Origin of the sequence: Bradyrhizobium sp., assembly GCF_035309285.1 — a bacterium.
GTDB lineage: Bacteria > Pseudomonadota > Alphaproteobacteria > Rhizobiales > Xanthobacteraceae > Bradyrhizobium.
In genome coordinates, this window is record NZ_DATGFH010000179.1 from 1 (window position 1) to 54,618 (window position 54,618).

59 protein-coding genes and 1 pseudogene (1 of these 60 only partly in view) are annotated in these 54,618 nt (G+C 63.6%); 28 read left to right on the forward strand and 32 right to left on the reverse strand.

Annotated elements, in window-relative coordinates; translation table 11 throughout:
- A partial coding sequence (locus tag VKR55_RS32635) for an amidohydrolase family protein (RefSeq protein WP_324409524.1) occupies positions 1-797 on the reverse strand: 797 nt, incomplete at its 3' end.
- A 193-nt stretch (positions 798-990) separates the two neighbouring features.
- Here VKR55_RS32635 and VKR55_RS32640 point away from each other — a divergent pair.
- Positions 991-1,764 (forward strand): ferredoxin--NADP reductase, encoded by a 774-nt coding sequence (locus VKR55_RS32640; protein ID WP_324409525.1) that lies wholly within the window; start codon positions 991-993, stop codon positions 1,762-1,764.
- A 204-nt stretch (positions 1,765-1,968) separates the two neighbouring features.
- Positions 1,969-2,628 (forward strand): 5,6-dimethylbenzimidazole synthase, encoded by a 660-nt coding sequence (gene bluB / locus VKR55_RS32645; RefSeq protein WP_324409526.1) that lies wholly within the window; start codon positions 1,969-1,971, stop codon positions 2,626-2,628.
- A gap of 6 nt (positions 2,629-2,634) precedes the next feature.
- Here bluB and VKR55_RS32650 read toward each other — a convergent pair whose 3' ends face one another.
- Complete coding sequence (locus VKR55_RS32650) at positions 2,635-3,486, reverse strand: VOC family protein (protein WP_324409527.1); 852 nt, start codon at positions 3,484-3,486, stop codon at positions 2,635-2,637.
- A gap of 181 nt (positions 3,487-3,667) precedes the next feature.
- Here VKR55_RS32650 and VKR55_RS32655 point away from each other — a divergent pair, with 181 nt between their 5' ends.
- Positions 3,668-4,081: a DUF3830 family protein gene (locus VKR55_RS32655; protein WP_324409528.1), complete on the forward strand. Its 414-nt coding sequence runs from the start codon at positions 3,668-3,670 to the stop codon at positions 4,079-4,081.
- A 29-nt stretch (positions 4,082-4,110) separates the two neighbouring features.
- Here the strand turns inward: VKR55_RS32655 and VKR55_RS32660 are convergent, their stop codons facing one another.
- The 5 genes from VKR55_RS32660 to VKR55_RS32680 are packed head-to-tail and all read right to left on the reverse strand — an operon-like array spanning position 4,111 to position 9,484.
- The gene (locus VKR55_RS32660; protein ID WP_324409529.1) at positions 4,111-5,646 is read right to left on the reverse strand and encodes an ABC transporter ATP-binding protein; all 1,536 of its coding nucleotides are present in this window, start codon (positions 5,644-5,646) and stop codon (positions 4,111-4,113) included.
- Positions 5,643-6,326 (reverse strand): biuret amidohydrolase, encoded by a 684-nt coding sequence (gene biuH, locus VKR55_RS32665; protein WP_324409530.1) that lies wholly within the window; start codon positions 6,324-6,326, stop codon positions 5,643-5,645. The genes VKR55_RS32660 and biuH overlap by 4 nt, the downstream gene beginning before the upstream one ends.
- Positions 6,327-6,340: 14 nt before the next feature.
- Positions 6,341-7,267 (reverse strand): ABC transporter permease, encoded by a 927-nt coding sequence (locus VKR55_RS32670; RefSeq protein ID WP_324409531.1) that lies wholly within the window; start codon positions 7,265-7,267, stop codon positions 6,341-6,343.
- Between the two features lies 1 nt (position 7,268).
- Positions 7,269-8,378: an ABC transporter permease gene (locus VKR55_RS32675; RefSeq protein ID WP_324409532.1), complete on the reverse strand. Its 1,110-nt coding sequence runs from the start codon at positions 8,376-8,378 to the stop codon at positions 7,269-7,271.
- Positions 8,375-9,484 carry a BMP family ABC transporter substrate-binding protein gene (locus VKR55_RS32680; RefSeq protein WP_324409533.1) on the reverse strand — a complete coding sequence of 370 codons (1,110 nt, stop codon included), beginning with the start codon at positions 9,482-9,484 and terminating at the stop codon, positions 8,375-8,377. The genes VKR55_RS32675 and VKR55_RS32680 overlap by 4 nt, the downstream gene beginning before the upstream one ends.
- A 393-nt stretch (positions 9,485-9,877) precedes the next feature.
- On the opposite strand from VKR55_RS32680, the gene VKR55_RS32685 reads away from it, so the two are divergent.
- From VKR55_RS32685 to VKR55_RS32695, 3 genes are all read left to right on the forward strand, one after another.
- Complete coding sequence (locus VKR55_RS32685) at positions 9,878-11,140, forward strand: allantoate amidohydrolase (protein WP_324409591.1); 1,263 nt, start codon at positions 9,878-9,880, stop codon at positions 11,138-11,140.
- 247 nt (positions 11,141-11,387) lie between these two features.
- Positions 11,388-12,611: an MFS transporter gene (locus tag VKR55_RS32690; protein ID WP_324409534.1), complete on the forward strand. Its 1,224-nt coding sequence runs from the start codon at positions 11,388-11,390 to the stop codon at positions 12,609-12,611.
- A gap of 142 nt (positions 12,612-12,753) precedes the next feature.
- Positions 12,754-13,410, forward strand: a complete 657-nt coding sequence (locus tag VKR55_RS32695; RefSeq protein ID WP_324409535.1) for a cysteine hydrolase family protein — start codon at positions 12,754-12,756, stop codon at positions 13,408-13,410.
- Between the two features lie 151 nt (positions 13,411-13,561).
- Here the strand turns inward: VKR55_RS32695 and VKR55_RS32700 are convergent, their stop codons facing one another.
- From VKR55_RS32700 to VKR55_RS32745, 10 genes are all read right to left on the reverse strand, one after another.
- The gene (locus VKR55_RS32700) at positions 13,562-14,068 is read right to left on the reverse strand and encodes a pyridoxamine 5'-phosphate oxidase family protein (protein WP_324409536.1); all 507 of its coding nucleotides are present in this window, start codon (positions 14,066-14,068) and stop codon (positions 13,562-13,564) included.
- Between the two features lie 144 nt (positions 14,069-14,212).
- The gene (locus tag VKR55_RS32705; protein WP_324409537.1) at positions 14,213-15,028 is read right to left on the reverse strand and encodes a hypothetical protein; all 816 of its coding nucleotides are present in this window, start codon (positions 15,026-15,028) and stop codon (positions 14,213-14,215) included.
- Positions 15,029-15,050: 22 nt separating this feature from the next.
- Complete coding sequence (locus tag VKR55_RS32710) at positions 15,051-15,905, reverse strand: YncE family protein (protein ID WP_324409538.1); 855 nt, start codon at positions 15,903-15,905, stop codon at positions 15,051-15,053.
- A gap of 274 nt (positions 15,906-16,179) precedes the next feature.
- Positions 16,180-16,581, reverse strand: a complete 402-nt coding sequence (locus tag VKR55_RS32715) for a c-type cytochrome (RefSeq protein ID WP_324409539.1) — start codon at positions 16,579-16,581, stop codon at positions 16,180-16,182.
- A gap of 36 nt (positions 16,582-16,617) precedes the next feature.
- Complete coding sequence (gene chrA / locus VKR55_RS32720; protein ID WP_324409540.1) at positions 16,618-17,799, reverse strand: chromate efflux transporter; 1,182 nt, start codon at positions 17,797-17,799, stop codon at positions 16,618-16,620.
- Between the two features lie 13 nt (positions 17,800-17,812).
- Positions 17,813-17,992 carry a hypothetical protein gene (locus VKR55_RS32725; RefSeq protein WP_324409541.1) on the reverse strand — a complete coding sequence of 60 codons (180 nt, stop codon included), beginning with the start codon at positions 17,990-17,992 and terminating at the stop codon, positions 17,813-17,815.
- Between the two features lie 94 nt (positions 17,993-18,086).
- Entirely contained in the window at positions 18,087-18,266 is a 180-nt protein-coding gene (locus tag VKR55_RS32730; RefSeq protein WP_324409542.1) for a hypothetical protein, read from the reverse strand.
- Positions 18,267-18,296: 30 nt separating this feature from the next.
- Entirely contained in the window at positions 18,297-19,244 is a 948-nt protein-coding gene (locus VKR55_RS32735) for a DUF1259 domain-containing protein (RefSeq protein ID WP_324409543.1), read from the reverse strand.
- A 73-nt stretch (positions 19,245-19,317) separates the two neighbouring features.
- Positions 19,318-19,551: a hypothetical protein gene (locus tag VKR55_RS32740; RefSeq protein ID WP_324409544.1), complete on the reverse strand. Its 234-nt coding sequence runs from the start codon at positions 19,549-19,551 to the stop codon at positions 19,318-19,320.
- A gap of 97 nt (positions 19,552-19,648) precedes the next feature.
- On the reverse strand, positions 19,649-20,467 hold the full coding sequence (locus VKR55_RS32745) for a chromate resistance protein ChrB domain-containing protein (RefSeq protein WP_324409545.1): 819 nt from the start codon (positions 20,465-20,467) through the stop codon (positions 19,649-19,651).
- Positions 20,468-21,051: 584 nt separating this feature from the next.
- Between VKR55_RS32745 and VKR55_RS32750 the strand changes: the two genes are divergently transcribed.
- Positions 21,052-22,335, forward strand: a complete 1,284-nt coding sequence (locus tag VKR55_RS32750; RefSeq protein ID WP_324409546.1) for an MFS transporter — start codon at positions 21,052-21,054, stop codon at positions 22,333-22,335.
- Positions 22,336-22,368: 33 nt separating this feature from the next.
- Here the strand turns inward: VKR55_RS32750 and VKR55_RS32755 are convergent, their stop codons facing one another.
- The 4 genes and pseudogenes from VKR55_RS32755 to phnF form a co-directional block, all read right to left on the reverse strand.
- Positions 22,369-23,070 (reverse strand): DUF1045 domain-containing protein, encoded by a 702-nt coding sequence (locus VKR55_RS32755; protein WP_324409547.1) that lies wholly within the window; start codon positions 23,068-23,070, stop codon positions 22,369-22,371.
- A 21-nt stretch (positions 23,071-23,091) separates the two neighbouring features.
- Positions 23,092-24,281 (reverse strand): annotated as a pseudogene (locus VKR55_RS32760) (alpha-D-ribose 1-methylphosphonate 5-triphosphate diphosphatase).
- Complete coding sequence (locus VKR55_RS32765; RefSeq protein WP_324409548.1) at positions 24,278-24,943, reverse strand: LbetaH domain-containing protein; 666 nt, start codon at positions 24,941-24,943, stop codon at positions 24,278-24,280. The pseudogene VKR55_RS32760 and the gene VKR55_RS32765 overlap by 4 nt, the downstream one beginning before the upstream one ends.
- Before the next feature lie 179 nt (positions 24,944-25,122).
- Positions 25,123-25,854 carry a phosphonate metabolism transcriptional regulator PhnF gene (phnF, locus tag VKR55_RS32770; RefSeq protein WP_324409549.1) on the reverse strand — a complete coding sequence of 244 codons (732 nt, stop codon included), beginning with the start codon at positions 25,852-25,854 and terminating at the stop codon, positions 25,123-25,125.
- Between the two features lie 131 nt (positions 25,855-25,985).
- Between phnF and phnG the strand changes: the two genes are divergently transcribed.
- The 9 genes from phnG to VKR55_RS32815 are packed head-to-tail and all read left to right on the forward strand — an operon-like array spanning position 25,986 to position 32,923.
- Positions 25,986-26,456, forward strand: coding sequence for a phosphonate C-P lyase system protein PhnG (gene phnG, locus VKR55_RS32775; protein WP_324409550.1), 471 nt, complete (start codon positions 25,986-25,988; stop codon positions 26,454-26,456).
- A gap of 3 nt (positions 26,457-26,459) precedes the next feature.
- Positions 26,460-27,065, forward strand: a complete 606-nt coding sequence (gene phnH, locus VKR55_RS32780; protein ID WP_324409551.1) for a phosphonate C-P lyase system protein PhnH — start codon at positions 26,460-26,462, stop codon at positions 27,063-27,065.
- 14 nt (positions 27,066-27,079) lie between these two features.
- A complete protein-coding gene (locus VKR55_RS32785; protein WP_324409552.1) occupies positions 27,080-28,186 on the forward strand; it encodes a carbon-phosphorus lyase complex subunit in 1,107 nt (368 codons plus the stop codon).
- Entirely contained in the window at positions 28,183-29,067 is an 885-nt protein-coding gene (locus VKR55_RS32790; protein WP_324409553.1) for an alpha-D-ribose 1-methylphosphonate 5-phosphate C-P-lyase PhnJ, read from the forward strand. Before VKR55_RS32785 ends, VKR55_RS32790 begins: the two co-directional genes overlap by 4 nt.
- On the forward strand, positions 29,060-29,854 hold the full coding sequence (gene phnK, locus VKR55_RS32795; RefSeq protein WP_324409554.1) for a phosphonate C-P lyase system protein PhnK: 795 nt from the start codon (positions 29,060-29,062) through the stop codon (positions 29,852-29,854). Before VKR55_RS32790 ends, phnK begins: the two co-directional genes overlap by 8 nt.
- Before the next feature lie 9 nt (positions 29,855-29,863).
- Positions 29,864-30,562: a phosphonate C-P lyase system protein PhnL gene (phnL, locus tag VKR55_RS32800; protein WP_324409555.1), complete on the forward strand. Its 699-nt coding sequence runs from the start codon at positions 29,864-29,866 to the stop codon at positions 30,560-30,562.
- Positions 30,563-30,577: 15 nt separating this feature from the next.
- The gene (locus VKR55_RS32805; protein ID WP_324409556.1) at positions 30,578-31,735 is read left to right on the forward strand and encodes an alpha-D-ribose 1-methylphosphonate 5-triphosphate diphosphatase; all 1,158 of its coding nucleotides are present in this window, start codon (positions 30,578-30,580) and stop codon (positions 31,733-31,735) included.
- Positions 31,732-32,310, forward strand: coding sequence for a phosphonate metabolism protein/1,5-bisphosphokinase (PRPP-forming) PhnN (gene phnN, locus VKR55_RS32810; RefSeq protein ID WP_324409557.1), 579 nt, complete (start codon positions 31,732-31,734; stop codon positions 32,308-32,310). Before VKR55_RS32805 ends, phnN begins: the two co-directional genes overlap by 4 nt.
- Position 32,311: 1 nt before the next feature.
- On the forward strand, positions 32,312-32,923 hold the full coding sequence (locus VKR55_RS32815; RefSeq protein ID WP_324409558.1) for a pyridoxamine 5'-phosphate oxidase family protein: 612 nt from the start codon (positions 32,312-32,314) through the stop codon (positions 32,921-32,923).
- Positions 32,924-32,937: 14 nt separating this feature from the next.
- On the opposite strand, the gene VKR55_RS32820 is transcribed toward VKR55_RS32815, so the two are convergent.
- Positions 32,938-33,162, reverse strand: coding sequence for a hypothetical protein (locus tag VKR55_RS32820; RefSeq protein ID WP_324409559.1), 225 nt, complete (start codon positions 33,160-33,162; stop codon positions 32,938-32,940).
- A 212-nt stretch (positions 33,163-33,374) separates the two neighbouring features.
- Positions 33,375-33,698: a DMT family transporter gene (locus VKR55_RS32825; RefSeq protein WP_324409560.1), complete on the reverse strand. Its 324-nt coding sequence runs from the start codon at positions 33,696-33,698 to the stop codon at positions 33,375-33,377.
- Between the two features lie 371 nt (positions 33,699-34,069).
- Here VKR55_RS32825 and VKR55_RS32830 point away from each other — a divergent pair, with 371 nt between their 5' ends.
- The gene (locus tag VKR55_RS32830; RefSeq protein ID WP_324409561.1) at positions 34,070-35,278 is read left to right on the forward strand and encodes a BtaA family protein; all 1,209 of its coding nucleotides are present in this window, start codon (positions 34,070-34,072) and stop codon (positions 35,276-35,278) included.
- Between the two features lie 168 nt (positions 35,279-35,446).
- Complete coding sequence (locus VKR55_RS32835; RefSeq protein ID WP_324409562.1) at positions 35,447-35,638, forward strand: hypothetical protein; 192 nt, start codon at positions 35,447-35,449, stop codon at positions 35,636-35,638.
- A 107-nt stretch (positions 35,639-35,745) separates the two neighbouring features.
- On the opposite strand, the gene VKR55_RS32840 is transcribed toward VKR55_RS32835, so the two are convergent.
- Positions 35,746-35,937 carry a hypothetical protein gene (locus tag VKR55_RS32840; protein WP_324409563.1) on the reverse strand — a complete coding sequence of 64 codons (192 nt, stop codon included), beginning with the start codon at positions 35,935-35,937 and terminating at the stop codon, positions 35,746-35,748.
- 166 nt (positions 35,938-36,103) lie between these two features.
- Positions 36,104-36,268 carry a hypothetical protein gene (locus VKR55_RS32845; RefSeq protein ID WP_324409564.1) on the reverse strand — a complete coding sequence of 55 codons (165 nt, stop codon included), beginning with the start codon at positions 36,266-36,268 and terminating at the stop codon, positions 36,104-36,106.
- A gap of 167 nt (positions 36,269-36,435) precedes the next feature.
- On the opposite strand from VKR55_RS32845, the gene VKR55_RS32850 reads away from it, so the two are divergent.
- Genes VKR55_RS32850 through VKR55_RS32865 form a run of 4 tightly spaced genes read left to right on the forward strand, consistent with a single transcriptional unit; the run spans position 36,436 to position 41,553 of the window.
- On the forward strand, positions 36,436-37,797 hold the full coding sequence (locus tag VKR55_RS32850; protein ID WP_324409565.1) for a cytochrome c: 1,362 nt from the start codon (positions 36,436-36,438) through the stop codon (positions 37,795-37,797).
- Positions 37,794-38,291: a (2Fe-2S)-binding protein gene (locus tag VKR55_RS32855; RefSeq protein ID WP_324409566.1), complete on the forward strand. Its 498-nt coding sequence runs from the start codon at positions 37,794-37,796 to the stop codon at positions 38,289-38,291. Before VKR55_RS32850 ends, VKR55_RS32855 begins: the two co-directional genes overlap by 4 nt.
- Positions 38,288-40,522 carry a xanthine dehydrogenase family protein molybdopterin-binding subunit gene (locus VKR55_RS32860; protein ID WP_324409567.1) on the forward strand — a complete coding sequence of 745 codons (2,235 nt, stop codon included), beginning with the start codon at positions 38,288-38,290 and terminating at the stop codon, positions 40,520-40,522. Before VKR55_RS32855 ends, VKR55_RS32860 begins: the two co-directional genes overlap by 4 nt.
- Before the next feature lie 56 nt (positions 40,523-40,578).
- Positions 40,579-41,553 (forward strand): quinone oxidoreductase family protein, encoded by a 975-nt coding sequence (locus tag VKR55_RS32865; protein ID WP_324409568.1) that lies wholly within the window; start codon positions 40,579-40,581, stop codon positions 41,551-41,553.
- Positions 41,554-41,728: 175 nt separating this feature from the next.
- On the opposite strand, the gene VKR55_RS32870 is transcribed toward VKR55_RS32865, so the two are convergent.
- Positions 41,729-41,998 (reverse strand): hypothetical protein, encoded by a 270-nt coding sequence (locus tag VKR55_RS32870; protein WP_324409569.1) that lies wholly within the window; start codon positions 41,996-41,998, stop codon positions 41,729-41,731.
- A 129-nt stretch (positions 41,999-42,127) separates the two neighbouring features.
- On the reverse strand, positions 42,128-42,745 hold the full coding sequence (locus VKR55_RS32875) for a LexA family transcriptional regulator (RefSeq protein ID WP_324409570.1): 618 nt from the start codon (positions 42,743-42,745) through the stop codon (positions 42,128-42,130).
- 165 nt (positions 42,746-42,910) lie between these two features.
- Between VKR55_RS32875 and VKR55_RS32880 the strand changes: the two genes are divergently transcribed.
- Both VKR55_RS32880 and VKR55_RS32885 read left to right on the forward strand, forming a co-directional pair.
- Positions 42,911-43,450, forward strand: a complete 540-nt coding sequence (locus VKR55_RS32880; protein WP_324409571.1) for a GcrA family cell cycle regulator — start codon at positions 42,911-42,913, stop codon at positions 43,448-43,450.
- 35 nt (positions 43,451-43,485) lie between these two features.
- Entirely contained in the window at positions 43,486-44,061 is a 576-nt protein-coding gene (locus tag VKR55_RS32885) for a hypothetical protein (RefSeq protein ID WP_324409572.1), read from the forward strand.
- A gap of 67 nt (positions 44,062-44,128) precedes the next feature.
- On the opposite strand, the gene VKR55_RS32890 is transcribed toward VKR55_RS32885, so the two are convergent.
- Positions 44,129-44,479 (reverse strand): SPW repeat protein, encoded by a 351-nt coding sequence (locus VKR55_RS32890; RefSeq protein WP_324409573.1) that lies wholly within the window; start codon positions 44,477-44,479, stop codon positions 44,129-44,131.
- A gap of 128 nt (positions 44,480-44,607) precedes the next feature.
- The gene (gene bamA / locus VKR55_RS32895) at positions 44,608-46,956 is read right to left on the reverse strand and encodes an outer membrane protein assembly factor BamA (protein WP_324409574.1); all 2,349 of its coding nucleotides are present in this window, start codon (positions 46,954-46,956) and stop codon (positions 44,608-44,610) included.
- A gap of 230 nt (positions 46,957-47,186) precedes the next feature.
- On the opposite strand from bamA, the gene VKR55_RS32900 reads away from it, so the two are divergent.
- The 3 genes from VKR55_RS32900 to VKR55_RS32910 all read left to right on the forward strand — a co-directional run bounded on the left by VKR55_RS32900 (position 47,187) and on the right by VKR55_RS32910 (position 49,755).
- On the forward strand, positions 47,187-48,236 hold the full coding sequence (locus VKR55_RS32900) for a hypothetical protein (protein WP_324409575.1): 1,050 nt from the start codon (positions 47,187-47,189) through the stop codon (positions 48,234-48,236).
- A gap of 56 nt (positions 48,237-48,292) precedes the next feature.
- Positions 48,293-48,970, forward strand: coding sequence for a methyltransferase family protein (locus VKR55_RS32905; RefSeq protein ID WP_324409576.1), 678 nt, complete (start codon positions 48,293-48,295; stop codon positions 48,968-48,970).
- A 431-nt stretch (positions 48,971-49,401) separates the two neighbouring features.
- Positions 49,402-49,755: a phasin gene (locus tag VKR55_RS32910; RefSeq protein ID WP_324409577.1), complete on the forward strand. Its 354-nt coding sequence runs from the start codon at positions 49,402-49,404 to the stop codon at positions 49,753-49,755.
- Positions 49,756-49,933: 178 nt separating this feature from the next.
- Here the strand turns inward: VKR55_RS32910 and VKR55_RS32915 are convergent, their stop codons facing one another.
- Together VKR55_RS32915 and VKR55_RS32925 are read right to left on the reverse strand one after the other, a co-directional pair.
- Positions 49,934-50,764, reverse strand: coding sequence for an alpha/beta fold hydrolase (locus VKR55_RS32915; protein ID WP_324409578.1), 831 nt, complete (start codon positions 50,762-50,764; stop codon positions 49,934-49,936).
- A gap of 688 nt (positions 50,765-51,452) precedes the next feature.
- Positions 51,453-51,713 carry a hypothetical protein gene (locus VKR55_RS32925; protein WP_414642522.1) on the reverse strand — a complete coding sequence of 87 codons (261 nt, stop codon included), beginning with the start codon at positions 51,711-51,713 and terminating at the stop codon, positions 51,453-51,455.
- A 198-nt stretch (positions 51,714-51,911) separates the two neighbouring features.
- On the opposite strand from VKR55_RS32925, the gene rocF reads away from it, so the two are divergent.
- Positions 51,912-52,880 (forward strand): arginase, encoded by a 969-nt coding sequence (gene rocF, locus VKR55_RS32930; protein ID WP_324409581.1) that lies wholly within the window; start codon positions 51,912-51,914, stop codon positions 52,878-52,880.
- A gap of 814 nt (positions 52,881-53,694) precedes the next feature.
- Here rocF and VKR55_RS32935 read toward each other — a convergent pair.
- Positions 53,695-54,618: the 3' portion of an ABC transporter substrate-binding protein gene (locus tag VKR55_RS32935; RefSeq protein ID WP_324409582.1), read on the reverse strand. It continues 51 nt past the right edge of the window; 924 of the gene's 975 nt are visible here — the last part of the coding sequence; its start codon lies off the right edge, out of view; the stop codon is at positions 53,695-53,697.

Here is a 54,618-nt window from a genome sequence, read left to right on the forward strand (position 1 = left end):
AGCGCGGAGCGCTCGTTGCCGTTGTGAACCAGCTCCAGCCCGCGCTTGCAGCCCTCGCAGATGCAGCGGATCTGGTCGTCGGGCAGGGCGGTGTGGCCGCCATTGATGTGGCCGACCACGTCGGTGTCGGCTTCGAGTACCACGTCCTTGTCGATCAGGCCGGAGCCGGGGATCGATGGCCCGCCGGTGTGGATCGTGCTCTGGATGCCATATTTGCGCGCCCAGCCGACCATCTTGCGGGCGGTCGGGCCGTCCTTGACACCGCCGAGGCCGACTTCGCCGAGCAGCTTGACGCCGGCGGCCGCCAATTCCCTGAAATCATCCTCGACCATTTCGCATTCGATCACCGGCGCGCCGGCATGAACCTTCACACCGCCCGGGCGCAGCGTCCAGAACGCGCGCTGCGCGAAGATCGCCATCGCCTTCAACCCGACGACATCGCGGGGACGGCCGGGCATGTGCACTTCACCGGCGGAGATCATGGTGGTGACGCCGCCGTGGAGATAGCTGTCGATCCAGTTGGTCTGGTTCTGCCGCGGCGTCCAGTCACCGGCCACGGGATGGACATGGCTGTCGATCAGGCCGGGCGCGACCGTGGTGCCATGGGCATCGACGATGATGGTGGCGCCCTCGGTGTTGACGTCCTTGGCGCGGCCGATGCCCGTGATCTTGCCGTTCTCGGCGACGATGGTGTCGGCGTCCAGGATCGGCTTCTCCAGGGCGCCCGACAGCATGAGGCCGATGTTGCGGATCACGAGCTTGCTCGGGCCGGTGGCCTGGGGTGCATCATGCGCCATGGGATGTTCCTTCCGTTGAAATCGCTCATGAATTTGATCCGGCTTGACCTTCGGATCAAGCTGGATTATTCATTTGTACACGAATGATCGTATACGAATGAATTGGCCGGTCAACCGGATCAGGGACGGGCATGATCCGGAAAAGTGGGCACCGGTTTTCCGGAAAGATCATGCCCGAAATCAGGTAATGGCGATGAGCAATTTCAACCAGGAAAGCGTCCTGAGCGTGCACCACTGGACCGACACGCTGTTCTCCTTCACCACCACGCGCGATCCGTCGTTCCGCTTCCGCAACGGCGAGTTCACCATGATCGGGCTCAAGGTCGGCGAGCGGCCGCTGCTGCGCGCCTACAGCGTCGCCAGCGCCAATTACGAGGACAGGCTCGAGTTTTTCTCGATCAAGGTGCCGGATGGCCCGCTTACCTCGCGCCTTCAGCACCTGAAGGAAGGCGACGAGATCATTGTCAGCCGCAAGGCGACCGGCACGCTCGTGATCGACAATCTCGAGGACGGCCGCAATCTCTATCTCGTCGGCACCGGCACGGGCCTGGCACCATTTCTCAGCGTGATCAAGGATCCCGAGACCTACGATCGCTTCGAGAAGGTCGTGCTGCTGCACGGCTGTCGCCGCGTCAAGGAATTGGCCTATGGCGAGATGATCACCGAGAAGCTGCCGAACGATGAATTGATCGGCGAGACGGTGAACAACCAGCTCATCTATTATCCGACCGTGACACGCGATCCCTTCCGCAACCGCGGCCGCATCACCGACCTCATCACCTCAGGCAAGCTGTTTGCCGACATCGGACTGCCGGCAATCGAGCCCGCGCATGACCGCGTCATGATCTGCGGCAGCCCTGCGCTGGTGCAGGACACGCGCGCGCTGTTGAACGCGAGGGGTTTCATCGAGGGCAATCACGGCGAACCCGCGCAGTTCGTGGTCGAGAAGGCTTTTGCCGAGCGCTGAATTCTCCTCCCCAGCGCCGTGCATTCACTGGGCGTGATGGCCGATCGCCATCACGCTCTTTCTTTTTTGGGATAGCCGCCATGGGAGACGGCCGAATCCGGCCCAAGCGCCGGCGATAGAAGGAAGCCGACCCCCTGATTTTGCCCTTTCGGCTGGGCGCCTATCCTGTTAGGCCCTGTTGTTGCCACCGAGGCCCACCAGCGCTTGACCACCGACACCGCCCATCAGCCGCCGCATTTTGATGCCGCCTTCAGGGAGCGGTTTTCGGACCTCGTGCGCTGGCGGCGCGACGTGCGGCGGTTCCGCACCAATCCTGTTCCGCAAACTCTCATCGGCAAGCTCCTGGCGCTGGCTTCGCACGCGCCCTCGGTGGGGTTGAGCCAGCCTTGGCGCTTTGTGCTGGTCGAGACGCCGGCGCGGCGCGCTGCGATCGCCGAGAATTTCGCGCGCGCCAATGACGCGGCGCTGAACGGCTACGCGGGCGAACGGCAGGCATGCTATGCGCGGCTGAAGCTCGAGGGACTAAAACAGGCGCCGGTGCATCTCGTCGCCTGCGCCGACGAGACGACACCCCAGGGACATGGCCTCGGCCGCCAGACCATGCCCGAGACCATCCGCTATTCGGTGGTCGCCGCGATCCAGACCCTGTGGCTTGCCGCGCGCGCGGAAGGGCTCGGCGTCGGCTGGGTCTCGATCCTCGATCCCGATGCCGCACGGGCCACGCTCGATCTGCCGGACGGCTGGACCTTCATCGCCTATCTCTGCCTCGGCTGGCCCGAAGAGGAGCACGAAGATCCCGAGCTCGAGCGCCATGGCTGGGAGCAACGGAGCCGCGAAACGTCCGCCACGCCGCTGCGACGGTGAGCGACGCTAGGCCTTGACGAAGGCGAGCAGCACGCCGTTGGCATCCGCAGGTGGCACGCAAACAGCGGCACCGCTGCGGACGCCGTTTGAGCCGAGTGCTTTCTCCGCTGCATCGAGATCAGCCGCGATCACAAGACCTGCTGCGCCGCGATCGGGTAGGCCCGCCAGCGAGACACTCGGATAGCGCGCAGCCAACTGTTGCAGCGTCATGAAGACAAAGTCCGCGCGATCCCCGCCCGACGGAACCGCCACGGCACCGTCTGCCTCCTTGCGCGAATCCCGATCGATCAGCTTTGCGAGATGCGCCGCTTCCCTGGCGGGATCGGGTGCGACCAGCAGTACCTGCTTCAGGCGTTTCGCGCCGTTGGCGTGATGCATCAGCTCCGGAATCCACACGGCCTCGCGGGTCTTGTGCTGACAGGCGAAGATGCGCATGCCGGCGGGTGCCTCGGCGACCGGCCACTGGAAGGTGCGGAATTTTGCCGCCGATATGGTGCCGTCGGGCATCGTCACCGGCCGCTCGAAATCGGTCGGGCCGGTCGGGATAAGCCCGCGCGCGCGGATTTCCTCGACGCCTGCCGCCGAGTCGATCGCCGTGAAAGCCACGCGCTCGATGCCCTCACGCTTCTCCAGCATTGCGCGCGCCGGCGCGTTATGCTCGGTCGGCGCAAGCACGCCGAGCAGCTCGAGATAATCGGGATCGAGCATCATGGTGTAGTTGCCCGTTCCCATATGTGCGCTGTGCGTGCCGCGCGGCGATATAGTGAAGCCGAGACGTTTCCAATTCTCGGCGGCCCTGTCGAGATTTCTCACCATGATGACGGCATGGTCGATGCCGATGACGTTTTTCAATGCCACGCTCTGGTTTCCTGAAGTGCTCGTCGGCGTTCAAGGTAACCAGATCGATCGGCGACATGCAACGGCCGTGCAGCATTGCAGGGTCTTCGCCGAGCGCCGGATTGCGCCCGATTGGCCTTGCTTCCGCAACAGCGGACTGTCATGGATATCAGATCGTTCCTTGACTCCACGAGAAAGCTATATGAGCCAACTGATCATCCGCGCCGGTGAGTTCACCTTCGGAGCCCGCTTCGAGGCGGAGCTGGCGCCGAAAACCTGCGCCGCCTTCAAGAAGGCGATGCCGTTCGTGAGCAAGGTAATTCATGTGCGCTGGAGCGGGGAGGGCGTCTGGATGCCGCTCGGCGATCTCGATTTCGGCGTCTCTTACGAGAACCACACCAGCTATCCGGCGCCCGGCCAGATCATCCTCTATCCCGGCGGCATCAGCGAGACCGAGATTTTGCTCGCCTATGGCGGCGTGCATTTCGCGAGCAAGATGGGCCAGCTCGCCGGCAACCATTTCATCACGCTCACCTCGGGCCTGGAAAACCTGACGACGCTCGGCAAGACCGTCCTGTGGAAGGGCGCCCAGGACATCCGCTTCGAGATGGCGTGATGGTCGGCTCGTGATCTCCGCCGGTCGCGCTATCGATGCCCCGCCATGTGGCGGCCGATTTCGGTGAGGTCGGCTTCGCTGGCTCGCGCTTCGTAGACGAACTGGCCGTGGAACATCACGACCAGACGGTCGGACAACTCCAGGAGTTCGTCCAGGTCCTCGCTGACAAGCAGCACCGCCGCGCCGCGGTTGCGCGCGGCCATGATCTCGGCGTGGATCTGCGCCACCGCCGAGAAATCGAGCCCGAAGCAGGGGTTGGCGGCGATCAAGACCTCGACATCGCCGCCGAGCTCGCGCGCCAGCACCGTGCGCTGGACGTTGCCGCCTGACAGTGCCGAGATCGGCGTCTCCGGCGAGCGGGTCTTGATCTTGTAGCGGCTGATCTTCTTCTCGGCATGCTCGCGGAAGGCAGAGCGGTTGAGCCACCAGCTGCCGCTTGCGAACGGCGCGCGGTCGAATTCGCGGAGCGCGATGTTGTCGGCGACGCTCATGCCGCCGACGCAAGCGTTCTTCAGGGGCTCCTCCGGCAATAGCGACATCCTGTGGCGGCGCATCTCCTCGCGTCGCGCATGATAGGGATCGCCGGCGACGCGAATCTCACCGCTCTCGGCCTCGCGCTGGCCCGCCAGCACTTCGACGAGCTGCCGCTGGCCGTTGCCGGAGACGCCGGCGATGCCGACGATCTCGCCGCCGCGCACCGACAGCGAGACGTCGTGCACGGCGACCGCGCCGGCGTCGTCTAGCGCACGGAGTTTCGATAGCTCCAGACGCACGCCGCCGGCCTCGCCCGAGCGCGGCGGCTGGATGGTCAGTTGCTCCGCGCCGATCATCGCGCGCGCCATGGCATCCCGCGTGAGGTCTTTCACGAGACCCTTGCCGACAAGCTTGCCCCGTCGCAGGATGGTGACTTCGTCGGCGAAGGCCATCACCTCGCGGAACTTGTGCGTGATCATCAGGATGGTCAATTCGCCCTCGACCACCATGGTGCGGAGCATGCCCAGCACTTCGTCGGCTTCGTCCGGCGTCAGCACCGAGGTCGGCTCATCCAGGATCAGAAAGCGGCGCTTGAGATAGAGCTGTTTCAGGATTTCACACTTCTGCCGCTCGCCGGCGGAGATGTCGGCTACCTTGGCGTCGAGCGGAACCCGGAACGGCATTCGCGCCAGGAACGCCTCCAGCGCCTTTTTCTCCTTCGTCCAATCGACCACAGCCGGCACGTCGTCGCGCGCCAGTACAAGATTTTCTGCGACGGTCATCGCAGGGACCAGCGTGAAATGCTGATAGACCATGCTCAGCCCCAGCGCGTGCGCATCCTTGGGATTGGAGATGGACTGCTCGCGGCCGCCGACAACGATGGCGCCTTCGCTCGCGTGGTAGTAGCCCATGATGCATTTCACGAGCGTCGATTTGCCTGCGCCGTTCTCTCCCAACAGCGCATGGAAGGTGCCGGGGCGCACCTTCAGCCCGACATTGTCGAGCGCAAGGAAATCGCCGAAGCGCATGGTCATGGCGATGGCTTCGACGCCGAAGGCGCCGGAGAGCGCGAGCTCTTCGCCGACGATCACGCGATCGCTCCGATCAGATCGGCGGATTTCGCCACCGCGCCAAACACGCCGCCCTGCATCTTGACCATCTTGATGGCATGGTCGTGGTTGCCCTTGTCGGTCGCGCCGCAGCAGTCCTCGAGCAGCACGCATTCGAAGCCGCGGTCGTTGGCCTCGCGCATGGTGGTGTGAACGCAGACGTCGGTGGTGATACCGGTCAGCACGATGTTGTCGATGCCGCGCAGGCGCAGCATCAGCTCGAGATCGGTCGCGCAGAACGAGCCCTTGCCAGGCTTGTCGATGATCGGCTCGCCGGGTAGCGGCGCGAGATCGGGGATGATCTCCCAGCCGGGCTCGCCGCGCACCAGAATACGCCCGCAGGGGCCGGGATCGCCGATGCCGGCGCCGATTTGCCGCGAGCGCCAGCGCTTGTTGGCGGGAAGATCGGCGAGGTCAGGGCGATGACCCTCGCGGGTGTGGATGATGTGGTAGCCCTTCTCGCGCATGGTCGCCAGCACGCGCTTGATCGGCTCGATCGGCGCGCGCGTCAATGACAGGTCGTAACCCATCTTGTCGACATAGCCGCCGACGCCGCAGAAGTCGGTCTGCATGTCGATGATGATGAGCGCGGTGTTTTGGGGGCGGAGATCGCCGTTATAGGGCCAGGCATAGGGCTCGGACTTGATGGTGCGCTCGGACATGGTCTGAAGCCTCGTTATCGCGTGATCGAAAGTTCGGCCGGCGCCCCGGTCAGCGTGCGCTTGGGCGAGCAGGTGATGATCATGATCAAAAGCGTCAGGATATAGGGCGCGGCGTTGAAGAGATGATAGCCGGCGGTGACGCCGACCGATTGCAGCGCGGGCCCGAGCGCGGCGGCGCCACCGAAGGCGAGCGAGGCCCACAGGCAGAGCATCGGGTCCCAGCGCGCGAAGATCACGAGCGCGACGGCGGTGATGCCCTGTCCTGAGGAGAGTCCCTCGTTCCAGCTTCCGGGATAGAACAGCGACAAAAACGAGCCGCCGATGCCGGCGAGAAAGCCGCCGACCATGGTCGCGCGCAGTCGGATCAAGAGCACCGAATGTCCCATCGCGCGCGCGGCGTCCGCGCTTTCGCCGGCGGTGCGGATCAGCAGGCCCCAGCGCGTGGTGCGGAAGGCCCAATAGAGCAGGGGCGCGAGCGCGACGCCGATCAGGAACAGCACGTTGATGCGAAGCGCGGCGCGCAGCTGCGGAATATCGCTCCAGAAGCCGAAATCGATCGCGGGCAATCTTGGTGCAGTGGGCTCGATCAGCGGCTTGCCGAGATAGAAGGCGAGCCCGGTGCCGAACAGCATCAGCGCGATGCCCACCGCAATGTCATTGACCCGCGGCAGCGAGCAGATGCCAGCGTGCAGCGCGCCCAACAGCGCGCCGGTGATGCCGGCCGCGAGCACGCCGAGCCAGGGCGAGCCCGACAGATACGAGGTGCCGTAGGCGCCCATCGCGCCCATCACAAGCGTGCCTTCGAGGCCGAGATTGATGCGGCCGGAGCGCTCGGTGATGCATTCGCCGAGACTCACGAACAGGAATGGCGTGGAGACACGGATGGCGCCGCCGAACACGGCGAGCGGCACGGTCCAGAGTCCGATCGAGGGATCCGCCATGTCAAGACTTGCCTTTCAGAAAGCCGATCCGCCCGTACACGGCATCGCTTGCGAGCACGAAGACGAAGATGATGCCTTGCAGCACCAGCACGGAAGCGTCGGGCAGGTCGAGGCGGCGTTGCAGGAGGCCGCCGCTTGCGCTGATGCCGCCGAGCAGGACCGCGACCGGAATGACGGCAAGCGGATTCTGCCGCGCGAGGAACGCGACCAGGATGCCGGTAAAGCCATAGCCGACCGCGAGGTTGGCGTTGGCGCGGCCCTGGACGGCGGCGACTTCCACCATGCCGGCGAGCCCTGCGCAAGCGCCGGCGAGGAAGCAGATGGTGAGGACCAGCTTGCCGACAGAAAGCCCGACGATCTTCGCCGCGCGCAGATTGCCGCCCGCGACGCGCGCGGCGAAGCCGAAGGTGGTGTGATAGATCAGGATGTAGGAAGCGACGGCCGCGATCAGGCCGAACACCAGCCCCCAATGAATCTCTGTGCCGGGGATCGAGCCGATCATGTTGGCCGCGCCGATCTCGCGCGTCGACGGCTTGTTTAGGCTTGCGGGATCGCGCATCACGCCCTCGACGAGCTGATTGAGAATCGCAAGCGCGATGTAGACGAGGAGCAGGCTCGAGATCGTCTCGTTGACCCCGCGATATTGCCTCAAAGCCCCGGAGAGCATGATCCACAGGCCGCCGCCGATCATGCCGGCCGCAGCCATCGCGAGCTGCACCGCAAGCGGCGGCGCCCATGGCATGGCGAGCGCAATGGATGTGGCGGACAGGGCGCCGATCAAGAGCGCGCCTTCGCCGCCGATGATCACCATGCCGAGCTGCGCCGGTAATGCCGTGCACAGCGCGGTCAGGATCAAGGGTGCGGCGCGGGTCAGCGTGTTCTGCCAGGAGAACCAGGTGCCGAACGCGCCGTAATACATGTAGAAATAGAGGTCGAGCGGGTTTTTGCCGAACAGCGCGACAAAGATGCCGAAGACCATGAGCGCGCCGGCGAGCGCCGCGCCCGGAATCAGGATGTATTCGATTGAAGTGCCATGACGCTGAAGGAATCCGGCGTCAGCGGCCGGCGCAACCGCGACCGCCTCCGCCGATTCCACCGCGTCAGCGCTCACGAAGTCGCTCCGATCACGCCGTCGACCAGATAATCCATCTTTTCGAGCTCGGGATCCTTCTGGCTGCGATCGGTGCCGGCCGCGATCACGGTCTTGCCCTTGTTGTCGACCAGCGGGCCCTTGAAGATGGTGTAGCCGTCGGCCATGAACTTCGCCTTGACCGCATCGGCGTGCTTGCGCGCCTCAGCAGACACGGCGTCGCCATAGGGCGAGACCTTGACGATCTCTTCCTTGAGGCCGCCGCGATAGAAGTTCGGGATGCCTTCGCCCGAGGTGATCATCTTGACGAATTTCGGATAGAGCGCTTCCCAGTTCCATTCTGCGCCGGTGAGATAGGCTTTTGGCGCGAGCGGCGACTGGTTGACGTGATAACCGCACACCAAAGCGCCGCGGCGCGCCGCGTTCTCGACCACGGTCTTCGGTCCGTCGACATGGCAGGTGATCACATCGATGCCCTGGTCGATCAGGCTGTTGGTAGCCTCGGCCTCCTTGACCGGCATCGACCAGTCGCCGGTGAAGATCACCTGCGTGGTCGCCTTCGGGTTCGCAAGCCTGGCGCCGAGCGTGAACGCGTTGATGTTGCGCAGCACCTGCGGGATCCGCTTCGCCGCGACGAAGCCGAGCTTGCCGCTCTTGGTCGAGTAGCCAGCAACGATGCCGGAGATATATTGGGCTTCGTCGATATAGCCGAAATAGCTGCCGGCGTTCTTCGGGTCCTTGTCGGTCCACAGTCCGCCGCAATGCTCGAAGTGGATTTTCGGATATTTGGCGGCCATCTTGAGCACGTGCGGATTGTAGTAACCGAACGAGGTCGGAAACAGCAGCGTCGCACCGTCGAGATTGATCATCGATTCCATCGTTTTCTCGACGGCCTCGGTCTCCGGCACCTTCTCTTCCTCGACCACCTTCAATCCCGGCAGCTTCTTCAGCGCGGCCGCGCCTTGCGCGTGCGCCTGGTTGTAGCCGTAGTCGTCGCGCGAGCCGACATAGATGAAGCCGATCGTGGTGTCTGCAGCCGCCGCCTCGCGTACGCTGAGCGCCGAGCCGAGTGTCAGCACAGCACCTCCCTGCAACAGACGCCGTCGTGAAATCCTGCCCAAATCCATTGCTTGCTCCCTTCAAGCGCGGTCACCCGCCGCTGTCTCCCGTCTTCGCCCGGATGGGCGGAGCCCGACCCGCATTGTCGCAAGCTTCGTGCCAGAGATTTTCGGTGGACGATGATAGCTTAAGGCGTTGATATGATTTGGCTTATTGAGAGGGCGGTGAGCCGGCTGAATTTCGAGCAATCGCATCTCTGATTAAAAAATGAGCATAACTTTCGTATTGTATGCAAGCGAGATGAGCATTGCTGGGCCGCCGTTTTCACTTTCGAGGCCGTGCCCCGAGGGGCGCGAACGGTTGGCAGTCGACTTCGCGCGCGGCTGCGCCTATTCGCAAAGCTTGGGCCGTAGCGAACTTGTATCGACGAGCAGTGGCTGCACCTGGAAGGCATGAACGAGATGAGTGTGGGAACGGCTGGCCAGCACAACATTTCGCTCGGTGAGGAGATCGTCGGCCGGATCAATCAGCTCGCCGCGATCTCCGAAACGCCGGAACATCTCGCACGCATCTTTCTCACGCCCGAGCATCGCGCGGCGGCCGATCTGATCCTGAGCTGGATGCGTGAGGCCGGCATGCACGCGCATCTCGATGCCATCGGCAATGTCTGCGGCCGTTATGAGGGCAATTTACCCGATCTGCCGTGCCTGATGCTCGGCTCGCACTACGACACCGTGCGCGACGCCGGCAAATGGGACGGGCCGCTCGGCGTAATCACGGCGATTGCTTGCGTCGCGGATTTGAACCGGCGCGGCAGGCGACTGCCCTATGCGATCGAGATCACCGGCTTTGCCGACGAGGAGGGCGTGCGCTTTGCATCCACGCTGCTCGGCAGCCGCGCGGTCGCAGGCACCTTCGACGCGAGCGTGCTTGATGGCCGCGACCGCGACGGCATCTCGATGCGCGAGGCGCTCACGAATTTCGGGCTCGATCCCGACCAGATCGGCAGAGCCGCGCGGACACGGCGCGAATTGCTCGCCTATCTCGAGCTGCATATCGAGCAGGGCCCGGTGCTGGAAGCGCAAAATCTTGCCGTCGGCGTCGTCACCGCAATCGCCGGCGCGACGCGGATGGCGGCGCGGCTCACCGGCATGGCGGGACACGCCGGCACGGTGCCCATGGCGCTCCGCCGCGATGCGCTCACGGGTGCGGCCGAATGCATCACGGCAATCGAGGAGACCTGCCGCGCCGATCCGAACGGCCTCGTCGGCACCGTCGGCTCTATTCATGCGGCGCCCGGCGCCACCAATGTCATTCCGGGCCAGGTCTCCTTCACCATCGACATCCGCGCGCCGACCGACACTCATCGCAAGCGCGCGGTCGCCGATATCGTGCAACGGGTCGAGGCGATCGCCAGGCGCCGGAATCTCGCGTTGCGGCTTGACGTCACCCACGAAAACCGCACCGTGCCCTGCGCGGCCTGGCTCAAGTCGCAGATCGCGGAGGCGATCGCAGGTGAGGCATTCTCTTTGTTCGAGCTGCCGAGCGGAGCAGGGCATGACGGCATGGCGATGGTCGATATCGCCGATGTCGCCATGATCTTCGTACGCTGCCGCGGTGGCATCAGCCATCACCCTGACGAGCATGTCGAGCTCGCCGACGCCGACGCCGGCGCGCGGGTGCTGTTGCGGGTGATCGAGAATTTCAGGCCGAGGGACACTTAGTTCGTCATTCCGAAGCAGCCGGGAACGGCGGCGAAACTTGCTGACCCCGCCATTGCGTCCACGAGCTCATTGTCCGCCGGCACCGAGAGCGCCAGCACGACGGCGCGAATTCGACTTGCCCGGGAGCGATTGTCGATCTAGCCTGCGCACACGGGGAAGTGCAGACTCCCCTTTAGACGGCCCGCCGTTCAAGCTCTGCGCGACGCTCGAACCATCGAGGGATTGCGCGTGAACCAAGGCCGGCCCGATGTCTTCTGAAACTGGTTCGAAACCCGCCACCGGCATGCCGCTTGTCGCGCTGCTTTATCTCGCGCGGGGCCTGCGCGGATTTGGCGACGGCTTTGCCATTATCGTGCTGCCGGCCTATATGACCGCGCTCGGCTATGACGCCGCGGCGGTCGGCATTGTCGCGACTGCTTCGCTTCTGGGTACCGCGGTCCTGACACTCGGGGTCGGCTGGATTGCGCCGCGGCACGATCTGCGGGCCCTTCTCATCTTCGGCGCGGGCCTGATGGCGGCGACGGGACTGGCGTTCCCCAACGTCGAGCATATCGCGCTGATTACGCTGGTTGCTTTCATCGGCACCGTCAATCCCTCCGCCGGCGATCTCGGCGTGCTGGTGCCGCTTGAGCATGCGGTGCTGGCGAGGAGCGCAACCGACGCGCGACGCACGCAGGTCTTCGCGCGCTATAGCCTGATCGGCGCGCTCTCGACGGCGGCGGGATCGCTGGCCACGTCCGTGCCGGACGTGCTGGTTGCGCATGGTACGACCCGGCTCGCCGCGTTCCGCCTGATGTTCTATGCCTATGCCGCGCTCGGGGCAGCCGGCGCACTGCTCTATCGCAACGTGCCGCACGCGGTGGGTGAGACGAAAGCGCCGGTCGCGCCACTCGGGCCGTCGCGCAACACCGTCTACAAGCTCGCCGCGCTGTTTTCCATTGACGCCTTTGCCGGCGGCTTCGTCGCCCAGTCGTTGCTCGTGCTGTGGCTGTTCGAGCGCTTCGATCTCTCGCTGTCGGCGGCGGGACTGTTCTTCTTCTGGTCCAGCACGCTTGCCGCTTTCTCCTATCCGGTCGCGGCCTGGATTGCCAAACGCGCCGGCCTCGTCAACACCATGGTGTTCACCCACATCCCGTCCAGCCTGTTTTTGATTCTGGCGGCATTCGCCCCCAACCTCTATCTCGCGCTCGGCCTGCTGCTGCTCCGCGCCGCGCTGTCGCAGATGGACGTGCCGACGCGCACTTCTTACGTCATGGCGGTGGTGACGCCGGCGGAGCGGCCTGCGGCCGCGAGCGTCACCGCCGTGCCGCGCAGCCTTGCGTCGTCGATCAGCCCCGCGATCTCGGGCGTGCTGCTCACGACGGCCTTCTCCGGTCTGCCGCTGGTGGTATGCGGCACGCTCAAGATCGCTTATGACCTGGCGCTCTTGTTCTCGTTCCGCCACGTCAGGCCCCCGGAAGAGCAGGGGTGAAGCGCGCGAGGCACGCGTGCGGTGTCAAGAGCGCCGGAGCCGATGCGCTCCGATTGCCTTTCGCGCCATCCGGTTCATACTGCCGCGCGCGAACGCCCGGCACCGAAACTCCACCGACAAACCACGTTGACAGGTGACGCCCATGAAACGCGTCCATGGCCTCGACATCCCCCAATCCCTGGAAGATGTCTGCGACCCGCAGCATCTCGCGCTGGTCGTCTACGACATGCAGGTCGGGATCCTCAGACAGATCAAGAATCCGGAAGCGATCGTTGCCAGGGTCTCGCGCGTGCTCGAGGCGGCGCGCAGCGCCGGCGTCCGCATCGTCTTCATGCGCCACATGTCGCTGCCGAAGGAGCTGATGGGTGCTTTCGCCTACCGCATGGCGATGGCCTGGCAGCGCACCGACGATCCGGAAAAGGTCAGCCCATGGTTCCTCAGGGATTCGCCCGGCTTTGCCATCACGCCGGAGCTTGCGCCGCGCGCCAGCGAAGCGATCTTCGACAAGCTCACGATGTCGGCGCTGGAGGGCACGCCGCTTTCGATCGCGCTCCGTGACTGCGGCATCACCGCAATCGCGCTCGTCGGCGTCGCCATGGAGATCGGCATCGAGCCGACGGCGCGGCATGCCGCCGACCTCGGCATCGTCCCCGTGATCGTCGAAGACGCCTGCGGCTCTGGTCACGCGGAAGCCGCGCATCGCTCCGTCGAGGCGCTCAAATTCGCCGGCGATGCCGTCTTCACCGACACCGTATCGTTCTGCAAGGCGCTGCAGAGCACGGACCGCGCATCGCGCTAATGCACCATCACCCAGCCTGGCTGCAGAATCGGATAGGCGTGCTCTGCAGCGGCATCCTTGATCTCTCTTGGCAGCATCGGTTCCCCTCCCTTCGCCCACATCGTGCGGAAGACGTCTCGGCCGAGTCGGGGAAGACGCGCACTGAGCGTATTTAAAAGTGTACGAGGACTCGTTCGGCGACCTGCTCGGGAGACGGAGATCTTCCGGTCAGCTTCGCCCTCACGTAGTAGTAGGCGTAGGTCAGGAATGACGCCGGTTTGCTCCAGGACTTAACTGTCTTCACGTCGATTTCTATAAGCGCGATGCTCGGCGACTCCGGACCATCGGGAAACCACACACTGAAGCCTTCACGCCAAAGCTCGCGAATCTTGGAGCGGTCGTCCACGATTCGGGCGTATCCAATCATTGAAACGTATTCGTAACGTGACGGCCGGACATAGGAAACCAACACGTGCCCATCCTTCTCGATCTCCTGCAGTCTCGGGTTATCGGTGAAAGTCAGGAACCAGAGCGTTCCGTCGAAATCGCTCTGGATGCATCCCATGGGGATTGAATCAAGCGACCCATCTTTTCTAATGCTGACCAGCACAGCGGCATGTTCACGTTTAATCAAGTTCCACACTTTCTGGACGTTATTGCGATCCTGGGCGGTTATCATTGCAAGCCTCCTGGGCGCCCCCCGGTGTGGTTACTCATTTTTGAAGCGACCCTAGCTGAGCTTCGACTGACTAAGTCATTGCGCAGCGACCACCAAACCGTGGCCGCGACTCGCGGGCTCATTCGAATCGCCAGCATTGCTGAGCTATCGAGGCAAGCCTGGCGATGTGTCTCGATGCACGGCGTGGCTTTCCAAAAATGAAAGCGGAAAGCCGAATGTCAGACCGGCACGAATTTCGTTCACGGGGTGCTCGTTCGTCAGAGCGTGACGGATGCCGACGTCGAAGCTGAGATTGTCGCTGATGCGGTAAATCAGGCCGACAAGACCCGATACCGTCTCCATCTTCCCGAACTCGTTTTCGTAGAAAATCTCGGCGACAGGGCGAACCGTCCAGGTGGATGGTCCTTCGAGAATGGCGCCAATGAAGACATCGGCGCGATGCTCGCGGGTCAGCGCAGTCTCGGCGTTGAGATGGATCGTTCCCCAATCCCAGCGCTGCGAGACGATGCCGGCCAGACTTGCGCCGACGCCTGAATCGCCAGTGCTGTCGGGGAGCAGGACGCCAAATTCGGTCGCGACGCTCGGCCCCGTTTTGTCCTGCAGGCTTCCGGGCACCAGCACATGCTTGAGGAACGCAGCCGCTGCTGTCAGGCTCGTTGGCCCCTGTGGTGAAAGCGGTGTCTGTCCCTGACCTTCTAAGACGGCCTCCCAGCCGTCGCTGAAACCGTAGTTGATGACCGCGGCTGGCGCGATGAGGCTTGTGCCGCTTTCGTCGCGCAAGCGTCCGGCCGGCTGAAATTCGATTTCCATTTCTCCCTTCGCGGCGACGGCAGCGTCGGTGCCGTCGAAGGGACGATATGCCCACGCAGGATCGAACGTGACAAGCAGGCACAGCGTAATCAGGGACACCGAAGCGAGCGGTTTCGATTGTCGCCGGCAAGGTCGGTAGTCTGCAAACATGTGCACCTCCCGACAATCGATCTCAAGGCATCGGCTTGAACACCCAGATCGCCGCCGGTCCAGCCAAGCCTGTGCGGACTGCGACCATCAGACGATCCATCTCCGGCACGAATAGAGACGTGCGCGCGCCCGCCGACGTGGGAATACGCGCCAATCTCCGATATGCCGCGCCATTCGCCTCCAACACGTCGACATATCCCTGGCCGCAGCTGACATAAACGCGCTTGCGTCTGGCGTCGACAAAGAGGTCGTCGACGTCTCCGCAGGTTTCACCCGTCGAAGCGATCTTGCCGTCTGCCAGGGCAAAAACGGCGAGCGCGGGTGGCCTGCGAAACGCCACGAGAAGCTGGTTGCGATCGCGATCGATGGTCATGGCAAAATTGCCACCCTTGTCCATTGGCCAGGTGGCAAGCTGCTCGCCGGATTTGCCGTCAACCACGGCCACGGCGCGGACGTCGGGCAGGTTGACGAAGATCCGCTCCGTGTTCGGCTCGAGCTGGAAGCTCTCGGGATGTGCCTTCAGCGGCACGTTCTGGGCTTTGCTTCGGGTCGCAGGGTCAAGCACCGCGAGCGCTCCATCGCCGTAGCCGACGATCACGCGCCTTGTCGCCGCGTCAACGCGGATATTGTCGGCGTCGCTGCCGAGCGCGATCTGTCCCGTGGCCTTGTAGTCGTTGCCGTCGAACAGCTTGACCACCCCGTCGCGCGCGTTGGCCACAAAGAGCGTATCGGTCGACGGCTCGTAGCCGACGCCTTGCGGCTCGTTCAGCCCGCCAAGCGTATGTATCAGGCTGTGGTTTGCGAGATCGACCACACCGACCGTGTCATTGCCAAGCTCGGCGATGAACAAGCGTTGTCGACGGAGATCGATCGCCATGTGGTCGATCCGCCCCCGCACGTCACCCAGTAGTATCTTGGCTTCGAGTTGCAGGGGCGCCTCCGCGGATCGGGCAGGCGCCGCGGTGCTGGCCAGCACTGCCAGGATCGCCAACCCCAGTGCTGTCGTTCGATCGCCTCGCCCGGCCGCGGTGGGCGATACGCAATGAGGCCCACGCCTGCGCCAAGACGACCGGTTGACGGCGGCACTTGCGATGAGCGGAAGGATTGGCCTCATATCGTTTCCCGTTCGGATGATCAGTCTGCTCGGCTTTTCAGCCACTCGGCTTCAAATCACGGATGTATTTGACGATCTGGTCGATCTGCGCATCGTTAAAGGTCGCGCCGAAAGCTGGCATGGCGCCTGGCTTGCCGTTCTTGATGCGGTTGCGAATAAAATCGTCGTCTCGTTTTGTGTTCATGAGCTGAGGCCCCTTGCCGGCGGCGCGGCCACCGTCGGAATGACACCATCCGCAGGTCGTTGCGAACAGCTGCTGGACGTCAAGCGGCTGATTGCCCGGCGCGGCAGCGGTAGATTGCGCTCGAACCGGCCTGGCGCAAGCCAATGAGACGGCCAGTGCCGCAAGCAGCAAAGGCGCGACGTCGCGCCACGACAGCCGCGGCCCGTGCTCGCGAACAAGTACATGTAGAAGTAGGATCACAGGTTGCCTCCCCACATTGGTCGAAGATCCCCAACGGCTGATTTGATGCTGCTATTTCACCATCACCCAGGCCGGCTGTAGCAGCGGATATGCGATCAGGCCGACTACCGCCGTGGCCGCGATCAGCATCGGATTGCTCACCTTCCAGCGGAATAGCACTGCCAGCGAGGCGACCCCGATCAGAGCGGTAAGCCAATCGCCGATCGCGATGCGTCCGAGCAGGATGCAGGCGCCCAGGATCGTCCCGATCGCGGCCGCGTAAGCGCCCTTGACAAATCCCTGCACGTTGGGATTGCCGCGATGTCGCGCAAGCAGGGGCGCCGCGATCAGCACGAGCAGAAAGGACGGCAGGAAGATGCCGACCGTTGAAGCCAGAGACCCCCAAAAACCGCCGACGAGATAGCCGACAAAGGTCGCGGTGATGACGACCGGCCCCGGGCTGATCATGCCGATCGCGACCGCTATCAGGAATTGCCGCTCGTCGAGCCAGCCGAACTGCTGCACCAGTCCCTGCTCGAGGAACGGCACGATCACGAGGCCGCTGCCGAAGGTCAGCGAGCCGGCCTTGAGGAAAAACAGTAGCAGTTTTCCTATCGTCGACCCGGAGCCGGCAGCACCGGGTGCAAGTTGCGCCAGCACCGGCGGCGTGGCCAGCGAGAGCGCGGCCGGTGTGCGCTTGAACAGACTGCCGTAGTAAAGGATTCCAACGATGCCAGCGCCGATGAACAGCAATGCCACTTCCGCCTGCAGGATGACTGTGACCGCAAGGCAAACCACCGCGATCGCCCATTGCAGCCAGTCTTCCATGCCGAGCTTGGCAAGCCGGTAGCAGGAATGCAGGATCAGCGCGATAACAGCGGGGCTCACGCCATAGAAAATGGCGGTGACCGGTTGCAGATCGCCGAGATAGACATAAAGCGCGCCGAGCGCGGCGACGATGACGAAGTTGGGGAAGATGAAGGCCCATCCGCCGGCCCACGCGCCCCAGAAGCCGCCACGCAAGTAGGAAATGTAGATGCCGACCTGGATTGCGAGCGGCCCTGGCAACGATTGGCAGATCGCGATGGCTTCTCGCATTTGCTCCTTCGTAAGCCATTTCTTGCCGTCGACGAGCTCGCGCTCCATCTGGCCGACCAGCGCCACAGGTCCGCCGAAGCCGAGACAGCCCAGCCGCAGGAAGTAGCGTACCAGCTCGCCCATGTGGCCGCGTTCGGTGGATGTTGTCGTCGTCATCGCCTAGCCCCCATTAGTTGCGATCCGCAGGTTGCAGGATCTCATCAAGTGTGCCGCCGAGCCCCGTCGGCGTCATTTCGATTTGTTCGCCAGAGAGCGTGACCTGATAACAACCATCATCGCTCTCCCCGAGATAGAGGCAGAGCTCGCCCTTCTCGACGACCCATTTTCTTCCGGCCTTCTTCACGCCCATCGAATAGCTTCGAACAACGCGAGGCCAACGGCCGCAGCGACGAGCATTCTCAACCCGGTCATTACGCCGGCTCCCCAAGGCGCCGGCTTCCTTGTCATTTCTTGCAGGACTTTATGCACATCTGATACTCGAATTTGCAGGTCGGTCCGGCATAGTTCTTCATGCAGGCCTTCTGCTGCTCCGCACAGACCTTGCAGCTCGTCTCGGCCTTGGCCGGGGCGAGCTGAATAGCGCTGCTAGCCACCATCACAAGAACAACCAATAGATTTCGCATCGCAGGTTTCCCCCTCTCTCCACGCGAATCTCAGCTCTTCGTGCTGGCCGTCTTGTCGAGCGCGGCGCGCAGGCCCTTGGCGAGCTTGATCGCGTCATCGTTGGCCCAGAAGTGCATGAAGAACAAGCGCGGCTCTTCGTCGAGCATGTGGCTGTGCAGCGCCGTCACCTCGATGCCGTGTGTCCGCAGCTCCATGATCACGGGATTGACCTCGTCACCGGTCAGGACGAAATCGCCGGTGATGGCCGCCTTGCCGCCACCGGTCGGCTGGAAGCCGATGCCTGTCGCCAGGCCCAACGGCCCGCCCGGAGTCAAGGCCATGCCGGCTTGCTTGATCGGGTCACGCCGCGGCACACCGAACTGGTAGACGCCGCCATTGTTCGTTCCCTTCGCGCCGATGATCTGATCGAGCTGCGCCGTATCGAGATCGACGGCCGGCGGAGGCGCGCTCGAGGCCGCAGCAGTGAGCGGTGCCTTGCTCTCGGCGAGGCCATCGCGGATGGCGGTCGCGACCTTGATCGCGTCGCCGTGCCCGGCGATGTGCATGTAGAAGGTCGCGGGATTGGCGCGCAGCAGATGATTATGCACGGCCGTGATCTCGAGGCCACTCGCGATCATCTTTGACATGACGGGGTTGATCTCGGACTCCAGCAGCACCAGGTCGCCCATCGCCATGACGCCGCCGTGAGCGGGCTTGAATGCGACCCAGCCGCCGAGCGCCAGCGCCGGCTTGATGGTCACGCCGTCGAGCGTCACCGAAAGATCGGTCCGCGGAAAACCATAGCGACGGACGTCGCCTGCGACCGCTGCAGGCTTCCTGCCCAGCGTCTCATCGACCTTTTTCCAATCGATGTCCTGTGCGTGGGCGGCGGTCACATAGGACTCGGCAAATATCCGCCAGTCGAATTTTTCAGCGCTGGCGCCCCAAGCCAACAGGGACGCGCAGATTCCAGTTACCAGCATGAGCTTGTTTCGCATGGTTTGGCTCCTTCATCGAATCTCGGCTTATTGCTCCGAGGCCACAGCCGGACGGCTGAGCCTGCGCAGGCTCTCAGTCCTGCTCCTTGATTTGGCCGCTGCTGTCGACGACGAGCCGGACTTTCTTGCCGTTCTTCAGCGCCTTGACGGCCGTGCCCTCTGCTGTCGACTTGATGTCGCCAACCTCCGAGTAGCCGGCCGCCTGCAGCTTGGAGATAAGCTGTTCCTGGGTCAGGGCATGCACGGGGGACAAAGCACTCGCAATCAGCAGCCAGAGGGTCACTTGCGTGGTCGTTCGAAGCCACATGTCCGTTCTCCTGGTCGTTGAGCTGCCCCAGGTGATGTCTCGTGTGATATCTCTTGTGATATCTCTTGGCCTCTCGCGCTGCTCCTTCGGAATCCGTTCATGGCTTCACCTTGCTGGTCGGCCAGTTGTGGGTTTCCTTCGCGGCGTCGCGGCACCAGCGATAGAATGCGTCGTAGAGCAGCATGCCGGCGGAGAGCTGCTCGAGGTCGTCGTCGTACATCCGCGACAGGCCGAGCGAAGCGGCAAGCAGGCCCGGCGCCTCCGGCGAAAGCTCGGGCCGGGCGGTGTCGGCGCCGCGCACCATCACCGCGAGCCGCTCCAGCGGCGGCGCCGACAGGCCGAACTCCTGCACCATGACGTCGAAGGTACAGAGCTCGCCGCGATGGCTCCAGAACACGTTCTCCACGTCGAACGGCGTCGCCTCGAACCGCTCGGCGACCGCGCCGACCTCGTTGGGTGCGACGAACAGGAACACCGCGCAAGGATCGACGAAACGTCGGATCAGCCAGGGGCAGGCGATGCGGTCGATCTTCGGCCGCGAACGCGTGACCCAGACCGTGCGGCCGCGCTTGTCGCGCCTGGGAATCTTGTCGGCGGGAACGGTCGGCAGAGCGGCTTTTTTCCAGCCCTCATGTCCGCCGTCGAGGCTCTCGGCGGCAATGCTGTGATGGCGGAGCCAGGCGGCGGTCCCTTCGCTGAGCTTTTCGCCCTTCTGGCAGATCACCACGACGGACTGCCCGGTGAGGCCGCCCGCCCAGTCCTGGACATCACGGTGAGAGTGGCGGATCGCGCCCGGAATGAGGTGTGGATCGGCCGCGAAATCGTCGTCGATGCGGACATCGATCAGCGCCGGCGCATGGGCCGTGCCGATCAGTCGTGACAGTTTTTCGGATGAGATTGAGGTGTAGGAAGACATGCTGCGTCCCTCTGTGAAAACAGGACGCGATTCTTGGGCATGTCGCCTCGCGGGGAGATCGCCACCCCCGTGCGCCGAATAAACTGCGGGCCGCGCGCGCTGTCAATCGGCTTGTTCGTGTGGCGTGCGATCACGAACAGTTCAACCGCCGCACGGTTCCCGTTCCGCCGGGCGGGGGTCCGCGCATAGGACCGGGCGGCAAGCGCAATCCTGACGCTGGCGTCCGCATCCTTGCCTGTCGGGCAAATCACCCTCGCGGTCACTTCGCTTTATCACAAGAAATGTCAAACTCTCTCGCGAAAAATATTCCGATTCCGTTTTTCGGAAAACGGCGTGCTATTTGAAATTTGAATTGGAATTGTGGGGTGGGCAAAGCGATAGCGTGCCCACCATTCAAGCTGAGCAACTCGTCAATAGATGGTGAGCACGGCGCAAGAGCGCCTTTGCCTACCCTGCGAACGCGCAATGACGATGTAGTTGGTGTACACCCACCACGGCAGCGAGCCTTTCATGCGGTACTGGACACACCATGCAGCGAAGAATATTCAATTCGGCGGAATCGACTTTGGTTAAAGGGATACACATTGGCACAGGACATTGCAGACTCGAAATCGATCGGTATTGCACGCGCCGCCTTTGCCGCGACCATCGGCAACATGCTCGAATTTTACGACTTCATCACCTATAGCTTTTTTGCCATCCAGATCGGCCACACCTTCTTTCCTGCGCAAAGCGACTATGGCAGCCTGATGCTTTCGCTTGCGACGTTCGGCGCGGGCTTTGTCACGCGGCCGATCGGCGGCATCGTGCTTGGCATCTATTCCGATCGCATCGGGCGCCGGCCTGCGATGCTCTTGAGCTTCGCGCTGATGGGCGGGGCGATCCTCGTGATTTCGCTGACGCCGTCCTACAACGCGATCGGCTTGGCCGCGCCGGTCATCGTCATCATCGCGCGCATGGTGCAGGGGTTTGCGCTGGGCGGCGAGGTCGGGCCGACCACGGCCTACCTGATCGAGATCGCGTCCCCCCAACGCCGTGCGCTCGTGGTGTCATGGCAGCCGACGAGCCAGGAGATCGCCGCAACCGCCGGCGCGCTGGTTGGTGTCATCCTGAGCCGGAGCATGGCCCCCGACGCGCTGGAGTCCATTGGCTGGCGGATCGCGTTCCTGATCGGCGCGGCCTGCCTGCCGCTCGGCCTCTGGATGCGAAGAACGCTGCCGGAGACGATCGCGCAAGGCGAGGCGGTTGGCCGCGAAAGCTCCAACCATCTCGTGCTGGCGGCCCGGCACATCCGCCTCATTGTGCTGGCGCTGATGATCCTGGCGAGCGGCACGATCGCAACTTACGTCACGCAATACATGACGACCTATGCGCAGAGTACCCTCCATGTGCCGTCGCCTTTGGCCTTCACGGTGTCGCTGGTCAGCAACGGCGTCGGCATCATCGGCGCTTTGCTCGGCGGCTGGCTTGCGGATGTTTACGGCCGCAAGCCGGTGATGATCTGGCCGCAGCTCGTGACGCTTCTCTTGACCTATCCGACCTTCCTCTGGATCGTGCACGCGCCTGGCGCGGCGTCGCTGCTGTTCGGCTTCGGCGTGTTGTCGCTGATCGGATCTTTGCCGTTCACCGCGTTCTATGCGACCTTCACCGAAGCCTTGCCGCAGAATATCCGCGGCGGCGTGTTCGCGACCATTTATGCGGTTGCGATCGCAAGCTTTGGCGGTACGGCTCAGCTCGTGGTGACGTGGCTGTTGCATATATCCGGCGATCCGTTGGCGCCGGCCTGGTATCTCCTGCTCGCGGCGGTCGCAGGCCTCATCGCGATGAGCCTGATGCCGGAGACCGCGCCGGTGAAGGTCGGGACGTAGCGCGGGGCCGTTTGGGTGTTGCCAGGCTCTCGGTCAGCGCGCGCGCAGCGGCCAATCGCCAATGATCGTGAACCGCGCCTTGGCGTCGGTCTGCTTGAACAGCGCGATGCGGTCGACGGCAAGCTCGGTGAGCTTGAGGCGTGCGAAACTCTGACGCAGCATCACAATCACGCGCTCGCGCTTCGCCTGGTCGAGCGGGCCGGTCAACGTCATGTGGAAGCGAAATTCCTCCATGACGTAGGGGTAGCCCCAGCGGTCCAGATAGTCGACTTGCCGGGGCGTGAGTTTTGCGGGGTTTCGCCGCGCGCGGTCTTCCGCCGTGAGCGGCGCGCGAAAGGAATCGAAGGCACAAACCGCGTCGGCCGCGAGTTGGTCCAGCTCGCTCGATCGCCCGCCGGGAATGAGTGCAATGAAGCCGCTGATCGAATTGACGATCGGGGTGATGAGCGGGATCGGCCGCGCGGTGTTCGCGAACTCGGCGCAGGCAGCAAGCAGCGCCCGTTCCGTCTTGCCATCGGCCAGCGCCATCGGCGCTTTCAGCGTGGCGTGGAAGCCGTACTTGCGCGGATCTTCGGAGAGATGATGCCAGTCCGGCTGCTCCTCGACGACGTCTTTCGGGAAGGGCAGCGTCGCCCCGACCCGGGCGTTATAGCCGAGCATCTCGGCGCCGAATTGATCGAGCGCAGTGCCCTGCGGCGGCGCATAGTAGATCGCGTAGCGGGGAATTGGGGGCATCGTGAAGGTTCTAGAAAAGGCTCATTCGGCGGCAATCGCCTCGCGAGCAGCGCCCGAGGCAGCGAAGCGGGTGGCATCGGTCAGATGCACGAGGTGGCCGTTCGCGATCACGGCGACAATGCGCGGTCGCATCGGTACGGTGTCATCGACGAGCAGGAGATCGGCGCGCCGTCCTTTGGCGAGCTCGCCGCGATCGTCAAGGCCGGCCGCTTTCGCCGGCGCCGCGGAGATCAGGTCCCAGGCCTTGCCGAGCGGCAGGATCTTGTCGGCGGCGAGGCGGAAGGCGGCAAGCAGCGGCGCCGGATAGTAATAGTCGGAAGCGAGCACCGAGCAGAGGCCCTTCTCGATCATGTCGGAGGTCCTGGTCCAGCCGGTATGGCTGCCGCCGCGCACGACATTGGGCGCGCCTAGACGATGGCATCCCCACCGGCGGCGGCCTCGCGCGCGGTCTCCTCGTTGACCGGAAATTCCGCAACTTGGACGCCCTGGGCGCGAAACGCCCGCCGCATTGCGGGACTATTGTCATCATGAGACAGCATGCGGACGCCCGCTTCACGCGCCACCTTCGCGAGCCACGCAATCGAGCCCGGCACGGCGTCGGCGCGCGAGAGTACGCGCCGCACCAGCTCATTGAACGCTTCGTCGGAAAGCCCGGTGCGTTCGACCATGGTGGCGCGCTTGCGCGGCTTTTTCGCCAGAGCGAGCGAGTTCTCCGTGTGGTCATTGAACGCGAACAAATGGATGCGGCCGGCGGCCAGCCATTTGCCGATCTCCTCTTCCGCGTCGAGGTTGTAGGTTTCGTGGCGGAGATGGAAGCGCGTGTCGGCCGCAAGCTGCGGCCGCAGCCCCTCGATCACCTGGAGCAGCTTTTGCGCGTTCTCGGCGTTGCGCAGGCCCGGCTCCCACGACCAGGTCGTGGCATGGAAGACGGTCGTGATGCCGTTTGCGATCGCCTGCCGGTCGCTGTCGACGAGGGCAACGTCGATGGGGAAGTCGACGCCGGGGCGCGGCATCATCTGCCGCTCGAAGGCATCGCCATGCAGGTCGACGATGCCCGGTAACACCAGGAGGTCACTTGCGTCGAGCCCGATCGCGCGGTGCGAAGCGTTTGCGCCGAGCTCGCTGATTTGGCCATCTTCGATCGACAGCGAAGTCTCGATGAGTTCGCAGCCGACCAGAGCGCGGCCGCCTTCAATCAGAATGTCGGTCACGATAGGGCACTTCGTCGCAAGCCGGCCGCGGGTGCGGCCGAGGGGGCTTCATATTTGTCGAGAAAACCCTCGATGCCAAGCGTTCTGAAATCGGGCAGCGCCCGGCGGAGGGTTTCGTGATCCCAGTCCCACCACGCAAGCCGCGCAAGGCGATTGGCAACCTCCTCGGAGAAGCGCCGCCTGATCGGCCGCCCGGGGTTGCCGGCAACGATGGTATAGGCCGGCACGTCCTTGGTGACGATGGCGCCGGCCGCGATCACCGCGCCGGTGCCGATGCTGCGGCCCGGCAGCACGATCGCGCCATGGCCGATCCACACGTCGTGGCCGATATGGACGCGATGGCTCTTGCGCCAGTCGAAGAACTCGGCCTCGTCGCTTTCGCCGGGGAAATAAGCGCTGGCGCGGTAGGTGAAATGCGCCTGGGTCGCGCGATGCATCGGGTGATTGCCCGGATTGATCCGTGTCATCGCCGCGATCGAGCAGAACTTGCCGATCGTGGTGTAGGTGATCTGCGCGTCGTTGACGACGTAGGAATAGTCACCCATCGCGACGTCGAGCAGGATGGTGCGAGCGCCGACCTCGCAATAGGCGCCAAGCGAGACGTCCCGCACGTTCGCGGTGGGGTCGACGAGGGGCTCGATCGAAAGCGTCTTGTCGGCCATGCCGCACCTTCCAGGAAAAATGCCGACAGAAGCGTCGGCGAGCCCGTCATCGGAGGCCTTGATGACAACTTCATGACTATCGGGTGACGACCAAAGACGACGTGGATGGTTGCGGTCGTCGACTGGATTTCAGGAAAGCTCCGTTTGTGATCATTGGTCGCCGCGTAGTCGCCCGACAATCAGCCGTTCTCCACCAGGAACTCGACGCGCTCGGCGGCAAAGCGCGAGCGTTTGGTGACCAGCGGCTTGCCGGAAACATCGACGTCAGTGGAGTCGACCACGAGCACAGGCCGGCCGAGCGGCAGATCGAGATGCGTGGCATCGGTCGCATCCGCGATCGTAGCCGTGATCCGGGTCGTCGCGCGGCGGTAATCACGGATGCCGTAATGCGCGAGCAGCTTGGTCATCGAGCGCGTCGTGGCGAATACGTGGCCGGCGTCCGGAAAGCGCTCTTCCGACAACCACGTGGTGCTGACGCAGATTGGCGTGCGGTCGGCAAGCCGCACCGATTCAATGCGCACCAGCGGCGTGCCGCTCTTCAGGCCGAGCTCTCGCGCGAGCTCGCGGGTTGCGACGTCATTCGAAGCATCGATGAGCCGCCCGCGCGGCTCGTGGCCGCCGGCGCCGACGATCTCGGAAAAGCGCGTGCGCGAGCGCAAGGGATAGGCGATCCGGCGAGCCGCTTCGACATAGGTGCCGCTGCCGCGCTCGGCACGCACCAGGCCGCGATCGGCGAGTGTCGCAAGCGCCCGGCGTACGGTATGACGGTTGACGCGATAGGTCTCCGCGATCTCGGTCTCGCCGGGCAGCCTTTTGCCGGAACCATAGGTGCCGTTGGCGATGCCGCGCTCGATGCCGTCGGCGACCTGCCGCCACAGCGCAACGCCGGATGCCAAATCCTGCAGGGTCATGGCGCGGAACCGCTCTCGTTGATGATCGGAAAAATCATGCGTCTGTCACGAAATCTTCATCGCGGGTCATTATGAAGTTGTCTATTATCATAGACAACTTGGTTCCGGCAAGCTAGAACTCAAACAGGGCCATGATGACACCCGGCGAGCAGAGCGAAGAGGGCAGGCAGGCGCGGCGCAAGGCGGCGATGGCCGTGCTCGCGCATGCGACCGGTGCCGAGATATCGGGCTGTCTCGCCTCGATCAAACTGCCGGCGCATGAAAACCTGCGCGAGGCGGAAAACGGTCTCGTGATGGTGCGCGGCCGGATCGGTGGCGACGGTGCGCCGTTCAATCTCGGCGAGGCGACCGTATCGCGCGCGGCCGTGCGGCTTGCGAGCGGCGAGGTGGGGTTCGGCTACACGCTCGGCCGCGACCGCGATAAGGCGCGGATGATCGCGCTCTGCGACGCGATGGTGCAGTCGGATCAATTTGCCGCCGAGGTCGAGACCAAGGTGATCGCTCCCCTGCGCGCGGCCTTGCTCGCCTCGCGCAATCAGAAGGCTGCTGAGGCTGCGGCGACGCGGGTTGATTTCTACACGATGGTGCGCGGTGAGGGGTGAACGATGACCACGATCGCCGAACTGCCGGCGGGGTTTGCGGACAAGGTGCCGTCGGCGCAATCGACCTTTCGCTCCGTGATGGATGCCATGGCACGGCCCGGCAGCGTGCGAGAGGTGACCGCAACCGTCGGCACGCCGGGATCGATGATGCGCGGTGCTGCCGCCATCGCACTTACGCTGTTCGATCACGACACGCCGATCTGGCTCGACACAAAGATGTCGGAGACCCCGGAGGTCGCGAAGTGGCTGAAGTTCCATAGCGGCGCGCCGGTCGTGGACGATGCCTCGATCTCGAGTTTTGCGCTGATCGGTGATGGCGCCGCGCTGCCGGACCTTTCCCGATTTGCCTTCGGGACCAATGAATATCCCGATCGTTCAACGACGCTAATCCTGCAGGTCGAAAGCCTGACCCAGGGACACGCCTACGAGTTGCGTGGGCCCGGCGTCGACGGCACGGCGAGCCTGCGCGCGACGATCGCGCCAATGGATCTGTTCGAGCGGCTGGCGATCAACGAGACGCTGTTTCCGCGCGGCATCGACGTTGTGCTGGTGTCGGGAGATGCCATTGTCGCGATCCCGCGCACCACGCGGCTCGTTGCCAAGGCATGATGGGAGGCTGATGCATGTACGTTGCCGTCAAGGGAGGCGAACGCGCCATCGAGAACGCCCATCGGCTGCTGGCCCATGAGCGTCGCGGCGACCGCGATGTTGCCGAGGTAACGCTTTCCCAGATCTCCGAGCAGCTTGGGCTTGCCGTCGATCGCGTCATGAGCGAGGGCTCGCTCTATGATCGCGAGCTGGCTGCGCTTGCCATCAAGCAGGCGCGCGGCGATATGATCGAGGCGATCTTCCTGGTCCGCGCCTTCCGCGCCACGCTGCCGCGCTTCGGCGCGACCGAGCCGGTCGATACCGGCAAGATGGAGGTGCGGCGGCGGATCTCCTCGACCTTCAAGGATATTCCCGGTGGCCAGATCCTCGGTCCCACCTTCGACTACACGCACCGCCTGCTCGACCCACAGCTCGCCGAAGGCTTCGTCCCCGAGGAGCCTGCGATGTCGCAGGCCTCGTTGTCGCCGACGCCGCGCGTCACCGACATCCTCGGTCGCGACGGCTTGATCGAGCCGTCACCGCAGGCCGACGCCAATGCGGCGGTCGGCGACCTCACGCGGGAGCCGCTGAGCTTCCCGGCCGATCGTGATTTGCGCCTGCAAAATCTCGCTCGCGCCGACGAAGGCTTCCTTCTGGCGATGGGCTATTCGACCCAGCGCGGCTATGGCCGCAACCATCCCTTTGCCGGCGAGATCCGCTTTGGCGAGGTTGAGGTCGAGTTCTTCGCGGAAGAGGTCGGCTTCGCCGTGCCGCTCGGCTCCCTCGAGCTGACCGAATGCCAGATGGTCAACCAGTTCAAGGGATCGGCGACGGAAGCGCCGTGTTTTACCCGCGGCTATGGGCTCGCGTTCGGCCAAAGCGAGCGCAAGACGATGTCGATGGCGCTGGTCGATCGCGCATTGCGGGCTCGTGAGCTCGGCGAGGAGGTTCTCGCGCCGGCGCAGGACGAAGAGTTCGTGATGTCGCATTCCGACAATGTGCAGGCGACCGGCTTCGTCGAGCATCTGAAGCTCCCGCATTACGTCGACTTCCAGTCCGAGCTCGGCCTGCTGCGCAAGTTGCGGAAGGAGTTTGCCGAGGCCAACGACAATTCGGAGCGCATGCAGGAGGCCGCGGAATGAACGCGCCCGCCTACAACTTCGCCTATCTCGACGAGCAGACCAAGCGGATGATCCGTCGCGCGATCCTCAAGGCAATCGCGATCCCCGGCTACCAGGTACCGTTCGCCAGCCGCGAAATGCCGATGCCCTATGGCTGGGGTACCGGCGGCGTGCAGGTGACTGCGTCGATCCTTGGGCCCGATGACGTGCTGAAAGTGATCGACCAGGGCTCCGACGACACCACCAACGCGATCTCGATCCGCAAATTCTTCGGCAAGACTGCAGGCGTCGCCACCACGACCTCGACGACGGAAGCAACTGTCATCCAGACGCGCCACCGAATTCCCGAGGCGCCGCTGCATGCCGGCCAGGTGCTGGTGTATCAGGTGCCGATCCCGGAGCCCCTGCGTTTCCTCGAGCCGCGCGAGACCGAGACGCGGCGCATGCATGCGCTCGGCGAATACGGTCTGATGCACGTGAAGCTGTACGAGGACATCGCGCGCTTCGGGCACATCGCGACGTCGTACGCTTATCCGGTGAAGGTGAATGCGCGCTATGTGATGGATCCGTCGCCGACGCCGAAATTCGACAATCCGAAGATGGACAATTGCGCGGCGCTGCAGTTGTTCGGCGCAGGTCGCGAGAAGCGCATCTATGCGATCCCGCCTTACACAAAGGTGGTGTCGCTCGACTTCGAAGACCATCCGTTCACGCGCTACCGTTTCGACGCGCCCTGCGCGCTGTGCGGCGCGGAGGATGGCTATCTCGATGAGATCGTCACCGACGACGCCGGCAGTCGCATGTTCGTCTGCTCCGACACCGACTATTGCGAAGGCCGCCAGGCGGCGGGCCATCGCGGCCGCGAGAGCGCCGCTCCTCACAAGGAGAGGGCGCATGGCTGAGACCGAAAACGCGGGCGATCAGCCGCTGTTGGTGGCCGACGGCCTATCGAAGAATTTTGGCCGGATCGTCGCCTGCCGCGACATCTCTTTTGCGCTCTATCCCGGCGAGGTGCTCGCGATCGTCGGCGAGTCCGGCTCGGGCAAGACGACGCTGCTGCAGATGCTGTCGGCGCAAATGGCGCCCACTTCGGGCCGCGTGTCCTATCGCATGCGCGATGGCGTGCTGCGCGATCTCAACGCGCTGGGCGAAGCCGAGCGACGTTTCCTGTTCCGTACCGATTGGGGTTACGTGCACCAGGATCCGGCTCAGGGGCTGCGCATGGCCGTCTCGGCCGGCGCCAATGTCGGCGAGCGGCTGATGGCGGTCGGCTGGAATCATTATGGCCGCATTCGGCACACGGCGTCATCCTGGCTCGAGCGCGTCGAGATCGACACGGCGCGGATCGACGACACGCCAAAAACCTACTCGGGTGGCATGCGCCAGCGCCTGCAGATCGCGCGCAACCTCGTCACCGAGCCGCGGCTCGTCTTCATGGATGAGCCGACCGGCGGGCTCGATGTCTCGGTGCAGGCGCGCCTGCTCGATCTGATGCGCAACCTCGTCAGCGAATTGGGTCTTGCGGCGATCGTGGTCACTCATGACCTCGCGGTGGCCCGGCTGTTGTCGCATCGGGTGATGGTGATGAAGAGCGGTCAGGTGATCGAGACGGGGCTGACCGACCAGGTGCTCGACGATCCGCACGAACCTTACACCCAGCTTCTCGTCTCTTCGATTTTGCCGCCATGAGCTAAACCAATGCCTGCGATGATCGAGATCTCTGACGCGGAAAAGACCTTCACCATGCATCTGCAGGGTGGGGTGAAGTTGCCCGGGGTGCGCGGCGTGAATTTCGAGGTCCATGCCGGCGAGTGCGTGGTGCTGTCGGGACCGTCGGGCGTCGGGAAATCGTCGATCCTGAAGATGATCTTTGGCAATTACCGTTGTGATGGCGGCCGGATCAGGATCCGCCATCAGGGCCGGTTGATCGATCTCGCCGGCGCCGAGCCGAGAGACGTGCTGAGCGTCCGGCGCGAGACCATCGGCTACGTCAGCCAATTCCTGCGCGCCGTGCCGCGCGTACCAACCATCGAGGTCGTCGCCGAACCGCTGGTTGCGACCGGCATCCCACGGGACAAGGCGCGCGAGCAGGCAGCGCAATTGCTCCACTGCCTCAATATTCCCGAGCGGCTGTGGTCGCTTCCGCCGTCGACCTTCTCGGGCGGCGAGCAGCAGCGCGTCAACATCGCGCACGGCTTCATCTCTGATCATCCGATCCTGCTCCTGGATGAGCCGACCGCTTCGCTCGATGCCGCCAATCGCGACGTGGTCGTCAGCTTGATCGAGGAGAAGAAGCGCGCCGGCGTCGCCATGGTCGCGATCGTGCATGACGATGAGGTTCGCGGTCGGATCGCCGATCGCGTGGTGGACGTCACCTCCTTTGCTGCTGCGGCATGAAGAAAGACAAATAAGATGACCTCGACCGGATCAGACACCGTCTTCGGCAATGCGAGAGTGGTTCTCGCAGACCGCGTGATCGAGCGTGGCTGGGTCGCTTTTGCCGATGGCCGTATCGCGGAAATCGGCGAGGGGATGGCGCCGGCCGGCAGCATCGACGCGCAGGGCGATCTCCTGTTGCCCGGGCTGATCGAATTGCACACCGATCACCTTGAGGCGCACTACGTGCCGCGGCCAAAAGTGTTCTGGAATCCGGTCTCTGCAGTCGTCTCCTATGACGGGCAGCTTGCGACCTGCGGCATTACGACTGTGCTGGATTCGCTTCGAGTCTGGCGCGAGGACGGCGCCGAGGATGTCGACGGCCGCGCCGGCGTCCTGGCAGCGGCGATAACAGCTGCGCGCGAGTCCAATATCCTCCGCGCTGATCACTTTCTGCATCTGCGCTGTGAAGTGCCGATGCCTGACGTGGTCGAGGAAGCCAGGGAGCTAATCGATCGGCCCGATATCCGGCTGATGTCGCTGATGGACCACACGCCGGGGCAGCGCCAGTTCCGCGACGAGGTCAAGCTGCGCGACTATTATCGCGGCAAAGGCGCCGGCATGACGGATGCCGAGCTTGACGTGCTGTTCAAGCGGCGCTTCGACTACCAGAAGGCTTATGCTGCGAAGAACATGCGGGAGATCGTGGCGCTGGCGCACCAATACCGGATTCCGCTGGCGAGCCATGACGACACGACGGAGGAGAACGTCACCGACGCCATCCGCGATCGCGTGTCGGTCGCGGAATTTCCGACCACGATGGAGGCCGCGCGCGGCCTGCATCAGGCCGGCATCGACATCCTGATGGGCGCGCCCAACGTGGTGCGCGGCGGCTCGCATTCCGGCAATATCGCGGCGATCGATCTTGCTCGCGAGGGACTGCTCGACATCCTGTCATCGGATTATGTGCCGTCGAGCCTTTTGACGGGCGCACTACAGCTTTCCAAGCAGGTGCCCGCGATCGATCTCGCGGCCGCCGTCTGCACTGTCACCAAGACGCCGGCGGAAGCCGTCGGTCTCAACGACCGCGGCGAGATCGCGGTCGGCAAGCGCGCCGACCTGATCCGCGTCCATGTCGCGCGCGACATTCCGGTGGTGCGCAGCTTCTGGCGGGAGGGGAGCCGCGTCGCATGAGCGAGGCCCCGATCCTTTCTTCCTGCTCTCCTGAATTGATCGGCCCCGGCCGGCTGATCCTCGTGGTTGGCCCGAGCGGCGCCGGCAAGGATACGCTGCTTGGTCTGGCAAGATCCGCCTGCCCCGAGGACGTGGACATCGTTTTTCCTCGCCGCGTGGTGACGCGAGAGGCTTCCGCTTCCGAGGACAATGGGCAGCTTGGCCCCGACGAGTTCCGGCAGGCGCTGGCGCGGGGCGATTTTGCGATGCATTGGGAGGCGCATGGCCACCTCTACGGCCTGCCGCGCGCCATAGACGACGATATCCGCGCCAATCGTTCGGTCGTGGTCAACGCGTCGCGCACGGTGATCGAAGCCGCGCAGCGGACCTATGCTAATGTCACGGTCATCGCGATCACGGCACCACCGGAGGTGCTCGCCGAGCGGCTGAAGATGCGCGCGCGAAGCAGTGACGGCGAAGTCGAGCAAAGGCTGAGCCGCATGGTCGACACGACCGCGCCCGACGTCACCATTCTCAATGTCGGCCGGCCCGAGGACCACGCGCGCCGGCTGGTGCGCGCCATCAGGGGTGAATGAGATGTCGGTCATCGCGACGATCGAGCAGCTCGAAGCGATCTACGGGTATCCCGGCGAGGCTTCGACCGTGAAGGTTGCCGACCGCATCACGCCGCCCTATCGCGTGCTGATCGAGAGGTCGCCGTTCGCGGCGCTGGCGACCTCCGGCCCGGAAGGCCTCGATTGTTCGCCGCGCGGCGATCCGCCCGGCTTCGTCCGGATGCATGACGACAAGACGCTGATGATGCCGGACCGCCGCGGCAACAACCGCGTCGATTCGCTCCGCAACATCGTGCGCGATCCGAGGGTGGCGCTGTTGTTCCTGATCCCGGGATCGGGAAGCACGCTCCGTATCAACGGCCGCGCGCACGTCTCCGCCGATCCTGCACTGCTTTCCTCCTTCAAGATGGAGGGCAAGGCGCCGCGCACGGTCATCGTGATGAATGTGCATGAGGTCTATTTCCAGTGCGCACGCGCGATCGTGCGCTCCGATCTCTGGAATCCCGATAAACGCGTCGATCCGAAGACCTTGCCGACGCCGGGCCAGATCCTCGCCGAGATGAGCGAGGACCGCGTCGGCGGCGAGCAGTATGACCGGGAATGGCCGGAGCGGGCGCGGCAGACGATGTGGTAGCGTGAGTGGCGTGCTCAGGCCGCCACGTCTTCCCACAGCCGAGACGAGCCCCTCACCAGGACCTTGCGCCCGACCGGCGTGATGCGCGCGCCTTCACTGCCGACAGCAGCGAGACCGAGTGCCACGAGTTGCTCGACCGCGAACGAGCTCGAGACGCGGCCCTGTGTCGCGCCGGAACGCAGCGCCTTGAGCGCTTGCCATTGGTCTGTCGAGAGATCGTAGTCGAGTTCGGCGTTCATGCGGCCTCGAGGATTCGATGTTTTGATGTCGCGCGTCTCTTACCGACGCTGCGTGAAGGAGATGCGACTGGATTGAGTCTTGAATTCGACGCATGCGTCCGTTAGCCGGATCACATCTCGTCGCAAAATCAGCGAGGTTGGTAACGCGAGTCTCACATCCGCGTGTTAGCGCCATCGATCACCGGGATCGGGATGGCGGCGCGGCGGAACCCTCAGACCGGCGAGTTGAGCTTGAGCCCGATCATGCCGGCAACGATGAGCGAGAGGCAGATGATGCGCACCGGATCGGCCGACTCGCTGAACAGCGTCATGCCGACCAGGATGCTGCCGACCGCGCCGATGCCGGTCCATACCGCATACGCTGTGCCGAACGGAAGTGAGCGCAGCGCCAGCGCCATTAGGGCGAAACTGAGGACGATCGCCACGGCTGTTGCCGCCGTCGGCCAGAACCGCGTCAATCCCTCGGAATATTTGAGGCCAAGTGCCCAACCCACTTCGAGCAGGCCAGCGCCAAGCAATGCAAGCCACGCGCTCATGACGCCGACACCAGAAACAAAATCTGTGGATCGGTGTGCGTAGCGCGGCGCGGCGCGATTCGAGTGCGTCCGTTTCGCTCGCTGTTCCAGGCGATGACTGTCTCAGCACAAGGCATCTCACGATTGTAGTGGGTGCCGAGGAACCGGATGTGACGTGTCGCACGGGGCTGCCGGGTGATTTGGCCGCCAGATTCGAAAAAATGTGCCGACATGAGCTGGTTCGTTGTCGAAAGAGTTGATGGTCCTCCTTGCGATGTTCGCGCGACATGCATGTGACAGGGTCGGCGCAACTTCGCTCGGCGACCGCGCTGCTGTCGCAAAACTGAAGCGCGGCAGCGATAGCGTCGTCGAATTGCTGATTCGAGGCGGGCATGAGTGCGCAACTGATCGCGGATGCGGTGCGAAACGGCGAAGCGCGGGAACAATCAACGATCTGGGAGCGGATCTATGCGTTCTGGCTCCGCCGTCTCATCTACACCCAGATCTGGGAAGATCCGGAAGCCGATCTCGCTGCGTTGCAACTGCCGCTCGGATCGACCATCGCCACCATCTCATCCGGCGGCTGCAACGCGTTGTCCTATCTGACCGCGCAACCGGCCCAAGTCTATGCCGTCGATCCCAATGAAGCGCACCTTGCGCTTCTGAAGCTGAAGCTCGCGGGCATCCGCGCCTTCTCCAGATATTCGGAGTTCTGGCAGTTCTTCGGCGAGGGAGCATCGCCCGCCAACGCGCAACTCTATCGCGACCGGTTGAGGCCGATGCTGGACAGCAGCGCGCGCGCCTATTGGCACAAGCGCAATATCATCGGCCGGCCACGGCACGCCTATTTCACGGACGGATTCTATCGCCACGGTATAGTGGGCCGTTTCATCGGCATCACGCATGTCGTGGCGAGAATGGCCCGCATCGATCTCACCGCTCTCCTCATCAGCGATGTCGATGCGGCGGAGCGGATGGAGGCGCTTGATCGGCTGCATCGGCTGTTCCACTCGCGCCTGACGCGGTTGTTGACGAGAACGCCGGCGTTACTGTTCAGCCTCGGAATTCCGCCGCAGCAACGCGCGCGGCTCGGCGGCGATGGGGCACCGCTGCACGAGCTGCTGCACCAGCGTCTGTTCCGTCTCATCAATGCCCACCCGACCGACACCAACTATTTCGCGTGGCAGGCATTGCGCCGGCGCTATCCGGGTCCGGGCGACTGCTGCCTGCCGCCTTATCTGCAGCAGCGCCAGTTTGCGCGCATGCGCGACGATGCCGGTCTGATCATTCCGGTCCACACGAGCTTGCGCCAGTTCCTGGAAGGCTTGCCCGCGCGCGAGGTCGATGCGGTCGTGCTTCTGGATTCGCAGGACTGGATGGCGACGGAGCAAATCCGCTCGTTGTGGCATTCGATCGATCGCGCGGGCTCGGACCAGGTGCGAGTGATCTTCCGTACCGCCGGCGCGGAATCGCCACTTGAAGCCGAGGAACTGGCACCATTACGTGAAATCTGGCGCCGCGATGAAGAGCGCAGCGCTATCGGTTACGAGCTCGACCGATCCGGAATCTACGGCGGCTTCCACTGCTATCTGCGCCGCTGATCGAGAGAATTCGACTTAAAGCACATACAACCGGAACGCGATGTTGCGATGCGATTTCGCAGGCGCGGGATGCTCGCGCGTTTTGCACAGTAAAGTGAGACAAGGGGCCGGCGCTTCTGCTAAGCTCAGCCGCGCAGTAATGGACTTCACACCGCAGGAGTGGGGCTCATGAACAAGCTCGCGGAGATACGCAGTCAGGAATATATTTGCCGAGAGCGTGCCGCGTTGGATTCCGAGCGCAGGCTGTTCTGGTTGGCGCAAGCGGAAGAGTGGGAACAGCGCGCGCTCGATGAGATCGCCTATCACTTCCGGGAATGCAATCTCGATAGGGCCGATCCGCAGTTGTCATCAGCCGCTTAAGAGCAGGCTTCTTGCGTCAGATGTAGAGCTTGAGGTGCCGGAGCGCTTCGTCCGTGACGAGGCGCTCCGCGTGGTTCACGTTTTGCCGGCCGTCATGGGGCGAGCCGTCAGTGCACCGGCAGCTTGCGCACGGTGTGACGTACCTCGGCGCCACAATCCGAACATTCATAGATGAAGTCGATCTTTGCCATGCTCCAGTGCGGTTCGATGTCCCGCACATACATGGGTTGCAATCCGACGCAGCCAGGGCAGCTCATCAGCGGCATCTCGATTTCGTGATGATGAACGTAGGCTGGCATATCGGCACTCCTTGACCAAGTGGAAGCACAGTCGATCTCAACCCGCGCCAAACCTAATCCCGGACCGCAACGGCCTGTCATCAACTCTTTCGAACGTACATGGAACGGAAGGACTTTGTCCGCGTGTGTGGCATTCCTGTAACAACACGGCGGTTGTGCATTTCAGCTAGCGCACGAACGCGAGCACGAGCGCCAACAGCACTGCACCCGCAAGGCCTGCCATGAACACCCATCGCTGAAGCGATGTCTTTAGAATGATCTCGCCGCCCCGGGCTTTCTCAGCGGGGTACGGCTTGGGCGGAGCGGCTCGGGTCGACGCGTTTTTGGTCATTCCGCGCCTCCATTTTTCATCCACTGAAGTGGAACGTCCCGGCACACGCGGTGTTCCAAGCAGAAGCCCTCGTTGCATAGCGGAAAATCAGGAGCGGTGGGCGGCCTTGGCCGGCTCCGCAGGCTGCAGTGGAATACGCCGGGAACTCAAAAAAACCGCTTGGACGGATGAAGAAGAAAATAATTATCGGGGGCATTATCTCAGTGCTGCTGGCCGGCGGCGCCGCGAGCGCATTTGCCATCATCTGGCGGCCGGCCATTGCTGCCATCGCGCCGCCGAAGCCGGAAAGCTTCGGTCCTGTCCTCGTCAAGCGCGGCCGCGAACTCGCGGCCCTTGGCAATTGCAACGATTGTCACACCGTGCGCGGGGCCAGGAATTTCGCCGGCGGCGTACCGGTGCCGACGCCGTTCGGCACGGTCTATTCGTCCAACATCACACCCGATCCGGAGACCGGCATCGGCCGTTGGTCGGAGCAAGCGTTCCTGCGTGCAATGCGGTCCGGCGTCGATCGCGAGGGCCGGCACCTCTATCCGACCTTTCCCTACGACCACTTCACCAATGTCAGCGATGACGATGACCGCGCGCTCTATGCCTTCCTCATGACGCGGGAGCCCGTGCGTGCGGGTGCCCCGGCGAACCAGCTTTCCTTTCCGTTCAACCAGCGTGCCGTCGTCGCGGGATGGAAATTGCTGTTCTTGCGGCGCGACGCCTACCGGCCGGATCCGGCGAAAAGCGCCGAATGGAATCGCGGCGCCTATCTGGTCGAGGGATTGGCGCATTGCAGCGCGTGCCATACCCCGCGCAACGCGCTCGGGGCCGAGCGGCTGAACGCGGTCTTCGCCGGCGGCGACGTCGAAAGCTGGAAAGCTTATGCGATCAACGCGCAATCGCCGTCGCCGGTGCCGTGGGATGCGGACGCACTCTACGCGTACCTGCGCAGCGGATATCATCCCGACCACGGCACCGCGCGCGGGCCGATGGCGGAGGTAGTGAGCAACCTGTCCGCCGTGCAAGCCAGCGATGTCCACGCGATCGCGATCTACATGGCCGACGCCTTCGGCGCGCCGTCGCCCGAGCGCAAGCGCCAGGGCGAGGCGGCGCTTGCGCAAGCGAAATCGGCACCAGCGGCGATCGCGCCCGCGAACGCCACGGGTGCTGCGATCTATGCCGCGGCCTGCGCGAACTGCCATGAGAGCGGCCGGTCGGTGCCCTATGGTGGTGTCAATCTCGGCCTCTCGACCGCGGTGAGCGGTCCTGATCCGCGCAACCTGGCCAACATCGTCCTGGCCGGCGTCCGTCCGGACGAAGGCGAGCGCAGTTCGATCATGCCAGGCTTTGCCGCAAGCATGAGCGATGCGCAGATCGCGACGCTGCTGAACTATCTGCGTGCGCGCTTCAGCACCCAGCCGGCCTGGAGCCATGTCGAGAGGATCGTTGCGGAAGCGCGACGTACCCAGACGGTATCTCTTGAGACCGAGGCGGGCGCACGCAATGCCCCGGCCGCCCCGTCACAGCGAGACAAGCCATGATGAGATTGAAGGTCAATGGTCAGGACCACCAGATCGACGCCGAACCCGATACGCCGCTGCTCTACGTGCTGCGTGACGATCTCAAGCTCAATGCCGCCAAGTTCGGCTGCGGGCTTGGCCAATGCGGATCGTGCACCGTTATCATCGACGGCAAGGCCGTGCTGTCCTGCGTCACGCCGATGGTGTTGCTCGAGGGCAAGCAGGTGACGACGCTGGAGGGCTTAGGCAACGTTTCCCAGCCGGCGCCGATCCAGCGGGCCTTCATGGAAGAGCAGGCAGCTCAATGCGGTTATTGCATCGCCGGGATGATGATGCGCGCGCAGGCGCTGCTGCAACGAAACCGCAAGCCAACGGATGAGCAGATTCGCTCCGAGCTCGCGCCGCATCTGTGCCGCTGCGGCACGCATATGCGCATCCTGCGCGCTGTCCACCGCGCCGCGCGGCTGATGGAAACGGCCGAGCTCGCCCCGGCGGACAAGAGGAGCGCGCAATGAACGCCCCGTTCATTCTGGATCGCCGTCGGCTGCTCAAGGGCAGCGGCGCTCTGATCGTCTCCTTCTCGCTTTCAGGCGCCTTTGCGCAAGAGCAAAATCCGCAAGGCACGCCGCCGGTGCCCAAGTTGCCCGGCAGCCTCGAGAAGTCGCCTTACCTCGATTCCTGGATCCGGATCGATGCCGATGGCGGCATCACCGCGTTCACCGGCAAGGCCGAGCTCGGGCAGGGCTTCAAGACTGCGTTCCAGCAGATCGCGGCCGAGCAACTTGACGTTCCCTTCGCCTCGCTCAAGGTGATCACTGCCGACACGAAGCTCACGGCGAACGAAGGCTTCACCGCGGGCAGCCACTCGATGCAGGACAGCGGCACCGCGATCCTGCACGCGGCTGCGCAGGCGCGACAGCTTCTGATCACGGAAGCCGCGAGACGCCTCGACGTCCCCGCCGAGAGCTTGCGGACCGAGAACGGCGCCGTCGTCGCGCCGGACGGCCGGAAGCTGACCTACGGCGAGCTTGTCGCTGCCGAGATGCTGCATGTTCAGGCGCAGCCTTCTTCGAACCTGAAGGATCCGGCGAGCTTCAAGATGATCGGCCAGCCCATCCCGCGCGTCGATATCCGTGCGAAGGTGACCGGCGGCGTTGCCTATGTCCAGGATCTGCGACTGCCGAACATGCTGCATGCGCGCATCGTACGGCCGCCGAGCTATGGCGCGGAGCTCGGCGAATGCGAGACCGGAGCAGTCGAAAAGCTGCCCGGCGCCGTCAAGGTCGTTCGCGACGGCAATTTCCTTGCTGTCGTTGCGAAGAAAGAATTCCAGGCGGTGAAGGCGATGCGCGCGCTATCTACCGCCGCGAAGTGGAATGAGAGCGCGAAATTGCCGAAGCAGGACGATCTGGCGGCCGTGCTGACGGCAATGCCGCGCAAGGATTTTGCTATTCTGCAACGCAGTGATGCCTCCGTTACCGGCCGCAAGACGATCGAGGCGGCCTACACGCGGCCCTATCAATCGCATGGCTCGATCGGACCGTCCTGCGCGGTCGCGCAATTTGCCGACGGCGCGATGACGGTGTGGTCGCATACGCAGGGGGTCTATCCTGATCGCGCGGCGATTGCCGAAATGCTCCACATGCCGCCGCAAAGCGTTCGTGTGATCCACACCGAAGGTTCGGGTTGTTACGGCCACAACGGCGCAGACGATGCGGCGGCCGACGCCGCGCTGATTGCGCGCGCTCTCCCGGGCACGCCGGTTCGCGTGCAATGGATGCGCGAGCAGGAGCATGGCTGGGAGCCCTATGGGCCGGCGATGGTGACGAAGCTGAAGGCATCGATCGGCGATGACGGCAAGATCGCCGACTGGACTTTCGAGGTCTTCAGCAACACGCATTCGATGCGGCCCGGTGGCGCCGGCTGCCTCCTGGCGGCGCAGCATATGGCGCAGCCATTCGCAGTGCCCGAGGCCAAGCTGCTGCCGCTGCCGGAGGGCGGCGGTGACCGCAACGCGATCCCGATCTACACTTTCCCCAACGCTCATGTCGCGCATCGCTTTATCCCTGATATGCCGATCCGGATTTCGGCGCTGCGCTCGCTTGGCGCTTATCACAACGTGTTCTCGATCGAGAGTTTTATGGATGAGCTCGCCGGTCTCGCGGGTGCGGATCCTGTCGAGTTCAGGTTGAAGCATCTCGACGATTCGCGCGGGCGTGAGGTCATCGAAAAGGCCGCGCAGGGCTTTGGCTGGCAGAAGGGCCAAAAAGCGCCGCAGGACCGTGGCTTCGGCTTTGCCTTTGCCCGCTACAAGAATCTCGCCGCCTATTGCGCCATCGCGAGCGAGGTCGAAGTCGACCGAGAGACCGGGCGCGCCCGGCTGGTGCGTGCGGTTGCGGCCGTCGACAGCGGCCAGGTGGTCAATCCGGATGGGCTGTCCAACCAGATCGAGGGCGCTATCGTGCAGTCGGCGAGCTGGACGCTTTACGAGCAGGTGACGTTCGATCAACACAGGATCACGAGCATCGACTGGCAGACCTACCCGATCCTGCGCTTCGATGCGGTCCCGGAAAAGATCGAGGTGCATATCATCAACCGTCCGGGAATGCGGTTCCTCGGCAGCGGCGAAACCGGGCAGGGACCGGCCGCCGCGGCAATCGCAAATGGGATTGCCAACGCCACCGGCAAACGGCTACGAGATTTGCCGTTGACGCGAAAACGCATCAAGGATGCGATCGACGCGTAAGATGCCGCGCCGGAGAAGCGCACCCATTTGGTTCACTAATCAGGGGAGTAGACGCCATGACGCATGCCATCCGCTTTCACAGGACCGGCGGTCCTGAGGTTCTGGTCTGGGAAGAAGTAGAGGTCGGAAAGCCCGGTCCGGGGCAAGCGCGCATCCGCCACACTGCGGTCGGGTTGAACTTCGTCGACATCTATAACCGCTCCGGGCTCTATCCCGGGCAGCTGCCGAGCGGGCTCGGCGGCGAGGGCGCCGGCGTCGTGGAGGAAGTGGGATCCGGCGTGAGCCACCTCAAGCCGGGCGACCGCGTCGCCTATGGCGCAGCACCGATTGGCGCCTATTCCGAAGCGCGGCTGATCCCGGCCGACCGCCTGCTCAAGCTGCCCGATAGCATCGACGACAAGACCGCGGCTGCGATGATGCTGAAGGGCCTGACCGTGCAATACCTGATCCGGCAGACCTATCGCGTCAAATCGGGCGACACCATCCTGCTGCATGCCGCGGCCGGCGGCGTCGGCCTGATCCTCAGCCAATGGGCCAAGCATCTCGGCGCAACCGTGATCGGCACCGTGGGCAGCGACGACAAGGCGAAGCTCGCGCAAGCGCATGGCTGCGCCCATACGATCGTCTACACGCGCGAGGATTTCGTCAAACGCGTCGACGAGATCACCGGCGGCAAGAAAGTGCCGGTCGTCTACGACTCCGTCGGCAAGGACACCTTCCTGAAGTCGCTGGATTGCCTCGCGCCGCTCGGCGTCGTGGCGCTGTTCGGTCAATCCTCAGGCAACGTCGACCCGCTGAACCTCGGCCTGCTCGCGCAGAAGGGTTCGCTTTACGTCACCCGCCCGACGCTCAACACCTACGCCGCCAAGCACGAGAACCTCATGGCGATGGCGAAAGAGTTGTTCGAGGTCGTGCAGTCGGGCGCGGTCAAGATCGAGATCCGCCAGACCTATCCGCTGAAGGATGCGGCGAAGGCTCATGCCGATCTTGCTGCCCGGAAGACGACGGGATCGACGGTGTTCCTGGTGTGAGCTCGTGATGCGAGGCGCGTTGCCGGCTTGTGCAGGCAACGCGCCTCGCGACGATGCAATAACGGCGCGGGCTGCCGAAATCCCGCTGACCCACGCACCGGGTTCCTCGCTCGCCGGCGCGTGCGACGGAGCGCGGGCCGATCGCGCTTGCGGTCGTGACCTAATTCGCTTGCCGTCACACGGTCTCGTGTTTGCGCAGATCCCGGACGTGGTCGAACCGGCTGGATCGCGGGTCCGTTTCCGGCGCGGCGATGTCCGGGACCGCGGCTTCGGCCAGGATCGCCTCGGTGACATCGTCGACCGCGTGATCGACGATTTCATGGATGAAACTGATGTTTCTATATTCGCCGGAGGCCACCCGAGCGACGACTTCCCGCCGCGTCACCTCCGGATCGACCACGGCCTCGCGACCGCCGTAATCGATCATCACGACAAAATACTGCATGCCGGGCAGTATTTCCGAAAAGCGGAATCGCGTCAAGCAAATTTCACGAAAATCGGAAATCGAGGTCGTATGCGACCCGAATCGCCCCCTGTGGGACCGGTCGGCGGGGTTGCCGGCCGGCCTTGAGGGTCATTTTGCCTTCGAGCCCTTGCGGGAGCGGGCGGCCGCCTTGGCCCGCATCCGCTCGATCTGGCCGCGCGGCAGGGTGACACAGATCTCGCCGATCCATTCCACCTTCACGCCATTGATCGCTTTGGCATTGAAACTCGTCAGGTTGACCGTATTGGGGGATTTGCCGCGCTCGACCGTCTTCAGGTAGCGCTGGCCGGTTTTCAGCCGCACCACGGCCTCCTCGCCGAAGAAGTTCGTGAGTGGATGCCGCTGCTCGCGGTAAACCACGATTACGTCGCCATTTTCGTACTTCGGCAGCATCGAATCGCCCGATACCTCAAACGCGATGGTCTCCCCCGAGATCGGGAAGGGCAATTCCACCTCGCCAAGGCCTTCGGGGGGGGCCTGCTCGTTCTCCGGCTCGATCACCGCTCCCGCGCCGACCCGGCCCATGATCGGCACCAGGTTGAGCCGAAGATATTCCGTAATCGGCTCGATTTCGGAGGCCTTGATCAGCCGCAGTCCCGACAGGATCTCGGAAACCGCCCCGGCCCGAACCCCCATGGCCTTGGCGAGACCGCCCTTGCTCTTGCCCGTCCTCTCCAGTGCCCGTTCGATCGCTTCAGCGTCCAGCATGATGACCTCTCTTTCCCAGAATCGCCGCTTCCCTTCTACTTTTCGGAATTTTTTTGCAAATAGCAATTACGATTATCGGAATCAAGGCTTGACTTAATATTCTGAATATCGGAATATCGCGGAGGTGGCGCGAGGATCCCGGCGCGCCGAGGGAAGGATTTTTTCATGCAATCAATGAGTTGGAGGCCGGAACATTGCGCGGCGCTCACGGACTTTGTCGCGGCCGGCCTGTCGTTTTCGCGAGCCGCCGACGCCATCAATGCCAGGTTCGGCACCGCCTATACCCGAAGCGCCGTGATCGGCCGCGCCAGGCGGATGAAACTTGCTGTTCCCGCCCGTCCCGAGCGTGGGCCAGAGCTCAAGCCGCCGAAGACGAAGCAAGCGAAAGCCGGGTCACGCAAATCCGGTGAAGGCCGTGCCGGTCAGGCCTGCCCGGCCGCGCCGGTTCGCCAACAGTCCGAACCCGTCAGGCTGCGTTGTGTCGGCATCCAGCCGCGGCTCGTCTCGCTCGCCGAACTCTCTGACGGCGACTGCCGCTATCCCTATGGCGGCGACAAGGAGGGTGAGGCGATTACCTTTTGCGGTCATCCCCGTTTTCGTAGGTCAAGCTACTGCGCGCCGCATTTTCATCTAACACGCGGCCCGCGCATCGAGGATGACCGTCCCGCCGGGCCTTTCGTGCTGCGGCTGGTCGAAGCCGCCTGATCCCCGCATTGCCTTTCATTCCAGGAGTAACAGACATGGCGCGTCTCAAACGCCGGAAGTTGCATCACGCTGAGAAGATTCACGACCGTCGCTCGCGCGATCTGCCGCGCAATGCGGAAGTGGCGGCCATCGAGGTCGACGACCCGCTCGCGCTCGAGCCGGGAGAGAAGATCGTCACCTTGCGCTCGATTCGCAACGATCCGCTGGCGCGGTTGCATTCGCATCACCAGATCGACGAGGCGCAATATCGGGGCGGACGCGCCTTCCAGCATGACTGGGAGCGCGCCGAACGCGGGCCGCAGGCGGTCGATCCCACCCGCGAACATGTCGACGGCGCGCAGAGGCGTGAGCCCATCACGGAAAGCCAGCGGCAGGCGGTGCTGCGGCTGAACCGCGTCGAGCGCGAGCTTGGCGCGGACGGATCGGCGCTGGTGCATGACGTTCTGGTTCAGGGCCTGACCATGGAGCAGATCGGGCAGCGACGCGGGCTGCACAGCCAGCGCTGGAGGGACTACTTCGCCCGGCGCTTCCAGGAATGCCTCGACCGGCTCGCGCTGATCTACGGCTTTGCGACGGAGCGGCGATCGGGGAAAGACAGCTCGCGCTCGTGACTGGCTCGGGTGACTTGGCCTCAACGACAACGTCTACACGCTGAAGAAGCAGTGAGCGGGAAGCCGATCAGTTCTGCGGGTGCGCCTTTTCGTACATCAGCCACAGTTCGAGCGCGGCAAGGAACGTCACCGCGGCGCCGAAGCCGACCGCAAAGTGCATGGCGCGCGTGTGGGAAAAGCCCAGTATCCAGGGCGAGGACACGAGCCAAATGCCGACGAGGAAATTCGCCCACTCTTCCCAATTCGCATACGCGATGATCGCCGCGAGCGCGATCGCAACAATGGCCGCAGCGGTGATCCAGAAATCCTTCGTCGCCGTTCCGTTGGTCAGCCTGAACAGCCAGGGTGAGACGAAGATCACGGCCGCGAGCGCGACATTGTAGAGATCAAGCACCGATTCACTGCGCCATCCTTTCATGGCTCAAGCTCCCTCGCTCGATTCAGACTCGGCTTGAACCGATTAATGCGCCATTCGGCCGCACGTTCCAGCGGGAACACAGATGATGCCGGCTAGACTTTCGTCGCAACCGTCGGTGGTGGTGGTGGCTAGAACGGTCCGGCGTTGAAGCTCAGCGGCTGCACCGCGTCGTAGGAGGCCTTCGACAGCGGCACTGCGTAGTTCACGGTGAGAGCCCCGAAAGGTGAGGCCCAGGTCAGGCCGACGCCGACGGAGGAGCGCACGACGTTGTTGTTGGCGATCTGCGCGGTTTGTCCGGCAAAGCTGGTCGCGCCCTTGTAGCCGAACACGCTGCCGGCATCGACAAAGGCCGATCCCCGCAATCCGTATTCCTGCGGAATGCCGGGGATTCCGCTCTGCAACTCCGCGGTCGTCGCCCAATAGGCGCTGCCGCCGACATTGTCCATGGTCGAGCCGGGCGTGAGGTCGCGCGGGCCGAAGCCGTTCGGCGCAAAGCCGCGCACCATGCTTGGGCCGCCGAAAAAGTTGTTCATCATCGGCGCCTGCTGACCACCCCAGCCGGTGATGTAGCCGCCTTGTGCACGCACCATGCCGGTGAGGTCGTTGCCGAGCGAGTGATAGTAGCGGACGTCTTCCGAGGTGCGCAGGAATCGGACATCGCCGCCGAGGCCCGCGATGTCCTGACGCAGTTGCGAGTTGATGCCGTCGGTGGGCAGTCTGTTGTTGTCGAGGGTGTTGTAGGTGACGGTGTCGCCGGCGGCGGAGACCAGTTGCGGGCCTGCGGCCGCGGCCTGCCGCACCGGCAAGGAGGGCGTGGCCGCAAGCGAGTTCTGATCGATGGTGACATTCTGGTCATAGAGCGAGTAGCGCCACAACACGGTCGTGGTCTCGGTGACCGGCGTGCCGATCGAGAAATTGGCGCCATAGGTGTTGCCGCCGTAGGCCTGATAGGGGCTCGTAAATGTCTGCCGATCGAAGAGTTCGACCCCTCCGGACACATGATTGCCGAGCAGCCACGGGTCGGTGACCGACACGCTGCCGCCCCGCGCATATTGGCCGTAGCTCACCGCCGTCTGCACGCTGTCGCCGGAGCCGAGGAAATTGCGATCGCCGAGCCTGACCTCGCCCATCCAGCCATCGGTCGTCGAGTAGCCGCCGGAAATGTTGAAATCGCCGGTGGAGTCGTCCTCCGCGTCGACGTCGAGGATGACGCGATCGGGTGCGGAGCCCGGCTTCGTCGTGATCTTGACGGTCTTGAAGTAGTTCAGGTTCTTCAGTCGCCGCTCGGCGCGGTCGATCAGCGTCTTGTTATAGGCATCACCCTCGCCGAAATCGAATTCACGCCGGATCACGTAGTCGCGCGTGCGGGAGTTGCCGTGAATCTCGATGCGCTCGATATAGGCGCGCTGGCCTTCGTCGATGACGAAGGCGACACTGACGCGCTGCGTCACCGGGTCCGGCGTAGCCTTGGGCGTCGCATGCGCGAAGGGATAGCCTTGCCTCGCCATCTCGATGGCGAGCGCCTCGGTGGTCTTGTCGAGCGCGCTGCCGTCGAACATCGCACCTCGCTTCGGCCTGAGCAGCGGGCGCAGTCTGTCGGGATCGAGCCCCTGCACGTTGCAGGCAAGGCTGATGTCGCCGAAGCGGTATTGCTGGCCCTCGTCGATGGTGAAGGTCAGCGCAAATCCCTTGGCAACGGGATCGTACTCGGCGCGTGCCTCGCGAACGCTGGCGTCGGCATAGCCGTGATTGCGGTAGTACAGCCTGATCAGCTCGCGGTCGGCATCGACCCGATCCGGATCATAGACGTCGCCGCCGATCAGGAAGCTGATGATCGAGTGAGTGGACGTCTTGATCACGGCCTTGAGCTGACGATCGCTGAAGGCGTGATTGCCGACGAAATTGATCTGGCGCACCGGCGTCTTCTTGCCCTCGGTGATCGCGAAGACAAGATCGACGCGGTCATTGCCGCGGTCGATGATCTGGGGCACCACGCTGACCTGGTCGCGGCCCACCCGCCGGTAGGCTTCGATGATGCGGTTGACGTCACCCTGCACGGTCGCGCGCTGCAGGGTGCCGCGTGCCTTGGATTGCACGGCGGCGGAAAGATCGGCGTCCTTGACCTTCTTGTTGCCCTCGAAGGCGACGCGGTCGAGGACCTTGGCCTCGACGACATGCACGATGAGTCCGTCGCTGCCGCGCTCGATCGTCACCTTGTCGAACAGATTGGTTGCGATCAGGGCCTTCAGCGCGGCATCGCGCGCCGCCTCGTCATAGCGACCGTCGGGCGAGGCATGGAAGTAGGAGCGCACGGTCTCGGCATCGATGTGGCGATTGCCTTCGACTGCGATGGTCTCCGCGGCCCTCGCCGGCGGGGTCGACAACGCAAGCGCCAAAGCACATAGCGAGGCCAGCAACGCAGCCGTGATGCCCGGCCTGCGACGGCGCTGAACCAGCGCCTGGTACTCGGTTGACACGTCCCGCCTGTCCCAATGTTGACGAGGCGCAAATCGAACTGCCCCGGCGGGGCGAAAGAATGTCGGGCGCGGGGTGAGTTGCGGGCTAAATCGTTATCGCGCCGCCATAATTTCGACGCAGCGCCGAACCGCCCGTTCCCTGAATCGGGCCAAAAGGCCCACTAGCCAATAGCAGGAAAGTTCCGCGTGTTGCCGAATTGCAAGCCGCGGATGCCTTGTGGGAGCATCACATGCGTAACGTCGCTTTCGCAGCCGCCTTGCTGGTCCTGATCGCGCCGGCCAGCGCTGCGGTCACTCCGGAGATCGACCCGCGCGCGTCGCTGAGTGTGGTCCAGCAGTGGATATACAACTACCGCGCCAAGCCGGACTACGCCCATGTGCCGGCGGCCGTGCGCGTGCTGTTTCACTCGCAGACCTTCAAGGAACCGGAGAATGCCGGTATCTATCTCGGCTTCATTGCGGGCGCGATCGGCTCCAACCCGGCCAGGGCCGAACACCTCGTCAACAGCTTCTTTCCGGTGCCTCCGGAAGACGAATGGGTGATCGTCCGCGCCATCGCCTATTCCGGCCTTCCTGACTGGCGCAATCTGTTGCGCAGGGTCGCGGTGAAAATGCCGGCGCGGCAGGTGATGATCAACGCCTATCTCTCCGGCACGCTGCCGACGCTCACCCAAATCCCGCTGGAGGAGAAGAAGCCGGGCATGATGGACAAGCTGAAGGGCGTGTTCACCAAGCCCTTCGCGAAGGAGGAGAAGAAGCTCGACACCACGCTGACCTATGCCGGCAATCAGGATCTCCTCGACACGTTGTGGGGCTATTATTTCGCGACCGGCTCGCACCTGCCGATCCTGCGGATCATGCAGATGCTGCCCTGGTCGAAGAGCCGCGACACCCTCGACAAGCTCACTGTCGGCAGCATGGCGCGCTATACGCTTGCAAGCTACGCCGTGCGAGATGCGGACTTGCGCGAGTTCCTGCGCAGCGAATTGCCGAACCAGCCGGAAGCCATCAAGGTGCCGCTGAAGGAGGTAATCCAGGCCGCCGATACCGTGGAGCTCGGAGCGGTGCGCAAGGATGCGCTCGCCGCGGTCGAGGAGTTGAAGACCAAGGGATCGGATGCGCGGCGCAATCTCGACTTCTGGGGCCAGATCGGCGTCGGCGCGGTCGCGCTCGGTTGCGTCTCGGCGGCCGCACTGGGACAGATCGAGGTCGGCATTCCCTGCGTGATCGGCGGCTCGGCGTCGCAGGGCCTGCTGTCGTTCTGGGAGAAGCAGCAATAGCCGGGCGAGACGGCGCGCCGGCATGCGGGCTGCGGTTCGCGTGCTAGGATAGCCTGATGAATCCGCTCCACAAGAAGGCATGGCGCGCCCTTGCGATCATGTTCGTGATCACCGCCGCGCTGCTGTTCCTGACCGCGGGAACGCTGCACTACTGGCAGGCGTGGCTGTTTCTCGCGGTTTACTTCGCCGCGTCGATTGCGATCATCCTCTATCTGATCAACAAGGATCCTGCGTTGCTCGCGCGGCGGATGAGCGGCGGTCCCTTTGCCGAGAAGGAGCCGGCGCAGCGGATCATCATGTCGCTGGCGTCGGTGGGCTTTATCGCGCTTGTCCTCGTGCCCCCGCTGGACCGTCGCTTCGGCTGGTCACACCTGCCGGTGTGGGCGGTGCTGGCGGGCGACCTCGTGATGCTGCTCGGCTGGCTCGGCATTTTCTTCGTGTTGCGGGAGAACAGCTTCGCCTCGGCAACGATCGAGTCCTCCGCCGATCAACGGGTGATCTCGACGGGGCCTTACGCCTGGGTCCGACATCCCATGTACGCGACGGCGCTGGTGATGCTGCTCGGCGTTTCGCCGGCGTTGGGATCATGGTGGGGCGTGCCGGTCCTGGTCGCAACTGCGCCGGCGCTGATATGGCGCCTGATCGATGAGGAGCGCTTTCTCGTGCAGAACCTGCAGGGCTACCGGGAATACCGGGAGAGGGTGCGCTACCGCCTGCTGCCGTTTGTGTGGTGAAAGGCGCTTTAGCGGCGGCGCGACAAAAACGTCGAACACGCCGCTGACCAGCTCGCTGACTGATCGAACGGCTGGCTGGTCACCGGCGATCGATATCCTCGCGCATGGCGAGACTGGAGCCGGCATTGATTGGCGTCAAGGCGTTGACCGCAATTCCGATCTGTAATCTAGGCCTTCGAACGACCCGCTCGGCTTACTAATCAGCGTGCCGGCGGAGAGTTCGATGAGAACCATGTCATGGTCGCGGTATCACTGCCTGTCGCGGTCCTTCCTGCGTTTGCTCCTGCGGTTTCGCAGGCAAGCGCGGCTTGAAGCGGCGTGAGGGCTGCTCGACGGCGGCCTCCTCCAGCGATGGAACACGGCTATCCCCCGAAAGACGAGGCGTCACAAATGTGGTTTACTGGCCTTTCGGATACCGGAGGCTGCAAGCCATGATCGAACCGAAACTGGAAGTACCGGCCGAATTGCGCGAGCTGGCTGAAAAGACGATCGAGCAGGCGGAGAAGGCGTTTGGCCTGTTCTTCGACGCCGCGACCAAGTCAATGACAGCGATTCCGGGCGGAGGGACGGAAGTCTCGAAACAGGCGCTCACGTTCACCGAGCAGAACATGAAGGCTGCATTCGAGCATGCGCGAAAGCTGGTGCACGCCACTGACCTGCAGGAAGCCATGCGCATCCAATCGGAGTTCTTGCGCAGCCAGTTCACCAATGCCGGCGAGCATATGCGCCAGATCACCGGCGCTGTGATGTCGACGGCAAAGGATGCGGCCAAGGGTAAATCCTAGCCCTTGATGAATTTAGGTTTGAACTGGCGCGGTATCGGAGGTTCACCTCTCCCCGCCGGGGAGAGGTGAACCGAATTCCGGCATGCCGATTCAATCAGAACTCATCCTGCTTTAGCCCTTGGGAAATCCGATCGATTGCATGCAAGGGTGAGCGGTTTGCCGGCTATCGTGCGCTAGATTAGTAATCGCCCGGATTCATGATCATCGGCTGCGTCGTGTCGGCCGCCGCCAGGGCGCTTGAGGCGCTGTCGCTCAAGAACTTGTCGAGGGTCGCCTGGATCTTCTCCTTGACCGAGTCGGGGCCGCGGTCCGAGAGCTCGGTATGCAGCGCGCCAGTGTTGATGATGTCGATGCCGTCGGCCTTTGCTTCCGTCGGGGTCGGCAGCACGCCGGGATCAGTCTTGAAGTGCGGATCCTTCGAACGGAAGGAAAGGATCTTCATCCGATCACTGAGCACGAACGGCACCCGCAGATTGTCGAGCGTCACGACCTTCGAGACCAGCTCCGGGTGCTCGTGGGCAAAGTACATCGACACGTCGCCGCCGTTGGAATGTCCGACCAGTGTCAGATGGTCATATTCGGCGTGCGGCTGCCGCTTCTGGAGCTCGCCCAGCACAAAGAGAATATTGGCCTCGCAGCGCATGTAGATGCCGCGCCGGCCGACATAGGGCATGCCGATCCTGGTCATCAGCGGCGGATCGCTCGGATTGTCCTGCTGGATGCTCGCGACGAGATAGCCGCGCGCGGCGAGGACGTTGGCAAGGAACGAATACTCGGTGTTCCTGACGGTATTGCCGTTGCTGATGATGGCGATCGGCAGCTTCCAGAAGCCGTCGTCGGCTTTAATCTCATAGTCACGGCGCACCGCGAGATCGACCGAGACCGGCCGCTGCCGCGCCGTGTCGTAAAGGTTAAGCGTCTCGTGTCGAATGGCCCATTTGCTGATGGCAAAATATTCGCCCGCTGCGAGCACGCAGAGACAGGCCAAAATCGCAAACGCCCTTCTCATTGTTTGTTCCCGACCTGATCAATTCTCGCTCAAGATCTAGTGTGATTACGCGGATCGAGCGACTTTGGATCACGGATCACGGAATTAAATTTTGGCAAGTTCCCGCCGATTGCGATCGCGTGGGGGTCACTGACCTTGGCTTGGCGGGGACTTTGCGGCGCGAAGCGCCGCGTCGATCTTCGACTGAACGCGGCGTGCTGCGAGCGCTGCCAGCCGCGTTTGCGTCCTGCCTGATCTGACCTTGTCACCGATCTGAAAGCGCCATTCCCAGATGTCTGGCTCGGCAGTCGCCACCACGGTGTATTCGACGCCCTTATAAATCACTGCGTGTCCTATTCGCCAAATGGAGCAGGCACAATGGTTCTCGCCTCGTCCAATCCGGCCATCGCGGGAACACCGGCAATTGCGATTCCCGGAACTGGCAGATCTGCCATGCCATGGGCTTGCTGCGCATTTATGCAGGCCGGTGCAGGTCGGCAAGCCGGACTGGTCCGGTTTGATACAAATAACGCACGAAATCAGGAGGATATCCCGGTCGCTACCGGGGGCCCTTGAAGACCGAGGTCCGGGCCAGCCCCCGGTTCTCGGCGGGTCGCAGGGGAACAATGTACATAAAGAGGGACTTTTCGACGGGGGCCGCCCGCCGCCGGCCGGAGCGGCGGCCGCGTGGCCGTCGGAACTGGGCGCTTCAGCGCCGGCGCGCGATCGCAACCCCGAACAGGAACGCGACGAACAGGCTGGTCAAGGGCGCCTCACGGGTCGCGGCGCGAAGTCTGGCAAGCGGTTGTCCTGGACGCTGCGTGCGCTCGATCATCATCCGAAGCCGGCTGACGGCTACCTTGAGATCTTCGATCACCTCTTCGATCGTGCGCGAGACGTCGGTCGCGGTATCGATGGCGCGCTCGGCTATGCTCGGCGACGGTACAGTTGGCGGTGTATCCATGGTCACGGGCCAGTGTTTGCTGTGGAGCTGCGAGGCCGTCGCCCTGGCTCTCTCCAACAAGCGCCGTCGGCGGGGTAACGGCCGAAAGAAAAATGCCTGGCGACGAAAATTGTTCCGCGGACGGCGCAGGGCATTGGCGACGGCGGATGCTCGCGCGAGAATCTCTGTTACGGTGCGGCGCAGTCGTGGCAGGCGGGATTCGCGATGTCTGGAAAGAACCAACCAAAATCGATTGCAGTGATTGGCGCTCCCATCGACATGGGCGCGTCCCAGCGCGGCACGCTGATGGGGCCGGCGGCGCTCCGCACGGCGGGCCTGTTGACCCTGCTCGACAGCCTCGGCTTCGAGGTCACCGATCACGGTGACCTGTCCATCGCAGGATCGACTGATCTCGCCGATCCTGCGCCGGAGAGGACCAATCATTACCGCGAGATCCAGCGCTGGACGCGGGCCTTGAGCCGCAGCGGCTATGAGCTGGCGCGTTCGGGGGCGATGCCGATTTTTCTCGGCGGCGATCATTCGTTGTCGATGGGCTCGGTGAACGCGATGGCGCGTCATTGGCAGGAGGCAGAGCGCGAGTTGTTCGTGCTCTGGCTCGACGCCCATGCCGACTACAACACGCCCGCGACCACGCTGACGGCGAACATGCACGGCATGGCGGCGTCCTTCCTGTGCGGCGAATCCGATCTCGACCATCTGCTCGGCGAGGAGTCGCGCGCCTCCATCAAGCCCGACCGGCTTGAGCTGTTCGGCACGCGCTCGATCGACAAGCTCGAAAAGGAGCTATTGCGCGAACGCCGGGTCAGCATCGCCGATATGCGGCAGATCGACGAGTTTGGGGTGGGAGTCCTGATTCGCCGCGTCATCGACAAGGTCAGCTCGCGCAACGGCGTGCTGCATGTCAGCTTCGATGTCGATTTCCTCGATCCCGGCGTGGCGCCAGGCGTCGGCACCACCGTGCCGGGCGGGGCGACCTATCGCGAGGCGCATCTGGTGATGGAGATGCTGCACGATTCCGGGCTCGTTCGCTCGGTCGACATCGTGGAGCTCAACCCTTTTCTCGATGAGCGCGGCCGCACCGCGCGCACCGTGGTCGAGTTGATCGGCAGCCTGTTCGGCCAGCAGATCACCGACCGCCCGACGCCGAGCAATGCGATCGCCCCGGGCGAGTGAGACGGCCTTGGACCAGCGACGATACCATATCCGCTTTGCCCCGTTAGCGGCCGAGTTCACGCGGCGGCGCAATGGGTCACGAAGGGCCAATTCCGGACTCACGCAGCGCGGTAAGCCCTCATGCGATCAACCTGTCGGCAAGCAGCAAGGCTGAAGCCGGAATATGCAAGCCAATTGATATTTTGTCCACGTAAGTCGCCACGTTTCTAACACCCTCGGCAAATCCCCGTGAAGGCAGAGACCTCCGGACGACGTCGCCGGCGAGGCGGTGCCTTACTCTTCGGCTTGACACCGTGCGCGCTGATGATCCGCTGTGACGCGCCCGGATAATAAGGTGGCGCCACGACGCGTGTCGGTGCCGATGGTGTCGAGGAGACCACGGGTACTGGCGTGTTCGTGCGGAGCGGCGGCACACTTGATGCATTTCCGATGCCGCTGGGGTCGGACAGGACTCTGGGATTGGCAGGACCGAACGGCACACCGCTGATCGCCGAATTGCCAACCCCAGCCGATCCCGCGGGCGGGGTCAGCTGTGCGAAGGCTTGCCCTTGCAGGTACAGGCTGCCGAGCACGGCGAGAACAAACGCAGTGATGCGGGACATTCGGTCCTCCGGGAGCTTCAACGATGAAGTAAGGCGCGCGTTCCCGCAGACAAGGCCGTCCACTTCGCCTCGTGATGTCCATCCCGGACCATTCGTGTGGTTTCAGCTGCAGATCATTCGTTTCGGCTTATCCGCGATAGCAGACATGCAGAAGCACGCTGGCAATCGTTGGTATGGGCCACTTCCGGACTCATGCGCCGCAGTAAGATGCCCTAGTCAATCACGTCGTCGGCGCGGGCGATCAGCGTGGGCTGAAGTGTGAGGCCCAGCGCTTTGGCGGTCGTCAAATTGATAACCAGTTCAAGCTTGGTTGGAAACTCCACGGGTAGATCGGCAGGCGAGGCACCTCTCAGTATTCTATCAACGAAGGTAGCGAGGTGGTACCAACACCAGCGCAAATCGACACCATAGCTAATTAGCCCTCCTTCAGCGACGTGCAGCCGGAAGCCATAGATCGAAGGTAAGCGCGCCGCGATCATCATCTGCGCGATCTGTTGGCGCAAGCTAAGTAGCATCGTGCTTTCCAGTACGATGACTGCATCAACTCTCCCGTTCGCCAATGCGGTTATTGCCCCCGCCACGTCTTGCGGTCCTCTCACCTCTGGAGCGACAGTCTCAATTCCTAGTTCATGCGCTCGTGACACCATCTCCGCCAACTGCGGCGGAACCGCTGGGTCTTTACTATTTCCCAGCAAACCGATCTTTGCGACAGAAGGGACGACCTCGCGTGCAACCTCGATCTGCTTTGAAGGTAGCCCTGAGATGAACGGCATGATCCCCGTTACATTCGAACCCGGATGGGCAATTGCCTCAATCAAGCCAAGGCGTATCGGATCAGATAGAGCGGCCGTAACGATCGGGATCGTGCTTGTTGCTTTTTTCACAGGACCCGCCACGTCAGCGGCTCCTGCGACGATAACGGCTGGTTCAAGCCGGATGACCTCCTCAACCAGAGCGGGCATTCGCGTAAGGTCATTCTCGGCAAAACGGGCCAGAAACTCGAAATTCTTGTTATCGACGTAACCAAGCTCCTCCATACCTTGCTTGAACGCAGCGACAAAAGCCCGAGCCTTCATTTCTACACCGGCGCCAAGCCAAATAACTCGGGGCCGGCCATTTGCTGCCGCATTCACCGA

What these genes read in the sequence shown, in the direction of transcription:
- VKR55_RS32640 (WP_324409525.1), top strand. Translation starts at nt 991, where the DNA reads ATGAGCAATTTCAACCAGGAAAGCGTCCTGAGCGTGCACCACTGGACC.
- VKR55_RS32755 (WP_324409547.1), bottom strand. Translation starts at nt 23,070, where the DNA reads ATGCCCCCAATTCCCCGCTACGCGATCTACTATGCGCCGCCGCAGGGC.
- VKR55_RS32820 (WP_324409559.1), bottom strand. Translation starts at nt 33,162, where the DNA reads ATGAACGCCGAACTCGACTACGATCTCTCGACAGACCAATGGCAAGCG.
- VKR55_RS32865 (WP_324409568.1), top strand. Translation starts at nt 40,579, where the DNA reads ATGACGCATGCCATCCGCTTTCACAGGACCGGCGGTCCTGAGGTTCTG.
- VKR55_RS32905 (WP_324409576.1), top strand. Translation starts at nt 48,293, where the DNA reads ATGAATCCGCTCCACAAGAAGGCATGGCGCGCCCTTGCGATCATGTTC.
- VKR55_RS32725 (WP_324409541.1), bottom strand. Translation starts at nt 17,992, where the DNA reads ATGGGCGTGAAGAAGGCCGGAAGAAAATGGGTCGTCGAGAAGGGCGAG.
- VKR55_RS32735 (WP_324409543.1), bottom strand. Translation starts at nt 19,244, where the DNA reads ATGCGAAACAAGCTCATGCTGGTAACTGGAATCTGCGCGTCCCTGTTG.
- phnF (WP_324409549.1), bottom strand. Translation starts at nt 25,854, where the DNA reads ATGACCCTGCAGGATTTGGCATCCGGCGTTGCGCTGTGGCGGCAGGTC.
- VKR55_RS32730 (WP_324409542.1), bottom strand. Translation starts at nt 18,266, where the DNA reads ATGCGAAATCTATTGGTTGTTCTTGTGATGGTGGCTAGCAGCGCTATT.
- VKR55_RS32745 (WP_324409545.1), bottom strand. Translation starts at nt 20,467, where the DNA reads ATGTCTTCCTACACCTCAATCTCATCCGAAAAACTGTCACGACTGATC.
- VKR55_RS32690 (WP_324409534.1), top strand. Translation starts at nt 11,388, where the DNA reads ATGTCTTCTGAAACTGGTTCGAAACCCGCCACCGGCATGCCGCTTGTC.
- VKR55_RS32790 (WP_324409553.1), top strand. Translation starts at nt 28,183, where the DNA reads ATGAACGCGCCCGCCTACAACTTCGCCTATCTCGACGAGCAGACCAAG.
- VKR55_RS32830 (WP_324409561.1), top strand. Translation starts at nt 34,070, where the DNA reads ATGAGTGCGCAACTGATCGCGGATGCGGTGCGAAACGGCGAAGCGCGG.
- chrA (WP_324409540.1), bottom strand. Translation starts at nt 17,799, where the DNA reads ATGACGACGACAACATCCACCGAACGCGGCCACATGGGCGAGCTGGTA.
- phnL (WP_324409555.1), top strand. Translation starts at nt 29,864, where the DNA reads ATGCCTGCGATGATCGAGATCTCTGACGCGGAAAAGACCTTCACCATG.
- VKR55_RS32825 (WP_324409560.1), bottom strand. Translation starts at nt 33,698, where the DNA reads ATGAGCGCGTGGCTTGCATTGCTTGGCGCTGGCCTGCTCGAAGTGGGT.
- VKR55_RS32695 (WP_324409535.1), top strand. Translation starts at nt 12,754, where the DNA reads ATGAAACGCGTCCATGGCCTCGACATCCCCCAATCCCTGGAAGATGTC.
- phnK (WP_324409554.1), top strand. Translation starts at nt 29,060, where the DNA reads ATGGCTGAGACCGAAAACGCGGGCGATCAGCCGCTGTTGGTGGCCGAC.
- VKR55_RS32815 (WP_324409558.1), top strand. Translation starts at nt 32,312, where the DNA reads ATGTCGGTCATCGCGACGATCGAGCAGCTCGAAGCGATCTACGGGTAT.
- VKR55_RS32840 (WP_324409563.1), bottom strand. Translation starts at nt 35,937, where the DNA reads ATGCCAGCCTACGTTCATCATCACGAAATCGAGATGCCGCTGATGAGC.
- VKR55_RS32765 (WP_324409548.1), bottom strand. Translation starts at nt 24,943, where the DNA reads ATGGCCGACAAGACGCTTTCGATCGAGCCCCTCGTCGACCCCACCGCG.
- VKR55_RS32860 (WP_324409567.1), top strand. Translation starts at nt 38,288, where the DNA reads ATGAACGCCCCGTTCATTCTGGATCGCCGTCGGCTGCTCAAGGGCAGC.
- VKR55_RS32890 (WP_324409573.1), bottom strand. Translation starts at nt 44,479, where the DNA reads ATGAAAGGATGGCGCAGTGAATCGGTGCTTGATCTCTACAATGTCGCG.
- VKR55_RS32835 (WP_324409562.1), top strand. Translation starts at nt 35,447, where the DNA reads ATGAACAAGCTCGCGGAGATACGCAGTCAGGAATATATTTGCCGAGAG.
- VKR55_RS32685 (WP_324409591.1), top strand. Translation starts at nt 9,878, where the DNA reads ATGAGTGTGGGAACGGCTGGCCAGCACAACATTTCGCTCGGTGAGGAG.
- VKR55_RS32655 (WP_324409528.1), top strand. Translation starts at nt 3,668, where the DNA reads ATGAGCCAACTGATCATCCGCGCCGGTGAGTTCACCTTCGGAGCCCGC.
- VKR55_RS32900 (WP_324409575.1), top strand. Translation starts at nt 47,187, where the DNA reads ATGCGTAACGTCGCTTTCGCAGCCGCCTTGCTGGTCCTGATCGCGCCG.
- biuH (WP_324409530.1), bottom strand. Translation starts at nt 6,326, where the DNA reads ATGTCCGAGCGCACCATCAAGTCCGAGCCCTATGCCTGGCCCTATAAC.
- phnH (WP_324409551.1), top strand. Translation starts at nt 26,460, where the DNA reads ATGACCACGATCGCCGAACTGCCGGCGGGGTTTGCGGACAAGGTGCCG.
- VKR55_RS32785 (WP_324409552.1), top strand. Translation starts at nt 27,080, where the DNA reads ATGTACGTTGCCGTCAAGGGAGGCGAACGCGCCATCGAGAACGCCCAT.
- phnG (WP_324409550.1), top strand. Translation starts at nt 25,986, where the DNA reads ATGATGACACCCGGCGAGCAGAGCGAAGAGGGCAGGCAGGCGCGGCGC.
- VKR55_RS32870 (WP_324409569.1), bottom strand. Translation starts at nt 41,998, where the DNA reads ATGCAGTATTTTGTCGTGATGATCGATTACGGCGGTCGCGAGGCCGTG.
- VKR55_RS32680 (WP_324409533.1), bottom strand. Translation starts at nt 9,484, where the DNA reads ATGGATTTGGGCAGGATTTCACGACGGCGTCTGTTGCAGGGAGGTGCT.
- VKR55_RS32910 (WP_324409577.1), top strand. Translation starts at nt 49,402, where the DNA reads ATGATCGAACCGAAACTGGAAGTACCGGCCGAATTGCGCGAGCTGGCT.
- VKR55_RS32845 (WP_324409564.1), bottom strand. Translation starts at nt 36,268, where the DNA reads ATGACCAAAAACGCGTCGACCCGAGCCGCTCCGCCCAAGCCGTACCCC.
- VKR55_RS32740 (WP_324409544.1), bottom strand. Translation starts at nt 19,551, where the DNA reads ATGTGGCTTCGAACGACCACGCAAGTGACCCTCTGGCTGCTGATTGCG.
- VKR55_RS32705 (WP_324409537.1), bottom strand. Translation starts at nt 15,028, where the DNA reads ATGTTTGCAGACTACCGACCTTGCCGGCGACAATCGAAACCGCTCGCT.
- VKR55_RS32855 (WP_324409566.1), top strand. Translation starts at nt 37,794, where the DNA reads ATGATGAGATTGAAGGTCAATGGTCAGGACCACCAGATCGACGCCGAA.
- VKR55_RS32915 (WP_324409578.1), bottom strand. Translation starts at nt 50,764, where the DNA reads ATGAGAAGGGCGTTTGCGATTTTGGCCTGTCTCTGCGTGCTCGCAGCG.
- VKR55_RS32875 (WP_324409570.1), bottom strand. Translation starts at nt 42,745, where the DNA reads ATGCTGGACGCTGAAGCGATCGAACGGGCACTGGAGAGGACGGGCAAG.
- VKR55_RS32880 (WP_324409571.1), top strand. Translation starts at nt 42,911, where the DNA reads ATGCAATCAATGAGTTGGAGGCCGGAACATTGCGCGGCGCTCACGGAC.
- VKR55_RS32850 (WP_324409565.1), top strand. Translation starts at nt 36,436, where the DNA reads ATGAAGAAGAAAATAATTATCGGGGGCATTATCTCAGTGCTGCTGGCC.
- VKR55_RS32710 (WP_324409538.1), bottom strand. Translation starts at nt 15,905, where the DNA reads ATGGCGATCGATCTCCGTCGACAACGCTTGTTCATCGCCGAGCTTGGC.
- VKR55_RS32670 (WP_324409531.1), bottom strand. Translation starts at nt 7,267, where the DNA reads ATGGCGGATCCCTCGATCGGACTCTGGACCGTGCCGCTCGCCGTGTTC.
- VKR55_RS32700 (WP_324409536.1), bottom strand. Translation starts at nt 14,068, where the DNA reads ATGATAACCGCCCAGGATCGCAATAACGTCCAGAAAGTGTGGAACTTG.
- VKR55_RS32805 (WP_324409556.1), top strand. Translation starts at nt 30,578, where the DNA reads ATGACCTCGACCGGATCAGACACCGTCTTCGGCAATGCGAGAGTGGTT.
- phnN (WP_324409557.1), top strand. Translation starts at nt 31,732, where the DNA reads ATGAGCGAGGCCCCGATCCTTTCTTCCTGCTCTCCTGAATTGATCGGC.
- rocF (WP_324409581.1), top strand. Translation starts at nt 51,912, where the DNA reads ATGTCTGGAAAGAACCAACCAAAATCGATTGCAGTGATTGGCGCTCCC.
- VKR55_RS32885 (WP_324409572.1), top strand. Translation starts at nt 43,486, where the DNA reads ATGGCGCGTCTCAAACGCCGGAAGTTGCATCACGCTGAGAAGATTCAC.